The sequence below is a fragment of the Nakamurella lactea DSM 19367 genome (genome assembly GCF_000426645.1).
Classification (GTDB): domain Bacteria; phylum Actinomycetota; class Actinomycetes; order Mycobacteriales; family Nakamurellaceae; genus Nakamurella; species Nakamurella lactea.
This window is the reverse complement of the sequence record NZ_AUFT01000016.1, coordinates 112,347-168,259: the sequence shown is the minus strand read 5'-3', so window position 1 is coordinate 168,259 and position 55,913 is coordinate 112,347. Positions and strand designations below refer to the sequence as shown.

Sequence of the window (55,913 nt, the reverse complement as noted above, 5' to 3'; positions counted from 1 at the left end):
GTTTAACGTTACCGAACGTTTGACAATTCTCAACTGATAGCGAGGTACCGATGGACATCGTCTTGATCCCCGGCCTGTGGCTGAACGGCCCATCCTGGGATCCGGTGACCCGCCGGCTGGAGCGGGCCGGTCACCGGGTGCAGGCATTGACGTTGCCAGGCATGGAGTCCAGGGACGCCGACCGCAGCGGCATCACCCTGGACGATCACGTCGCCGCCGTGGTCGCGGCGCTGGACGGGGCTGACGGCCCGGCCGTCGTCGTCGGCCACTCGGCCAGCGGCACCCTCGCCTACTGCGCGGCCGACGCCGGGCCGGACAAGGTGAAACGACTGCTGTACGTCGGCGGATTTCCGGCCCGGGACGGCGAGCTCTTCATGTCCGGCCTCCCGACCGACGGGGCTGACGCACCGTTCCCCGGTTGGGCGGAATTCGAGGGCCCGGACAGTGCCGACCTGGACGAGGCCACCAAGGACCGGCTGCTCGGCGAGTTCATCCCGTCACCCGCGGGGGTGCTGGCGGGAACGGTCCGGCTGACGAACGACCGGCGGATCGACATCCCGGCCACCGCGGTCTGTCCGGAGTACTCCCCCGAGGACTTGCGGGCCTGGCTCGACCACGGCGACGTCCCGGAACTGGCCAGGGCGACCGATCTGAGCATGGTCGACATCGATTCCGGCCACTGGCCGCAGATCACGGTTCCGGACAAGCTGGCCGAGCTGATTCTGGCCGAAGTCGCGCGTTAGCGGTCGGGGCTCACCAGCGCAGGCCTCCAACCTGGACAGTTCCGCGCGCAAAATCGCCGATCCACCAGCGCAGACGTCCAACCTGGACGGTTCCGCGCGCCGTTGCGCCGTCCCGCGGACCGATCCCATCAGGCAAGATGACGTCATGGCGTACAGCGTGGTACGGGATTTTGTCGTCGACGAACGAGATATGCGGTTGCACTCCACCGGGGTCGGAACTCCGGTGTTGATGCTGCACGAGCTGGCCGGGTCGGCGCGCTGCTTCGCGCCCGTCGTGCCGCACCTGGTGGCCGCCGGACGCGAGGCCGTCGCCCTCGACCTGCCCGGGCACGGGCGCAGCGAGGCGGTGCCGGGGTCGTCGCTGGACGGCTGCGCCCGGCGGGTGGCGGCCGCGCTCGACGAGGTGACCAGGGACCCGGTCGACATCGTCGCCGTCGACTACGGCGGCTACCTTGCGCTCAGCGTTGCGGCGTTGTTCGGCGATCGGGTCCGCAAGCTGATGCTGGTCGAACCGCTGGTGCCGCCGCGCGCCGGCCGGGCGCCGGCCACCGTTGTCGGCACCACGCAACGGGCCAGGGGCGCATTCACCGTGCTGCGGCAGGGCCGGCACGGTCTCGGGCAGATGCACTCCGTGCTCGAGCAACTGCGCACCGCGGACCCGGCCTGGTGGGACCGGCTTTCCGGCGTCACCGCCCCGACCCTGATCGTCGACGGCGGCAACGGCAGCGCCGGTAACGGGGTCGACCTGGACGGCCTGTCCGCGGCCGTACCTGATTCCAAACGCATCAGTGTCGGTGTGGGACACCGGGTCTGGGCCGCCGACCCGAAGATGTTCACCGAGCTGACGCTGGCCTTCCTGACCGGCTGACGGTCCGGCCCGCCGACCCGGCCGGACCGCACAACGACCTTCCGCTCGAGCTCAGTCCGCCGATTTCGCCGGGAACGAGATCGCCGGGAAGTCAGCCAGCCCACCGGCCAGCAGGTCGAAGCCGATGTCCAACGTGCGCAACGCTTCCGATGCCGATGCGTCCGCGTTGATCCCGGCGACCTGGCGCAGCAGGTTCGCCATCATCAATGTCTGGATCACCGCGAAGGTCTGCTCGGCAACCATTCTCGGGATCAATCGATCCGCCGTCAGCTCACCGAGATCCGGCTCGTCCGAGGACGATGCGCCGCCGGCGGCGTCCGACCGCAGCGCCTGTTCCACCCAGTCGCCGGTGTGGTGCGCGGGCGAGAATCCGGCTGCCTCCTCGAGGGCGGCCACCAGGTTCTCCCGCATCGCGCTCATCCGGCCCTCGAGCGCGGTGGTCAGCGCCGGGCTGCCCAGCAGCATCCTGGCGAACGGCGCGACCCCGTCGTGCAGCCCGGTCCACTCGGCACGACGCTGCAACTCCGATCGGACGAACTCGCGGATCGCCTCGATCGGGTTGGTTTCCGGCTCCCGGTCCCGGACCGCGTCGGCCAGATCCGGGTAAATGGTGGCGCCCGCGCCGAAGAACAGATCCTCCTTCGCCGGGAAGTAGTTGAACACCGTCATCTTCGAGACGTCCGCCGCCGCCGCCACATCCGCCACCGAAACCGCCTCGAACCCGCGCTCCAGAAACAGCCCGATCGCGGTGGTGGCGATCCGCCGGCGGGTCTGGTCCTTCTTGCGCTCCCGCAGGCCGGCCTGGCTTGACATGGCACTCAGCTTAGCCGCTGTCCGTAGTCGACCTAATTATCGACTTGTCATATTTCTAGGTTCGGTCTATTTTTGATCTCGACCAACCTAATCTTGAAGGAGCCCACCGTCATGACCTCAGCCGTTCCCACCGCGTCGCGTGTACCGCCCGGCATGAGTCGGTTCGCCCAGACCGCGGTGACGATTGCCGGGATGGCGGTCCTGCTGATCGCCATCCTGGACACGAACATCGTCACCAGCGCCGCGGTGCCGATCGCCGACGAACTGCACGCAGTCGGCGGCGCCGCCCAGGTGCCGTGGTTGGTGACGGCCTACCTGCTGGCCGGCACGGTGGTGCAGCCGTTGTACGGAAAGCTCAGCGACATCGTCGGGGTCCGGCCGGTCATGCTCGGATCGCTCGGCCTGTTCCTGCTCGGCTCGCTGGCCTGCGGACTGGCCACCTCGATGCCCGAACTGATCGTGCTGCGCGCCGTGCAGGGCCTGGGCGGCGGCGGGCTGCTGAGCGTGACCATGGTGGTGTTCGGGCACCTGCGCGCCGAGGACCCGGACAGCTCGGCCGGCACCAACGGCAACGCCATCGCCGGGCTGCTGGTCGGTTTCGGGCTGGTGATCGCCCCGCTGGTCGGCGGCCTGCTCCTGTCACACCTGGGCTGGCGCTGGATCTTCTTCGTCAACCTGCCGCTGGGATTGGTTGCCTGGCTGGCCATGGCCCGCTTCCTGCGGGTCAGCTTTGTGCCGACGAGGGAACGGATCGATGTCCTCAGTGGGCTGCTGATCGGCGGCGCGGCCGCCCTGCTGCTGTTGGTCTGCGAATGGGGCGGCCAGCGGTATTCCTGGTGGTCCGCACCGATTCTGGGCCTGCTGGTGGCCGTGCTGTTGCTCGGCTTCGCCTTCGCCCGCCGACAGCGCCGCTCACCCGCGCCGTTCTTCCCGCCGCGACTGCTGCGTCATCCGGTGCTGCGGGTGGTGACCCTGTTGCAGGTCGCCACCGGTCTGGGACTGGCCGCCGGCACGGTGTACCTGGTGATCGAACTACAGGTGGTGCACGGGCTGTCGCCGATCGGTACCGGCGTGGCGATGATCCCGGAGGCACTGGGCCTCGGCCTCGGCGGTCTGATCGGCGCCCTGTTGATCAAACACCATCGTCCGTTGCGGCTGTCGATCATCGCCGGTACGGCGCTCACCGCGGTCACCATGGTCGGGCTGGCCATGCTGACCGTGCACAGTCCCTGGTGGCTGATCGGCTCGCTGCTGTTCCTGCTGGGCGCGAGCATCGGCATCTGCATCGGCAACGAGGTGATCATCGTCCAGTCGTCGGTGCACAGGGCCGATCTCGGCATGGCCACCACCGGAATCCGGTTCGTCGAGTCCGTCGGCACCTCCGTCGGGGCAGCTGTTTTCGGGGCGATCTTCGTGACGGTCGTCGGGGTCGCCGGGGCCGCCGCGTCGGTGATGCACGCCATCGACCTGGTGTTCGCGATCGGGGCAGCGGTGATGGCGATCGCCGCCGCCGTTGCGCTCAGGTTGCCGGCCGGGTCGGTGCAGCAAATGTCCGCAGCTCAGCCGCACATGTCCATCGCCAGCAACCCGGCGCCGCTGGCCTGAACGCTGACGTCGCCGATCGCCTGGTCGGGTCCGATCTGCAATCGGAAGTCGGAGTGCACGTTCTCCCGGCTACGGAAGGCCGCACCGTTCAAGGTGAAGGTCGCGGTCTTCCAGGTGTCGGTGTTCGTCCTGGTCACCGATCCGGTGCTGTGGTAGGCCTCGTCCGGCTGGGCCGAATCGTATTGCAGGAGCCAGCTTCCGGTGCCGTGGTCGAAGTAGCTCACCTCGACGGTCGCGGAGTAGCTGCCTCCCGGTATCAGCCGGTCGTCCAGATCGAAGTACATGTAGTTCGACCGCTCACCGACCGTCGCCCGGGCCGGGCGCCCGCCGATGGTCACCCCGGTGGTGACGCCGTCGTCGTTCTCGACCTGTTCGAGCCCGGCCGGCTGGTTCTGCCCGCCGAGGGTGATGCAGGCCTTGGCGGTGTCGTCCTTCCCCGGGTTCACCACGACCACCGTGGTGGTCGGCAACTGCTGCGTCTTTCCGCCGACCTTGGTGGCGAAGCTGAAATCGACGGCCCGGAAGTCCGACCTGGCACCGGGATCGACACTGATCCGCACGACCGATGCACGTTGACCCACGGATGGTGCGATGACCAGCCCGCTACTCGGCGACACAGTGACGCCGGCCGGCGCCGTCGCCTTCCACGTCACCCGCTTCTGCCCAAGGCCGGTGCCGGCCGCGCCGACCAGGATCTCCTTGACCGACCCGGTGGGGACGGTCAGCGTCCCGGTCGGATCGGTGAAGCCGATCGCCGCGACCTGGGCATCGGAGTATGACGGCGGTGCATCCTTCGGCCTGGTCCCCCAGGCCTTGCCGGCCTTCCCGGGTGTCGCGGCGAGGGTGACGTCCACGGTCCCGCCGGTCTGCAGGATGGACGGCGGCAAGGCGGTACTGGTGCTGTTGGCGCCGTTCACCGCGGTCCTGGAGATGTAGTGGTCGGCGGTCCCGGCCCGCGGGGTGTTGACCGTCAGCGTCTTGCCGTTGCCCAGCGAGATGACAGCGGTGCTGAACATCGGCGTGTTCAACGACAGGTCCGGCCGGCCGGGCGTCACCGGGTACATGCCGAGCGCGGCCCAGACATACCACGACGACTGCGCCCCGAGGTCGTCGTTGCCAGGAGCACCGTCCGGGGTCGGGCTGTACAGCTGGGTCTGCAGCCGGCGCACGGCATCCTGCGTCTTGGCCGGCTGTCCGAGATAGTTGTAGACCCAGGGCACACCGAAGTCGACCTCGTTGCCGGCCCACATGTACGGCACGTTCGGCCCGTCGTTGATCTGGCGGAAGAAGGTGTCGAGTCGTTTGGCCGCAGCCGCTTTGCCGCCCATCACGGCGATCAGGCCGGCCATGTTCTGCGGCACCAACCAGTTGTACTGCGCGGCATTGCCCTCGTCATACCCGTCCTGCCCGAACGCGCCGGCCGGCGGGGTGACGAAGGCCGGCCCCGCCGGGTAGGCACCGTCGTCATCCCGCGGCTGCAGGTAGCCGGTGGCCGGGTTGAAGATGTTCTGCCAGTTCTGCGACCGGGCAGTGAACTCGGCGGCCAGGTCGTGCCGGCCGACCTTCGCCGCCAATTGGGCGATGCCGAAGTCGTCGATTGCCCACTCCAGGGTCTCCGAGGCACCCTGCCGGCCGTGATCACCCTTGGAGTCGGCATTGTTCGGCGCGTAGCCGAGCCGCACGTAGTCCTCGACGCCGGGGCGCTCCCGCCAGCCCCAGCCGATCGTCTCGGACCTGGTGGCGCCCTTGACCATGATGGGCAGCGCCGACTCGATGTCCAGCCCTTGCGCGCCGAACGCCGACAGGTTGGCGAACACCGCGACCGAGTTGTCGCCGTTCATCTGCGAGGTGGTGCCGTTGGCCAGTGGCCAGCGCGGCCACCAGTCGCCCTGCTGTTGCGCATCCCGCAGCAGCGAGTTACCCATGTCGCCGGCTTCCTTCGGTAACAGCATGGCCTGCAACGGGATCAGCGAGCGGTAGGTGTCCCAGTCGGAGAAGGTGGCGTACTGGGTGTGCCCGGCCGGGATGTCGTGGATCTCGTTGTCGAACCCGATATAGCGGCCGTCGACGTCGTTGAAGGTGTTGGGGTGCAACAGCCCGTGGTACAGCGCGGTGTAGAAACTGGTGAGCTGGGAGTCGGTGCCGCCGCCGACTCCGATCTTCGTCAGCAGCGCTCTCCACTCGGCCCTGGTTTGCGCGGCCGTCGCGTCCAGGTCGAACCCGGAGATCTCGGCGGCCATGTTCTTCTTGGCGCCGGCGACGCTGACGTAGGACATCGCGACCTTCGCCGTCACCGCGGTGTCGTCCGTGGTGTCGAAGGTGAGGTAGGCGCCGGAGTTGCGGCCGGTCGCGGTGTCGCTGCCGGCCGTCACCGCCCCGCCCTGCCAGGTGCCGTGCGCGCTGAACGGCCGGTCGAAGACGATGTCGAAGTAGACCGTGTATTGGTTGCCGTTGCCGCAGAAGCCGCCGGTGGTACTGGATCCGGACACCTCCCGGTCGCCGGTCACGGTGACGTCGGCGGCCCGGCTGCCGGACAGGCTCGACCCGGACTTGACCAGCACCTGGGCGGTGCTGCCGGCCGGGTAGCCGAACGTCGCCAGGCCGGTCCTGGTGCTCGCGGTGATCCTTGCGTCCACGTCGGAGTCGTTGAGGTGCACGGCATACGAGCCGAGTTCGGCGTGCTCGTCGTCGTGACCGAAGTGCTCGGAGCGGTTCGCCGGATCGGTCACCTGGCCGGTGATAGGCAGGATCGGCACGTCACCGAAGGCCGTGCAACCGACCGAGGCGTGGTTCAGGCTGAAGCCGCGCAGCTGGTCGCTGTGGTACTGGTAGCCGGCGTACGAGCCGACGGTGTCCGGGCTGAACTGCATCATGCCCAGCGGTGTCGACACTCCGGGAAAGTTGTTGATCTCGCCGACGGTGCCTCCGCCCCGGCCGGTGCCGATCATCGGGTCGACGTACCGGGTGGGGTCGGCGACCACCGCGCCGGCCGCCGTTGCCCCGGCTACGGCCGCCCCGGGCGGCGGACCCGACTCGGGCGATGCACTGGCCCCGGCCGTTGCCGGCGCGGTGACCAGCAACAACGCGGCAGCAGCGGTGGTCAGCATGGTGCGTCGACCGGCCATCAGGTCCTCCCAGAGCGTGACAACGATGTCAGATAGGTCGTCGTCAGCAAACACGCCCCGGTCCCGTTGGTCAAGACCCCGGTACTCCGCGTACTGCACCAAGAGTGGGCACCGGCCACACCCCTGGTGCATGTCGCGGGTGTCGGCGGCTACTTGTCGGCGGTCAGCCGGCCGCCCTGGCCCCAGCTGTCCGGCGTGGTCTCCTGGATCCAGATCTGCACGCTGTCGGCGGGCACGCCGAGGGTGTCGACGAACGCGTTGGTGACGTTCTTGACCAGCTCCCGCTTGAGCTCGACGGTGCGCGGTCCCTGTTGGATGGTGATGGTGGGCATGGGTGCCTCCTGGTCTGACGAACTACTGTCTGACGGTCGTCGCCGGTCGGCGACCCACCCAGTGCACCGCGCCGCCCGACCGGGAGCCAGCCCGATTCACCGATGACGGCGATCAGGATTCCGAATCGGTCCGGAGCTCCCTGGCCGCCTGCGCGCAGGCCCGCAGCAGCGGCGCCATGCTCCGTGAGGTGGCGTCCGCCCGCACGGCCAGCCAGGTCGTCAACAGCAGCTCCGGACTCACCCGGCGGAAGGCCACCTGCGGGACCCGCATGGTGGCGGCGTGCGCGGCGAAGATCACCGTCCAGTGCTGGGCGCCGCTGCCGATCTGGGCCAGGGTGTTCTGCAGGGAGTGCTCGCCGGAGCTCATCAGCGGTTCGAAACCCGCTGTGGCGCAGGCAGTCAGCACTAGATCGACGAGCGGCGGGTTGACCGAGCGCGGCACCAGCTGCAGGGCATATCCGGCCAGCGCGGACAGCTCGACCCGGGGTGGCCGGGCGGCGGCCGAGCCCGCCGGCAGGGCCACCAGGAGCTGGTCGTCCCACACCTGAAGCAGCTCGAGGCCCGCGGCATTGCCGACGTCGCCGCGGACGAAGGCCGCGTCCAACCGTCCGGTGCGGACCCGATCCAGTCTCGACCGGGTGGAGGTGCTGACCAGCTCGGTCTCCAGCGGCGGGTCGCCGTCCCGCAGTGCGAGCAGTACCCGGTCCAGCCGCTCCCCCATTCCGGAGCTGGTGCCGATCCGCAAGGTGCCGTGCCCGCCGGGCGGGCCGACGGCGGATCTCGCGTGTTCGGCCGCGGCCAGGGTGGCGCGGGCCTGCGGCAGGAATCGTTCGCCGGCGCTCGTCAGCCGCACCCCACGGCCGGCCCGGTCGAACAGCGGGGTGCCGAGTTCGCGTTCCAGGTGGGCGATCTGCTGACTGACGGTCGGCTGGCTGACCCGCAATCGCTCGGCGGCCCGGCCGAAATGCAGCTCCTCGGCGGCCGCCACCACGAACTCCAGCTGCCGCAACTCCACCCGACGATCCTGCCAGATCCACCATCTGTTCCGCCGGAGAGCACCCGATGTGGGTTCTCAGCGCCCACTCGATGCATTCGACGGTACGGGCCTGGCTACGCTGGGGGGATGGGTCGGGCCTGGATTGCGCCGGATTGGGACGGCGCCGTCAACCTGCACCACCTCGGGGGTGACGTCTACCGAATGGCCCGCCGTGAGTGGCTGACCGACGCGGGCTGGCGGCAGGCGCACCTGGACGGCGTGCGCACCGTGATCGACCTGCGCTCGGACCGCGAGCGGCGCCGACGCGACACCGACCCGCAGGTCGACCCCGCCGTGCTGCAGCAGATCCGGCTGGTACCGGCGGCCACCGAGGATCCCGATCATCCCGAATACCAACGGATCCTGGTCCCATACCTGGACCACCCGCAGGGCTATGCCGACTACCTGCGGCTGTTCCCGGACCGGGTGGCCGCGGCGTTCCGGGCCGTTGCCGCGGCCGAGGGTGCGGTGGTGATCCACTGTTCCGCCGGCCGGGACCGCACCGGACTGATCGCCGCCATGCTGCAGGAGTTGGCCGGCGTGCCCCGCGGGCAGATCCTGGATGGCTACGAAGCGGCGGCCCGCGGCATCAACGATCACCTGCGTGGCCGGTCGCACCAGCACGAGAGATGGCACCCGGAGGCCGAACTCGCGCCGAAGATCGTCGACCGGCGGGCGGCGCTGGATCGGTTCCTGAGCGGACTCGCGGTGGCGGACTGGTTGCGCGACAACGGGTTGACCGACGCCGAGGTCGCCACCCTGGCCGCTCGCCTGCACACCTGACCCCCCCCGCAGGGCGTAGCGGGGTTGTCCCGCCGGCGGGACAACCCCGCTACGCCACCGGCGGGACAACCCTGCTACGCCTTGGGTTCGTCAGCCCTCGAGCTGCTCGGCGGCCTCGAGCCAGGCCAGCTCGGTGTCGGCGTGTTCGTCGGCGGCGGCTCTCAGCTGGCCGTTGAGCTCGGTGGCCTTGGCGTAGTCGGCGCCCACCTCGGCCAGCTGGGCATGCAGCTGATCCTGTTTGCGCTGCAGGGATTCCAGCTTCTTCTCCAGCCGCTGCAACTCCTTGCGCAGCGCCCGCAGCTCGCCGGCGTCACGAGTTGGAGCGGCCGCATCGACCGGCGCCGGGGCGGCAACCGACGTCCCGCCCGCCGGTGTGCTCACCGCCGCCGTCACCGGCTGCAGAGCTCGGCGCCGCAGATACTCCTCGACCCCGCCGGGCAGGTGGGTCAGCCTGCCGTCACCGAAAAGCGCGTAGACGTCGTCGGTGACCCGCTCGATCAGGTATCGGTCGTGCGAGACCACGATCATGGTGCCCGGCCAGCCGTCGAGCAGGTCCTCCAAGGAGGTCAGCGTGTCGGTGTCCAGGTCGTTGGTCGGCTCGTCCAGGATCAGCACGTTCGGCGAGGCCATCAGGATCCGCATCAGTTGCAGCCGGCGCCGCTGCCCGCCGGACAGCTCGCCGACCCTGGTCCACTGCTGGGCGTGGGTGAAGCCGAACCGCTCGGCCAGCTGCGAGGCCGTCATGTCCCGGCCGCCGAGGTTCACCGTGCCGGCGATCTCCGATACTGCTTCCAGCAGACGGAGTTCGGCCGGCAGCTCGGCCGCGTCCTGGGACAGGTAACCGATCTCCACGGTCTTGCCGCGCTTCACAGTGCCGCCGCGGACCAGCCCCCGGGTGCGGGCCGCGGGGTCGTCCGGATCGTCGGTGAGTACCCGCAGCAGGGTCGACTTGCCGGAGCCATTGACGCCGACCACACCGATCCGGTCGCCGGGGCCGATTCGCCAGGTCACGTCGTCCAGCAGCACCCGATCGCCGGCCGGGGCAGGGACCGCCACCGTCAATTTCTCGACGTCGAACACGTCCTTGCCGAGCCGACGCCTGGCGAAGCTGTGCAGCTCGGTGCTGTTCCGCGGCTCCGGCACGTCGGCGATCAGCGCCTCGGCCGCCTCGATCCGATAGCGCGGCTTGGAGGTGCGGGCCGGCGGACCTCGCCGCAACCAGGCGAGTTCCTTGCGGGCCAGATTCTGTCGGCGTTCCTCGGCAGCCTGGGCCAGCCGCAGCCGCTCGGCCCTGGCGAACACCCAGTCCGAGTAGCCGCCCTCGCGGATCTCCACCCGCTCGTCGACCACCTCCCAGGTGGTGGTGGCAACCGCGTCGAGGAACCAGCGATCGTGGGTCACCGCGATCAGCGCGCCGCGACGGGCCAGCAGATGCTCTGCCAGCCAACTGATTCCCTCGATGTCCAGGTGGTTGGTCGGCTCGTCCAGGATCAGCAGATCGGCGTCGGTCACCAGCGCAGCGGCCAGCATCACCCGGCGCTGCTCGCCGCCGGACAGCCCGCCCAGCACGGTGTCCAGGCCGATATTGCCCAGCCCCAGACCGGTCAGCACGCCACGGACCGCCGAGTCCGACGCCCAGTGGTGGTCGGCGCCGCTGCTGAAGGTGTGCAGCGCGACGTCCCGGACGGTGGCCGTCGGGTCGAGATCCGCTGCCTGGTCGACCATCTCGATCCGGGTACCGCGGGTCACCGCGATCCGGCCGGAGTCCGGTTCCAGCCGGCCGCCGAGCACGGCCATCAGCGTCGACTTGCCGGATCCGTTGAGCCCGAGGACGCCGATCCGGTCGCCGTCCTGCACGCCCAGCGACACCGACCCGAACAACCGGGTGACGCCCCGGGTGACGCCGACATTCTCCAAGTTGACGATCGGGGGCATCAGCCGATGCCGTTCATGATCCGGGCGCCGGGAACCGGGCCGGTGGCCACCCGGACCGCGCGACAGGTGCCGGTGCCGGCCAGCTGTGCCGCGACTTCGCCGGCATGCCGGGCGTCCGTGCACAGCAGCGCGACGGTCGGGCCGGATCCGGAGACCACCGCACCCAGCGCTCCGGCATCGGTACCGGCCCTGACGGTGCGCCGCAGCCCCGGATTCAACGAAATGGCGGCCGCCTGCAGATCGTTGCCCAATGCGGCGGCGACGTCATTCACGTCACCTGATCGCAGCGCGCCGATCATCTCGTCGACGGAGCCGGCGCGCAGCGGCCGGCCGGCCGCACGCAGCCGGTCCAGTTCGCCGAACACCTCCGGGGTGGACAGCCCCTCGTCGGCCAGGGCCAGCACCCAGTGCAGGGTCATCCTGGTGAGCACCGGCGACAGCAGCTCGCCACGACCGGCGCCGACGGCGGTGCCGCCGAGCAGCGCGAACGGCACGTCGGAGCCGATCTGCTGCCCGATCTCGGCCAGATCCCGCGGGGTGAGCTGGGCATCCCAGAGCTGGTTGCACGCCACCAGCGCGGCCGCCGCGTCCGCGCTGCCGCCGGCCATCCCGCCGGCCACCGGAATCTGCTTGTCGATCTCGATGGCCACCGGTCCGTCCTGCACGCCGTACACCCCGTGCTCGCGCAGGGTGGCCTGCAACTGCCGGGCGGCCTTGCCGGCCAGGTTGTTCAGTCCGGCCGGCACCGTCCCGTAGCCATTGGTGCGCACCGACCAGCGGGCGGCCGGCCGCACCGTCAGCTCGTCGTAGAGGTCGACCGCGTGAAAGACGGTGCTCAGTTCGTGGAAGCCGTCCTCGCGCAGGTCACCGACGGCCAGCGCCAGGTTGATCTTGGCCGGCACCCGGACCCGCACCGGTGCCCGGTCGTCGCGCGGCCGCTGCGGTCCACCGGATCCCCGCCTGGACCGGCGCCGGCCGGGCCCGCCGGCGGACGGGTCCGAGGTGGTACTGGCCAGCCGCGGCCGGAACGTGCCGTCCGTCATCGGGCCCCCTGCCGCTCGTCCCTCGCACAGGCGCCCCGACCTGTGTCAACATTCGCCCGCATCGGCTCGCTCATCCGGCGGCCTGGGCGATGGCGATGAAGGCGTCCACATCCAATACTTCACCACGGGCACCGGGATCGACTCGCGCCCGCTCCAGGATTTCCTGGGCCGCAGCGGACGAACCGGCCCAACCGGACAGCGCCGCCCGCAAGGTCTTGCGGCGTTGGGCAAAGGCGGCGTCGATCACCGCGAAGACGGCGGCCCGGTCCTGCGGTCGGGGCGTCGGCCGTCGGTCCAGCGCCACCAGGGCGGAGTCGACACCGGGTACCGGCCAGAACACGTTCCGGCCGACCGATCCGGCCCGCCGGGTGGGGCCGTACCAGGCCGCCTTGGCGCTCGGCGAGCCGTAGGTCTTCGACCCCGGCGGCGCGGCCAGCCGGTCGGCGACCTCGGCCTGCACCATCACCAGCACCCGGCGGATCGAGGGCAGTTCGGCCAGCAGGTGCAGCAGTACCGGCACCGAGATGTTGTACGGCAGGTTCGCGACCAGCGCGGTCGGCGCATCGGGGATGACGGAAGCGTTGGCCTGCATCGCATCTGCGGTGACGACCGTCAGCCCGCCGGCGCTGCCACGGTGCGCGGCAACGGTTCTGGGCAACAACTGGGCCAACCGCGGATCGATCTCGACGGCCGTCACCCGCGGAACCACCTCGAGTAACCCGAGGGTCAGCGAGCCGAGGCCGGGGCCGATCTCCAGAACGTGTTCGTGGGCGTCCAGGGCGGCGGCAGAAACGATGCGCCGCACTGTGTTTCCATCATGCACGAAGTTCTGGCCGAGCGTCTTGGTCGGGCGCAGGTCGAGTTCGGCGGCCAGCCGGCGGATCTCCGCGGCACCGAGCAGTGCGCCGGCCTCAGGGTTGTTCAGTGTCGATCAGCCCTGGTACTTGCCGAAGCCCCAGCCGAGCAGCCGGGCACAGTGCCACGGGGCCAGGCCCTCCTTGGCGTACAGCCGCTCGGCCACGATGATCTGCTGGGCCTCGGTCGCCAGATCGGCACGAGGAGCGAACTCGCCGCCGCCGTACTCGAGCCAGGTCGGGGTCTTGAACTGCAGGCCCCCGTAGGTGCCGTTCCCGGTGTTGACGGACCAGCGGCTGGTCGACTCGCAGAAGGCCATCCGGTCCCAGGGGACGCTCCAGGATTCCGGGGCCCCGGTCTCCTTGGTGCCCACCTTGACGACCTTGGCCTGCGGGGTGCGCAGCACGGTGTTGGCGACCACCTTCTCCGAGGCCTTGCCGTTGACGACGGTGCGCTTGATCGTCAGCCGGCGGACTCCGTCGCGGCCGGCGGCGGTGACCTTCGACTCGCCCTTGCCGAGAGTGGCATCGGGCACCGTGACGTCGGCCGGACGGGCGATCTTCTGTTCGATCGCGCGGTTCTTCACCGCGATCCTGGTGACCACGATCTTGGTCCCGTCGGCCACCGCGCTGGTCCTCGCCGGACTGACCTTGTCGGTGGCGGACAGCGAAATCCCTTGCGCTGCCAGTACATCGGCTACGTCGGCGCCGGGGACGCGAGCCTTCTTCGGTGCGCCGGTACCGTCCACCACGGTGACGTTGTGCAGCCGGTGACCGGCCAGCGTCAGCCCTTCCGGGCCGATCGGCCGACTGCGGTCGGCGGCCACTTGGTACTGACCGTTGTCCAGTCCGAGCTGGTGCAGCGCCGCGTCGACCGAGGTGGCCGTCGTCCACAACTGCCGCTGGGTGCCGTCGACGTCCGCGGTGATCAGCCGGCCCCGCCGCAGGGTGATCGACCCGCCGTCGGCGACCGCTGTGGCGGCCGCCGGCGCGAGCAGGTCGTGGTCGCGGACCGGGATGCCGGCGGTGGCGAGCGCATCACCGACGGTCGCGGCGTCGGTGGTGATGGTCCGCGGCGTGCCGTCCACCACAACGGTGACGGCCTTCATGTCGTCGCCGAAGGTCGGCGCTCCGGTCCCGAGAATCACCAGACCCGCGGTCAGGGTGGCCAAGGCCGGACGTCGCAGCCGGGCCAACCAGGACTCGCCGACCGGCAGCAGAGCGTCCGCAGTGGATCTCGGCTCGACCGGCAGCAGCCCGGCGAATGCCGGCGCCGGCGGCTCGGCAACCGGGGAGAGCTGCCGCCCGGCCACCGGCGTGAGTGCCGACGCGGCGACCTCGACCAGCGCCTCCTGGGTGCGCGGCGGCGGAACCACCCATACACCTCGGTCGGCGGCGATCGGCGGCCGCGACGGCGGAGCCACCCAGTCACCCCGGTTGGCGGCGACCATCAGCTGCGGCGTCGGCACCCGGGCGCCGCTGGTCCGCTGTGCCGGAATGACGGCACGACGCCGGACGGCCCGGCGCGCCGCGAGTTCCTCGGGCGACACCCACGGTCCGCGGTCGGCCGCGGCAGGACCGCGCCGAGCGTTATCGGGTTGCAGCACAGGTTCGGACACAGGAGTGATCGGCGACGTGGAGGCCATAGGCGGGCGTCAGCCTCGGTATCCGCAGGACCAGGCGCCGATGCCCTGGCCGGCCAGGGTCCGTTCGGCGACCGCGATCTGCTGAGACTTGCTGGCCAGGTCGGCCCGCGGCGCGTAGGCCAGGCCGCCGTAGGCCGCCCAGGTCGACTGGCTGAACTGCAACCCGCCGTAGAAGCCGTTGCCGGTGTTGATGCTCCAGTTGTTGGTCGACTCACAGTTGGCGATCGCGTCCCAGTTGACGCTCCACCCGGAACTGGATGAGGACGCCGCCGGCGCAGCCGCGGCCGCCTGCGCGGGCTCGGCCTGCTGGGTCGGCTGCGGTTCCGGTGCGGGCTTGGGCTTGGTGCCCACCCGGATCACGGTCGCCTTCGGCTCGGTGGTCACCTTCCGGGACGTCTCCTTGGCCGGGGCCGCCTTGCCGTTCGTCAGCACGGTGCGATAGCTGATCGCCAGTGTGCCGGGATGGCCCTGGGCATCGACCTCGGAGGTGCCGACGAGCAGGTCGGCATCGTCGACCTGGGTGTCCGCCGGCTGTGCGATCGGCTTCTGGACCACGTTGGTGGTCACCGTCACGCGGGTGACGGTGACCTTGAGCTTGTCGGTGAGCACCGTGGTCGCGGCCGGAGTCAGCCGGTCCATCTTGCCGACGGCGATCCGGTGAACCTTGAGCAGTTGGCCGACGGTGCGGGCGCCGCTGGTGATCGCGGTGGCCGGCTTGCCGCCGACGGCGACCGCGACCGTCGGCAGTCTCTTGACGACGATCTTGGTGCCGGCGGTCAGGGTGGTGCCGGCGGCCGGGGACAGTCGATCGTTCTTGCCGATGGTGATGCCGCGGGCGGTCAGCAGCTCACCGACGGTCTTCGCGGCGGTGGAGACGGTGGCCGGCTTCGCCGTGCGGTTGGCGATGGTGACGGTGTGCAGCGTGTCGGCCTGCAGCGTGAACCCGGCCAGCGGGATGCTCCGCGACCGGTCGGCCGACAGCCGGAAGTTGTCGACCCCGAGGCCCAGCTCGGCCATCGCCTGGTCGACGGTCTTGGCGGTGGTCCACAACTTGCGGGTGCGACCATCGACGGTGACGCTCAGCAACCGGCCGCGTTGCACGGCGATGGTCGAGCCGTCGCTGACGGCGGCGGCGCCGGCCGGGGCGAGGGTGTCGTGCTGGCCGACGCTGACGCCGGCCGCGGCCAGCGCGCCTTCGACGGACGAGGCGTAGGTGGTGACCTGCTGACGCTGCCCGTCAACGGAGATGGTGACGTCCTTGGCCAGCGCACTCATGGTGCCGCCGGCGGCGGCCACCAGGGCGATGACGACGGCCGAGCCGATCAGCAGCGGCTTGCGCAGGCGGCGCTTCGGGCCGGCTGTCCCACCGGCGGCGGTATCGGCGGCCGCGGTAACGGCGACGGCGTGGCCGATGGCTTCGGGGCCGGTGGCCCCGGTGCTCGGAGAAGAATCGGTGTCCACGAAGGAAGTGGAGGAAGTTTCGGTCGAATTCGGGGTGTCGGTGCTGCTGTCGACCGTTCCCGGGGCGCGCTCGTCGTCGAAGAAGATAGCCACAAATGTCCCTGCTCAGCTGAACCCGGGCAGGGGCGAGCACGCCGGCCGTGAACGCACCCCGAATGGCGCACACAACATCTAGGACGCACCCGGAACTTCCCCATCCCGGCTGGTATCACGGAAGGGTAACGGGGTGGACACGGCCAGGGCAAGCCGGTGACCTGGGGTGTTGTCCACATCTCCCTCGCGAATCCACCCGTTCGGCGGTAGCGAGCGTCAGCTCAGGCGGTAAATCCGTTCCGCGTTCGAGCGCAATCGGGTGCACAGCTCCGCCAGATCGGCGCCGCGGAGAGCGGCCAGCGCACGCACCGTGTAGGGCAGGGCATAGGGCTCGTTGACCGTCCCCCGTTGCGGGTGCGGGGTGAGGAACGGTGCGTCCGTCTCCACCAGCAGCAATTCGGCGGGGGCCAGCTTCGCCGCTGCGTGCAGATCCGTCGCGTTGCGGAAACTGACCGGACCGGCGAACGACATCGCAAAGCCGGCATCGGCGCAGCGGCGGGCGAGCTGCGCGTCGCCGGAGAAGCAGTGGAAGATCACCTCCGGCGGCGCGCCCTCGGCCCGCAGCACGTCGAAGACCGCGTCGTGGGCGTCCCGGTCGTGGATCATCAACGGCTTGCCGACGTCCTTGGCCAGCTGGATGTGCCAGGCGAACGCCTCGGCCTGCGCCGGGTGCGGGGCCGCGTCCCAGTAGTGGTCGAGGCCGGTCTCACCGATCGCGACCACTTTGGGCTGACGGGCCAGCTCGCCGAGCTCGGCCCGGGCGGCGTCGTCCAGGGTGTCGGCCCTGGTCGGGTGCAAGGCAACGGCGGCGTACAGGTCCGGATGCCAGGTCGCCGCGGTTGCCGCCCAGCGGGCGGCGGCCAGGTCGTCGGCGATGGTGACGACCTTCGCGACACCGACGGCGGCCGCCCGCTGCATCGCACCCGCCACCAGCTCCGGGGTATCCGCGCCGCAGGCATCCAGGTGGGTATGCGCGTCGATCACGCTGCCGGGCAACGGTTCCGGCGGTTTCGCTGGTCTCCGGTCGCGCAACGATTCGGGCAGTGGCGAACTGGATTGTTCGTCTCCGCGGTCCCTGCGGGCCGGCTGGTGTCGCTCCGCTCCACCGGCCGTTGCCTCCGCTCCCTGTCGACTCACACTCAGTCCTTCTTGATCGGCGCCCAGTCGGGCCCGGTCTCGCCGAGTTCCGGATCGAGCTTGCCGAACAACGGGGTCGGCTTCGCCAGCGGAATGCCGGACTCGATCGGCCTACGTCGCCAGGTCGCCTGCTGGCCGGCCCAGTCCCCGGTGAGCACGGGATAGTCGGTGACCTCCGGCACCCCGACCCCCTCGACGGCGTCATCGAAGTCGGTGACGTTCTGAATCTCCGGCTCCGCGGCCCAGACACCCTGTCCACCAAGGGCTTCGAAGACCTTCTGGGACGAGTGCGGCAGGAACGGGGTGAGCAGCGTCTTGGCATCGTCGACCACCTGCAGCGCGGTGTTCAGCACCGTCCCGAGCCGATCGCGATCCGCCGGGTCTTTGGCCAGCTTCCACGGTTCGGTGTCGGAGATGTACTTGTTGGCCAGCGATACCACCCGCATCGCCTCCCCGGCAGCCTGCTTGAACCGGCTGCGCTGCAACAGGTCCCCGACCGTGCTGAAGGCGGTATCGGCGGCCCCCAGCAGCTGGGCCTCGACGTCGGTCAGGGCACCGGCCGGCGGGATCGCACCGAAGTTCTTGTGCGCCATCGACACCGAGCGGTTCACCAGGTTGCCCCACTCGTTGGCCAGCTCGAAGTTGGTCCGGCGGACGAACTCCTCCCAGGTGAAGTCGGTGTCCTGGGTCTCCGGGCCGGCGACGGACACGAAGTAGCGCAACGCGTCCGGGCCGTACTCGCGGAGGAAGTCGCCGACATAAATGACCGTGCCCCTGGACGAGGAGAACTTGGAACCGCTCATCGTCAGGAACTCGCTAGAGACCACCTCGGTGGGCAGATCCAGGTGCCCGAAGGCTCCCGGCTCGCCGCCCTTGGCACCCTCGCCGTTGTAGCCGAGCAATTCGGCGGGCCAGATCTGGCTGTGGAAGGTGATGTTGTCCTTGCCCATGAAGTACCGGTGCTGGGCCTGCGGGTTTGCCCACCAGTGCTGGTAGTGATCGGGACCTTCGCCGAAGCGGCGGGCCCATTCCACCGAGGCGGACAGGTAGCCGATCACCGCGTCGAACCACACGTACAGCTTCTTGTCCGGCCGATCCCGCCAGCCGTCCAGTGGCACCGGGATGCCCCAGTCGATGTCGCGGGTCATCGCCCGCGGGCGCAGATCGTCCAGCAGGTTCAGCGAGAACTTCAACACGTTCGGCCGCCAGTCCTTGCGGGTGTGCAGCCACTCGCCCAGCGCGACGGCCAGGGCCGGCAGATCGAGCATGAACTGCTCGGACTCGACGAACTTCGGGGTCTCGCCGTTGATCTTGGACCTCGGGTTGATCAGGTCGATCGGATCGAGCTGGTTGCCGCAGTTGTCGCACTGGTCGCCGCGCGCGCCGTCGTACCCGCAGATCGGGCAGGTGCCCTCGATGTACCGGTCGGGCAGCGTGCGACCGGTGGACGGGCTGATCGCGCTCTGGCTGGTCTGCGGCACGAAGTAGCCGTTGCGGTGCACCGCCCGGAACATCTCCTGGGTGACGGCATAGTGGTTGCGCGTCTCGGTCCTGGTGAACAGGTCGTAGCTGACGCCCAGTCCCTGCAGGTCGTCGACGATCACCTTGTTGTAGCGGTCGGCGAGCACCCGTGGGCTGACGCCCTCCTGTTCGGCCAGCACCAGGATCGGGGTGCCGTGTTCGTCGGTGCCGGACACCATCAGCACCTCGTTGCCGGCCATCCGCTGGTAGCGGGAGTAGATGTCGGCGGGGATGCCGAAGCCGGAGACGTGGCCGATGTGCCGCGGGCCGTTGGCGTACGGCCAGGCGACAGCTGTCAGGACGGGGATACTCATGAGGTCAGGTTAATGGCCCGGTCGAAACCGAAATGACCCACTGCCGGCCGAAGTAGGTAGGCTGAAGCATCGGGCGATTCGCCGGCGCGACTGCGGAAGCCACGCCATTTCCCGGTTCACGATGACTTCGGTCCACCAGTTGGTCCGGGGACGGACGCAGGGCCATGACGCTCGCCACCGACCGAACCAGACAGAGCACCAGCGAACATCGCCCGGACTCGCCCCGCAAAGCCACCGACTACGCCACGGTCATGCATGCCGTCCAGCAACGCGGCCTGCTCAAACGCCGCCGCGGTTACTACCTGGCGAAGATCGTGATCCTGTTGGCCCTGCTGGCCGGCCTATGGGTCGGCTTCTCCTTTATCGGCGAGAGCTGGGCCCAGCTCGGCATCGCCGGGGGGCTGGCCTTCGTGCTGACCCAGCTGATCTTCCTCAGTCACGACGCCGCCCACCGGCAGATCTTCACCTCGGGCCGGTGGAACGACTGGACCGCACTGGTACTCGGCACCGGCATGGGGGGCGTCAGCCTGGCCTGGTGGAACAACAAGCACTCCAAGCACCACGCCGCGCCGAACCAGATCGGCAAGGACCCGGACATCGACCCGTCGCTGGTGCACTTCTACCTGGCCGAGAAGCCGATCCGGTCCCGCTGGGCACTGGCCATGCACGCCCGGCAGGGCTGGTGGTTCTTCCCGCTGCTGCTGGTCGAGATGCTCAACCTGCAGGTGCAGAGCGTGGTGGCACTGATCACCGATCCCACCATGAAGCGGCGTCGACTCGAGTTGACGCTGATCACGCTGCGGCTGGCCGCGCTGCCCGCGCTGCTGTTCGTGTTCCTGCCGCCCGGCATCGCCGCCACCTTCCTGGGCGTGGTCCTCGGGGCGATGGGCGTCTACCTGGGTGCGTCGTTCGCCGTCAGCCACATCGGAATGCCGGTCGTCCCGCCGACCGAGAAGATCGACTTCTTCCACCGACAGGTGATCAGCTCGCGCAACGTACTCGGCGGGCGGGTGGCCAGCTTCGCGATGGGCGGGCTGAACTATCAGATCGAGCATCACCTGTTTCCGAGCATGCCGCGGCCGAACCTGCGGCTGGCCCGGCCGGTGATCCGGGACTTCTGTCTGGAGCAAGGGGTCGTTTACCACGAGGTTCCGGTCTACCGCGCCTGGCTGATCGTGGTGCGGTACCTGAACCAGGTCGGCATCGCCGGCCGGAACGCCTACGGCTGCCCCACCGCCAACTCCCTGCGCTGATCCTCAACCGGCGCGACGGTCCCTGGCCAGCAGGGCGTTGAGCACCTCAGCACCCTGCTCCGCACCGTCAACCGTTACCGCGTATCTCGATCCCCCGACCCGGTCGACGACGATGCCCGGCCCGGACCTGACAATCGCTGCGGTGCCCCGGGCCGAGAACCGCAAACCCCAACCGCCCCAATGCATTGGCTGGATCTGCTCCGCCCGGGAACCGGCGATGTTGCTCAGCGCGATCGTGCTGCACGGCCGGCCGAACGGTCCCCACAATGTGTGCAACCCGGACTCGTCCACCCGCACGCCGAGCTCGGAGACCATGATCAGCAGCAGCGAAGCCACGAACACCACCACTGCGACCGGCACCGACAGCACCACCAACACTGCACTGGCCACCAGGGCGAGCACCGCGATCCAGCGCACCGGCAGCGAACTGGCCCGTCCCACCCAGACCACCCGCTCGGTGTCGCCGAACTGCAGGGTGCTGTCGGTCCCGATCGGCACGGCCGGCAACCGGTCGGCCGGCAGCAACGACCAGCCGGCCGCCCCGGCCAGCAGCGGCACAACCAGGACGATCACCACCGCGTACCACGGGAACGACACCTGCTGAGCCGTGCGGGCGCCGGCCGACACCGCCATGGTGGTGCAGAAAATGCCTGTGGCCAGCCAACTTCCGAAGAGCAGCGCGGCTACCGAGATCCGGGCGGGGCCGGGATGACGACGAAGCAGCACGGCAACGATCGCGGCGATGGCCAGCACCAGACTCAGCGCCAACAGCACCAGGAAGAAACCGATCGAGCCGGCGGTTCGATCGACCTGCCCGTGCAGGTTCCAGTGCGTCGGGATCTGCTCGGGCGTGCGGCCGGAGAAGAGCAGCCGGAACGCGATCAGCAGCACCGGCGCGGCCGCGGCCAGTCCGACCGCCGCCCAGCGGCCGTGTCCGGAGGGTTCTGCGGTCATGTCGATACCTTTCTTATTCTGTCGATCAGGGCGTCCCGGGCGATCCCCAGCCGGTCCGCCGAACGCAGCAGATCCCGGATCTGGTCGTCCAGCCGCAGCGCGCTGGTGTCCACGTCCGATCGGATCTGGGCGCCGCGTCCTCGACGCAGTTCGATCAGCCCCTCGTCGCGCAACACGGAGTAGGCGCGCAGCACGGTGTGCATGTTGACGTCCAGACCGGCGGCCAGTTCCCTTGCCGCCGGCAGCTTCTCGCCCGGAACGACGTCGCCGACGACCAGCGCGCCACGAACCTGGCCGGCGATCTGTTCGGCCAGCCCCACCTCGGAGGCCGGATCCACACGAATCAACATAGTTCGCATGATACTAGAACAATGCAGGGTTGTGCACGCCGGCTCGTGAGGACGAACCCACCGACTCGGCGACTCCCGCACCGAAACCGGCCACCGCGTGAGGACGAACCCACCGACTCGGCGACTCCCGCACCGAAACCGGCCACCCAGCGAGGACGAACCCACCAACTCGGCGGCCCCCGCACCGAATGCGGCCGTCGGGCACCACGTCGGGCCTGCCATGATCGAGCCGACGAACGGAGACCGACCATGGCTGACGCTCCCCCGGGTCCCGCCCCGCAACGCTTCGACGGCAGGGTCGTGCTGATCACCGGCGGCGGGTCCGGCATCGGCGCGGTGACGGCCGCCAGGTTCGCGGCCGCGGGCGCCACCGTGGTGGTCGCCGACCTCGACGGCGACCGGGCGAGGGCGACGGCAGCCGACCTGCCGGGAGCGCTGGGCATCGAACTCGACGTCAGCGACGAGTCGGCCGTCGCCGCCGCGATCGCGGGACAACCCCGCTACGGCTCAGGGGACGGGGGCGTCGACATCCTGGTGAACAATGCGGCGGTCTGCGACGCCGCCTCCTTCGACGAGATCTCCCGGCGGGCCTGGGATCGTGACATCGCCGTCAGCCTGACCGGCAGCTACCTGATGTCCCAGGCCGTCCTGCCGTCGATGACGGCCCGCGGTGCCGGGGTGATCGTCAACGTCGCTTCGGTGAACGCGGTCGGCTTCTACGGCAACGAGGCGTACTCGGCGGCCAAGGCGGGGTTGCTCAGCCTGACCCGATCACTGGCCGTCGGCTACGGGAAGCACGGAATCCGGTGTAACGCAGTGGTTCCCGGCACCATTGCCACCCCGATCTGGCAGCAGCGGGTGGACCGCGACCCGGCTATCCTCGAGCGGCTGAAGCGCTGGTATCCGCTGGGCCGGGTGGGCACCCCGCAGGATGTGGCCGCAGCCATCGCCTTCCTCGCCGGTGACGACGCAAGCTGGATCACCGGCGTCGCCCTGCCGGTGGACGGCGGCCTGCTGGCCGGCAACGGCCCGATGACAGACGACATCTTCGGCCGCTGATCGACCAACAGCCCGAACAACCGCGGCCTGTAACCGAAGCCGCCTCAGTCCGGATCGGTGAACGGGATGCTCAGCGAGTCCGGGTCCAACCGCAGCAGCTGTTCCTTGTGCAGCGCACTGAGTCTGCCCAGTGACCCGGCGCCCTTCGGCGTCAGCTGCACACGCACCACCCGGGCATCACCGGGATCGGCCGCCCGGCAGACCAAATCGGCACGCTGCGCGCGGTCGATCAGCTCGACCACGCTGTGATGCCGTAGCTGCAACTGCTCGGCGAGTTCCCCGACGGTCGCCCAGTCCCGGCCCGGGTACCCCTTGACCGCCAGCAGGAGCTGATACTGCTGCGGCGTCAGACCGTGTGCGCGGACCAGTTCCTCGCTGAATCGCAGGTACTTGCGTAGCGCGGCTCGGAAGCCCGCCAGCTCCTCGTATTCCGCCTTGGTCAGCGGCCGTGGCGACTCGCCAGATGGCGACTCGCCAGATTTCGGATCGCCGGATGGCGGATAGCCGCGCGTTGAACTGTCAGCGTGCTTGGGCACCGGGCGCCGCCCTTCTACTCGTCGTTAACGCTCTCGATCCCCCCACCCTGTACGACTCGTATATATCGGGCTACGATATTCCTCACGAGGCGCGTCGGATACTCGGAGCACGGAACTCGGAGCCGGCGAACCTCCTGGGAGGTGCGTCATGCTCAGTGACCGCGAACGCGAGACTTTACGCGAAATCCAGCGTCAACTCGCCACGGACGATCCGGACCTGGCCCAAAAGCTCGACCGGGTCGAACCGCCGTCGCCGCCTGGCCCCGGCCGGGGTGCCTGGCTGGGTGCGACGATCGGCTGCCTGTTCTTCATGTTTGTGCTGCTGGCCTCGCAGTCGCCCTTCGGCACCCTGTTGTTCCTGGTCGCCGCCGCGGTCTGCGGAGTGATGTACCTGCGCGCCGACCGTCACTTGCGCGCAAACCAGCAGGCGGGTCGCCGGCCATGACCGTGCTGGTGACGATTCTGGTCGTGCTGCTGGTGTTGGCGGTCGTCGCGGCGGCCGGCTCGGCGAGGGTGGTCAATCAATACGAGCGCGGGGTCGTCTTCCGGTTCGGCAAGGTGCTGGCCGAACCGCGCGGGCCGGGCCTGGCGATGATCGTCCCGATCATCGATCGACTGCGGAAGGTGAGCATGCAGATCGTCACCCTGCCGGTTCCGGCGCAGGACGGCATCACCCGCGACAACGTGACCGTCCGGGTCGACGCCGTCGTCTACTTCCGGGTGATCAACCCGGTCACGGTGATCGTCGACGTCGAGGACTACCGATCGGCGGTCGGTCAGGTCGCGCAGACCTCACTGCGGTCGATCATCGGCAAAAGCGACCTGGACGATCTGCTGTCCAACCGAGAAAAACTCAACCAGGGCCTGGAGCTGATGATCGACAGTCCGGCCATCGGTTGGGGTCTGCACGTCGACCGGGTCGAGATCAAGGACGTGGTGCTGCCCGAGTCGATGAAGCGGTCGATGTCCCGACAGGCCGAGGCCGAGCGGGAACGAAGGGCCAGGGTGATCACCGCCGACGGCGAACTGCAGGCGTCCGAAAAGCTGGCGCAGGCAGCGACAGTGATGGCGCAGACGCCGGCGGCCCTGCAACTGCGGCTACTGCAGACCGTGGTCGAGGTGGCCGCCGAGAAGAACTCCACCCTGGTGCTGCCGTTCCCGGTCGAGCTGCTGCGGTTCCTCGAACATTCGACGCCGGCAACCACGGCGACCGGCCACACTGCCGGGACCGTCCACCCCGCACCGGTGTTCGAGAACCTGCGGCCGCTGGTGGAACAGTTGGCGGACACCGCGATTCCGAGCCAGCGATGACGGCGGTCGCCCCACGAACCCTGGTGCAGCGCCCCCTGCTTGCGCGGCCGGCGAAGGGGTCGAGGTTTCTCGGCTATCTGAAGACGACGGACCCGAAGGTCCTCGGCATGATGTACATCGTCACGACGCTGTCGTTCTTCATGATCGGCGGCCTGCTGGCCATGTTGATGCGGGCGGAACTGGCCAGGCCGGGCCTGGATTTCCTGTCACTGGAGCAGTACAACCAGCTGTTCACCATGCACGGCACGATCATGCTGCTGTTCTACGCGACGCCGATCGTGTTCGGTTTCGCGAACCTGGTGATGCCGCTGCAGATCGGCGCCCCCGACGTCGCCTTCCCCCGGCTGAACGCCCTGTCCTACTGGTTCTATCTTTTCGGTGCCACCATCGCGATGCTGGGGTTCGTCACCCCCGGCGGTGCCGCCGCGTTCGGCTGGACCGCCTATGTACCGCTGTCGAACATCGAGAACTCGCCGCAGGTCGGCGGCGACCTGTGGATCATGGGCCTGGCGCTGTCCGGGCTCGGCACCATCCTCGGCGCGGTCAACATGATCACCACGGCGATCTGCCTGCGCTGCCCGGGGATGACGATGTGGCGGCTGCCGATCTTCACCTGGAACATCCTGGTCACCTCGATCCTGGTGCTGATCGCGTTTCCGATCCTCACCGCGGCACTGCTAGGGCTGGCCGCCGACAGACACTTCGGCTCGCACGTATTCGACCCGGCCAACGGCGGAGCCATCCTCTATCAGCATTTGTTCTGGTTCTTCGGTCATCCCGAGGTCTACATCGTCGCGATCCCGTTCTTCGGCATCATCACGGAAGTCATTCCTGTCTTCTCCCGCAAACCGGTATTCGGCTACCGCAGCATGGTGTTCGCGACCATCTCCATTGCCGGCCTCTCGTCGGCCGTCTGGGCACACCACATGTTCGCCACCGGCAGTGTTCTGCTGCCGTTCTTCAGCTTCATGAGCTATCTGATCGCCATCCCGACGGGGCTGAAATTCATCAACTGGATCGGCACCATGTGGCGCGGCCGGGTCTCGTTCCAGACACCCATGCTGTGGTCCTGTGGGTTTCTGGTCACCTTCCTGTTCGGTGGGCTGACGGGAGTGATCCTGGCCTCGCCGGCGCTCGATTTCCACGTCACCGACTCGTATTTCGTGGTCGCGCATTTCCACTACGTGTTGTTCGGCACCATCGTGTTCGCCACCTTCGCCGGTGTCTATTTCTGGTTCCCGAAGTTCACCGGCCGGTTCCTGGACGAGCGCCTGGGGAAGTTCCATTTCTGGACCACCTTCGTCGGCTTCCACATGACGTTCCTGGTGCAGCACTGGCTGGGCAACATGGGCATGCCGCGCCGCTACCCTGACTACCTACCCACCGACGGCTTCACCTGGCTGAACGGCTTCTCATCGATCGGCGCCTTCGTCCTCGGTGCATCCATGTTGCCGTTCGTCTGGAACGTCATCAAGTCCTGGCGGCACGGCGAGGTGACCACCGCCGACGACCCGTGGGGCTACGGCAACTCGCTGGAGTGGGCGACAAGTTCCCCACCGCCGCGGCACAACTTCACCTCGCTGCCCCGAATCCGCTCCGAGCGCCCGGCATTCGAACTGCACCACCCACACATGGTCGAACGAATGCGCAGCGAGGCTCACGCCGGCGGCCCACGGTGGGAACCGCTGGACCCGCTGGATGCCGACGCCGAGTTGGCCATCCTCGACAACGACTGAGCCGCCCGGTACCCGGCCGCGGACCGACCGGGCCGACCGGAGGCCCGGTATCTGCTCGACCGGCACGGCAGGATAATGACCGTTCCGGCCGCGAGGGAGAGACCAGCAGATGGAGACCGTTGACGAGCATGTTCGCCGCCGACTCGGCGAGTGGGCCGCCGATCCGGATCGGGCCGGGGTGCCGCGACCGATTGAGACCCCTACTGCCGCAACGGTTCGACCGGACACCGAGCTGTTGTGGAGCTACTTCCGGGCTCAGGTGCTGAGCCGGCACACCGACCTGGCCGCGCGCTGGCTGCAGAGCCGGGGCGAGGGCTTTTACACCATCTCCTCGGCCGGGCACGAGAGCGACGCGGCGGTGGCGTTGGCGCTGCGGCCGACGGATCCGGCGCTTCTGCACTACCGGTCGGGCGGTTTCTACGCGGCCAGGGCCGGGCAGGTCCCGGGGTCGGATCCCGTCCAGGATGTGCTGCGCGGGGTCGCGTCATCGGTCGACGACCCGATCTCCGGCGGCCGGCACAAGGTCTTCGGCCACCACGACCTGGCGGTGATTCCGCAGACCTCGACGATCGGTTCGCACCTACCCAGAGCGGTCGGTCTCGCCTTCGCGCTGGGGAAGTCGGCGCCGAGCCGGGCCGCGCACTGGCCGGCCGACGCGGTCGTGGTGACCAGCTTCGGCGACGCCTCGTTGAACCACTCCACCACTTCCGGCGCGATCAACGCCGCCGCCTACTGCACGCACCGCGGTATCGAGCTGCCTCTGCTATTGGTGTGTGAGGACAACGGCATCGGGATCAGCACCCGGACGCCGAACGGCTGGGTCGAGGCCGTGCTGCGCAGCATCCCCGGTATCGACTACCTGACGGCGGCCGGCGACGACGCCGTCGAGACGCTGCGGGTGTCCCGGCAGGCGGCCGACGCGGTGCGCGGCCGCCGGCGTCCGGTCGTCCTGCATCTGCGGACGGTGCGATACCTGGGGCACGCCGGGTCGGACGCAGAGATCGGCTACCGCTCCCCCGCCGACATCCTGCGCGACTACGCCCGGGATCCGCTGCTGGCGGCGGCCGCCGCGCTGATCGAGGCCGGGGCGGCGGACGCGCAGGGGCTCCTCGAGCGCTACGACAAGCTCGGCCACGAGGTGCACGAGGTCGCGCGCGACCTGTGCGGCACTCCCCGGCTGGCCACCGCGGCCGAGGTGATGCGGCCGCTGCTGCACCGAGAGCCGCCCGCGGAACGGGCGGCCGCGGCCGCCGTCAGCACCGACCGGGCGACGGCGGTCGGGCCGAAGCTGCCGGAGAACAGGGGGCCGTTGACACTGGCCGAGACGATCAATGCGACCCTCGCCGACGTGCTGGCCGCGCACCCGGGGGCCACCGTCTTCGGCGAGGACGTCGGGCCCAAGGGCGGGGTGTACGGGGTGACCCGCGGGCTCCGCAAGCGCTTCGGTGCCGCCCGGGTGTTCGACACCCTGCTGGACGAACAGACCATCCTCGGCACCGCGCTGGGCGCCGCGCTGGCCGGCGAGCTGCCGATCCCGGAGATCCAGTACCTGGCGTATCTGCACAACGCCGAGGACCAGTTGCGCGGCGAGGCCGCGTCGCTGGCCTTCTTCTCCGACGGGCGGTACACCAACGGCATGGTGGTCCGGGTGGCCGGCCTGGCCTATCAGCGGGGATTCGGCGGGCACTTCCACAACGACAACTCGGTCGCGGTGCTGCGGGACATCCCGGGCCTGTACGTCGCGGTGCCGAGCCACCCGGCCGAGGCGGCGGGCCTGCTGCGCTCCTGCATCGGCCTGGCCGCCGGCTCGGGCAAGGTCTGTGTCTTCCTGGAACCGATCGCGCTGTACCACACCCGCGACCTGTTCGACGGGGACGGCGGCTGGCTGGCGGACTATCGCCCGCCCGGCGCGGACGATCCGGCCGACGTCGTCGGCCGCGCCCGGAGCCACGGGCAGGGCAGCGACCTGCTCATCGTCAGCTACGGCAACGGCGTGCGGATGAGCCTGCGGGCCGCCGAAAAGCTCCGCGCCGACGGCAGTTCCGTCACTGTGCTGGATCTGCGGTGGCTCAGCCCGCTACCCACCACCGACCTGGTCGACGCGGCCCGTCGACACCGCCGGGTGCTGGTGGTCGACGAGGGACGCCGCAGCGGCGGCGTCGCCGAGGGCGTGCTGGCCACCCTGGTCGATCACCACCTCAACGTCGGAATGGTCAGGGTCACCGCCCAGGACTCCTTCATCCCGCTCGGGCCGGGCGCGAACGCCGTCCTGGTCTCCGAGGACGACATCGTCAGCGCCGCTCACACCCTGACCTGATCGCAATCATTCGGTCCATAGAGGGTTGAACCGCAAATCTTTCCGCGTTAGCGTGAACTTGCCGCAACAAACGGGAGATGACGCATGTCGAACACCGCTACGGACACCACGACCAGGCCGACGACGACGATCGGCACGCTGCTCGGGCCGCTGCGTTCGGTGGGCGGCGCCCGCCGGACCACCGGCCTGGACGACGTCACGCTGGAGCGGTTCGCCGCGACGGACCCACGGCTGCTGGAGGCCACCGAAGCCGCCGTCGCCGCCTTTCAGGAGATCGCCGTCGAGTTCGGCGAGCTCATCGATCTGGACGAGGACGCCCAGTGCGCGGCGGTCCAGGCCGGATACGTCAATTTCTACCCGCAGCACAGCGTCAACCCGTACGTGGCGCTGGTCGGCCGCGGCCCCTGGCTGATCACCCTCAAGGGCGCCGTGCTGTTCGACGCCGGCGGGTACGGGATGCTCGGCTTCGGCCACCCGACCGGAGACATCCTGGAGGCGATGGCCCGCCCGCAGGTGATGGCCAACGTGATGACGCCGAGCATCTCCCAACTGCGCTTCGAACGGGCCATCACCGCCGAGATCGGCCACACCCGCTCCGACGGCTGCCCGTTCACCCGGTTCATGTGCCTGAACTCCGGCTCCGAGGCGACCGGGCTGGCCGCCCGGATCGTCGACACCAATGCCAAGACGCACACCGATCCCGACGGCGAGCACCCCGGCGCCACCATCAAGCGGCTGGTGGTCAGCGGCAGCTTCCACGGCCGCACGGACCGGCCGGCGCTCTATTCCGACTCCTCCCGCAAGGACTACGACGCCGCGCTCGCCAGCTTCCGCGGCGACGACTCGGTAATCGTCATCGAGCCCTACGACGAGGTCGCACTCAAGCAGGCGTTCGCCGACGCCGAGGCGAACAACCACTTCATCGAGGCGGTGTTCCTGGAACCGGTGATGGGCGAGGGCGATCCCGGCCGGGCGCTCCCGCCCTCGTTCTACGCGCTGGCCCGCGAACTCACCGCGGCCGCCGGTTCGCTGCTGTTGATCGACTCCATCCAGGCGGGACTCCGCTGCCACGGCGTGCTGTCCGTCGTCGACTATCCCGGCTTCGGCGAGCTCGAGCCGCCGGACCTGGAGACCTACTCGAAGGCGCTCAACGCCGGCCAGTACCCGTTTTCGGTGCTGGCCCTCACCGATCGGGCGGCGGCGATCTACCGGCGCGGTACCTACGGCAACACGATGACGACGAACCCGCGCGCCCTCGAGGTCGCGAGCCGGGTCCTCGGCAAGGTCACCGATGAGGTGCGAACGACGATCCGCGAGCGGGGCACGGAGGCGCTCGCCCGGCTGACGGACCTGCAGGCCGAGCTGCCGGGCGCCGTCACCAAGGTGCAGGGAACAGGGCTGCTGTTCTCCTGCGAGCTGAGTCCGGCATACCGGGTGGTCGGCGACGACTCCACCGAGGTCTGGTTGCGCGAGCACGGGCTCGGCGTGATCCACGGCGGGGAGAACTCGCTGCGCTTCACCCCCCCGTTCGATGTGACATCCGATCAGCTGGAACTACTGGTGTCGCTGGTAGAACGGGCACTGCGGGACGGCCCGCGGGCGGGTTGAGCCACCACGAACAGGAGAACAACGCATGACAGAGGTCATCACCGCGGCTGACGTATCCGCCGTCGACATTTCCGGCAAGGCGCGTGACATCCTGTCCCGGCTGGGCGCCGGCGATCCGTTCGTCGCCGACGGCGAGCTGGTTTGTACCTCGCCGATCGACGGCAGCGAGCTCGGCCGGCTGCGGGCAGACACCGCGGCCGACGTCGAGGCGGTCGTCGGCCGGGCGCAGGCGGCGTTCCTGCAGTGGCGGACGGTGCCGGCGCCGGTGCGCGGTCAACTGGTGCGGGAGCTGGGCGAGCTGCTCCGCGAGCACAAGGACGACCTCGGCGCCCTGGTGTCGATCGAGGCCGGCAAGATCGTCTCCGAGGGCCTCGGCGAGGTGCAGGAAATGATCGACATCTGCGATCTGGCCGTCGGGTTGTCCCGTCAACTGCACGGGCTGACGATCGCCACCGAGCGCCCCGGCCACCGGATGATGGAGCAGTGGCTCCCGCTGGGCGTGGTCGGCGTGATCTCCGCCTTCAACTTCCCGGTGGCGGTGTGGTCGTGGAACACCGCGCTGGCCCTGGTCTGCGGCGACGCGGTGGTCTGGAAGCCCTCGGAGAAGACCCTCTTGACCGCGATCGCCTGCCAGGCGCTGCTGCGGCAGGCGGCCGAGCGGGTCGGCGCGCCGGTCGACGTCTCCCAGGTGCTGCTGGGCGCCGCCGAGGTGGGCGGGGCGTTGGTCGACGATCCGCGGGTGCCGCTGATCTCGGCCACCGGGTCCACCCGGATGGGTAAGCAGGTGGCGCCCAGGGTGGCCGCCCGGCTCGGCCGGACCCTGCTCGAACTCGGCGGGAACAACGCCGCCATCGTCGCGCCGAGCGCCGACCTCGATCTCGCCGTGCGCGGCATCGTCTTCTCGGCGGTAGGCACCGCCGGTCAGCGGTGTACGTCGCTGCGCCGGGTGATCGTGCACGAATCGATCCACGACGACCTGCTGGCCCGGTTGCAGGCCGCCTACGCCACCCTCCCGATCGGCTCACCGTTGGAACCCGGAACCCTGGTCGGGCCGCTGATCGACGCCGCTGCCACCACAGCCTTCACCGCGGCCGTCGCCCGGGCCACGGCCGACGGCGGCACCCTGGTGGCCGGTGGCGATGTCGCCGACGGCGTGGCCGGCGGCCAGTACGTGCGGCCGGCGATCATCGACATGCCCCAGCAGACCGACATCGTCAAGGCCGAGACTTTCGCCCCGCTGCTGTACGTGCTCGCCTACCGCGACCTGGACGAGGCGCTGGAGCTGCACAACGAAGTGGCGCAGGGGCTTTCGTCATCGATCTTCACCCTCAACGTGCGGGAGGCCGAGACCTTCATGTCCGCGGTCGGCTCCGACTGCGGGATCGCGAACGTCAACATCGGCCCGTCCGGCGCCGAGATCGGCGGCGCCTTCGGCGGCGAGAAGGAGACCGGCGGCGGCCGGGAGTCCGGCTCCGACGCCTGGCGCGCCTACATGCGCCGGACCACCAACACGGTCAACTACTCCAGCGAACTGCCACTGGCCCAGGGCGTCGAGTTCGGCTGACCTCCCCCGGGTTCAGGCGGCGGGTGCCCAGCGGGTGCTGCGGATGATCGTCTCGGCCAACTCCGCCGAATGTCGACGCCACCAGGCCGGGCCCAGCGGCGTGTCCGGCTCCGGCTCGAGATCCGGTCCGGTCGGCCACACCGGGGCCGGAGCCGAGACGATCGCGGCGAAGATGTGGTCGGCGACCGTCTCCGTCAGCCGCACCGACCGGCCCCATTCGGCGACATCGGCCGAAAGGGCGTCGGCGGCAGAGTCCCGGCTGCTGCGGGACGATGGCACGTCCTGTTCGTTCATCGGGGTGTCCTTCCAGCTTGCCGGTCGTGGATGTCTTCGACGGAATGACGCCGCGGATCGGGCTCACCGTCGGCGGCCATGGCCGCCGCAACGGTGGCCCTGGCCCGGGACAGCCGGTAGCGGACGGTTCCGGCCGGAATGCCGACAGCGGCACCGATCTGGGCGCTGGTCAGCTCGCCGGCGGCGGCCATGGTGAGCACCAGACGCTGATCGTCCGGTAGCTCAGCCACCACCCGACCGACCGCTGCCAGCCGGTCGGCGGCCAGCGCCGGTTCGCTGGCCGCCGGCGCCGTCCGGGCCGGCTCGGCGCGCAATACCGTCTCGGCCCGCTGACGCACGGCGGCCCGCCGGCCGCTGTCGATCACCAGGTTCCTTGCCACCGTGAACAGCCAGCCCCGCTGCCCGTCCGGATCGCGACCGGCCAGGTCCGGCAGGTGCTGCCAGGCCCGTAGGAACAGGTCCTGAGTCAGGTCGGCGGCCAGACCCGGATCGGCGACCCGACCCAGGAAGTAGGCGTGCACCGCGGTCCGATGCGCGTCGTAGAGGCCGCGGAACTCAGTCTGTGGATCCACCCTTGCCCCGAATCGACCCGAACGCCTGCGTCGCCAGGTATTGCAGTGTCGGGACCAGGGCATCCGGTGCGGTGATGTTGCCGAATACCACGATGTCGGACACCTTGTCCCGCAACAGCTCTGCCGATACGTCGTCGGCAATGTCCAGGTTGCCGGTGACGATCAGGCTGGCCGGGGCCTCCAGCAGGCGCAGGTACTCGGCGGCCAGTGGGGCGCCGCCGACGAAGGTCCGCGGATTGTCCGAGACGTACCAGCCGACCTGGCCCTGGGCCACCAGTCGCGGATCGAGCGCCTCCTGCGCCGCGGCCGGAAACGCCGCCTGCCCGACGACCACGACCTGCCGGTAGCCGATCCCGCCGACCTCGCCGGTCACCACCGTCTGGCCGGCCAGCACCAGCACGTCGTCCGGTTCGCCGATCGGGTTCGTCAGGCCGGCACCACTGATCGACAACTGTCCGCCGTGGGTGCGGATCTCCTGTGTCTCGGCCCATCGGTAGGCGACCACCGATCCGGTGCCCTCCAGCACTCTGCCGATGGCGGCCTCGCTACCGCGCGGCACCAGAACCGTTCCGGTGACGTGGATCAGCGCCGGCAGGTCGCCGGTGACCGGGCCGGTGACCGCCAGCACGCCGGTGACGATGAGCGCATCGTCCGCGCTGCCGAGGCCGTCGCCACCGACCGTCAGGGTGCCGGTGTGCACCCGCGGCCTCGTCCCGTCCGGGACGAACACGGTGGTGGCCACCTTGCGGGTCGGGATCGCCGTGTAGGCCGCGGCCAGTGATCGGGGCACGACCACGACTGCCACCTGCTCGATGCCGGCGATGCCGGCCAACTGCTCCGGCGCCGTCAGCCCGCTCAGGTCCAGGACCGGCCGATGGCCGATCACCCCGCCGCTGACGGGACCGGTGGTCGGGTCGGCCATCAGAAGACCCTCCGCTCGTTGTCGGCCGGCGCCGGGATCCGGCGGAGCACCCGCCGCCGGCCGTGCCGACGGCGACTGTTCGTCACCCGATCCCGTGTCTCGTGTTCCAACATCCGCAGCATCGCTTCCGTGTTCATGTCGTACATCTGGACTCATCTCCCGTTCGATCGGGCTCCATTCGATGCCCGTCACCCTGTACAACGAACGAGTCCTGCAGGTGTTGGCGGACCGGCGGAATTTCTTGCCGCGGTGCGGGCGCCGTCAGCCCCGGTTCGGTCCGGCCGCTCCCCGTTTCTTGATCGCCCGCCAGCCGCCGGCCCGGTTGTTGGCGATGATCTGCCGGAACATCGCCACCAGTGGTTCGGCGCTGATCTGCTCCCCCTCGGAATAGGCCACCGTGCGGGCCGTCTTGTTGTCGTGCCCGGCCGTGATGATCCCGGCCGGATCGGGCACAATGCCTCCGTCGTAGAGGAAGATGTTGACGTGGTCCCTGGCCGCCAGGAACGCGCAGATGTTGCCGTCCAACACGAAGTACGGCTGGACCGTCCGTTTGATGGTCTCGGCGACCTCCGGATCGGCGGAGTGCACCAACTCGCGGACCCGGCGACAGATGTCCTGTTGCCAGCCGGGCAGGGCCTCGATGTACGCGTCGACCCGCGGATCCGGTGCGTTCACGGCCTTCTCCTGTCCCACGACGGATGATCAACGAACCGAGTCCCCGGCTGTTCTACGGGTGGACCCGGCCCGGCGAACGGAATCATCGGCCGGCGAATCATGCCGGATCCCTTGCCATCCCGAGCGGTTGTGGAATGCTGTTTCAGAAGCGTCACACCATCCCCGCACACACGGAAGAGCTGACCCTCCCGATGAAGATCATGACGATCTACGCCCACCCTGCCGACACCATCACCAACTGCGGCGGCGCGCTGGCCCGACACGCCGACGCGGGCGACGACATCGTCGCCGTCATCCTGACCCACGGCGGGCGCATCCACCCCAACAAGTACGCCGAGGAGATGCGCAAGGACAACCCGGACCCGGCTATCGCCGCGGCCGGTCTGCAGGACATCGTGGACAACAAGAAGGACGAGTTGCGGCGGGCCGCCGAGATCATCGGCATCGGCACCGTGGTGACGCTCGATCACGACGACATCCTGAACGTGCTGCAGGAACCGATGGTCGCCGAACTCGCCGAGGTGATCGCCGAGCATGCGCCGGACATCGTGATCTGCGACTACCCGAAGAACCCGGTCTCGGCCGACTCGTCACACACCATTGCCACCATGACGGCCCTGGCGGCGATCCAGCAGGCCGGGCAGTTCCTGGCCCACCTGGACGGGCAGAAGGAGATCAACGTCCGGCAGGTGTTCTTCACCGGGCTGTCGGTGCACAACACCGACGCGCTGTCGGCCTACGGCATGCGCAACGACATGTCCGTCGACATCACGCCGGTGGTCGGCCGCAAGATCGCCGCCATGGACGGCTTCGTCAGTCAGGGCTACGACGGCGTCTTCGCCCGCAAGTTGGTCGAGGCCAACAACGGCGAGGCCGGTCGCGCGGCGGGTGTCAACTTCGCCGAGCCCTACACCCGGTATCGGGGCGAGACCCACGAACTGTTCCCGCTGACCGAGCAGGCCAAGGTGACCGATCCGCTCACCAGGCACGTCAGCTACTCGCAGATCAACCTCCGCGCCGACTACCCGGTGAGCTGAGGCGCTACCCCGGTTCGCGGGTCCTGTTGCGGTGACGACCGTCCGACCACCACACCAGGACCCGCGAAACCCGAGCGGGTAGTCGCGTTCGGACCCGCGGGTCAGCGCTTGTTCGGGGCGCCGAAGCGCAGCCCGTCGAAAACCAGGTCGACCAGCCGGCCGGCATTCGCCGGCGACCAGACCGGCCCGTCGCTGGCCATGCAGATCCCGCCGATGCTGCGGGTGAGGTCCTCGGCGGTGATGTCGTCGCGGATCTCACCGGCGGCGGCCGCGGAGGTCAGCAGCAGGTTCGCGGCGTCGCGGATCCGCACCCTGGTCTCGGCGAACAGATCCGTCCGGTCCGCCATCATGGTGCGCAGCATGCCGACCAGACCGCGCTTGGTCGCGGCATACAGCACGAACCGGCGCATCCATTCCTGCAGCGCCTCGGCCGGCGGCAGCTCGTCCACCAGAGCGGTGGCGCTCTCGCACAGTTGTGCCACTTCACGCTGGTAGACGCCGAACACCAGCTCTTCGCGGGTCGGGAAGTGTCGGTACAGGGTGCCGATGCCGACGCCGGCCTGCCGGGCGATGTCCTCCAGCGGCGATTCCACACCGTTCTCGGCGAAGGCGCTTGCGGCGGCGGTCAACACTGCCTCGCGGTTCCGGCGGGCGTCGGCCCGCATCGGCCGGCAGCCCTCCGCGCCCACCGGCGTCACGACCGGCTGCTGTCCCTCGACCGACTGCTGGTCGGCCTGCGACTGCTCCGCGGTCGTCGTCGACCGAACCACTTCGCTACCTCCTGAACCTCGAGCCCGCGTTTCGCCGCGAGCATAAATCAAACCTGTTGCGAACCGGAGGGTGCCTCCGTATAGTTACCGGAGGGCCCATCCGTTTAACCGATACTACTCCGCGAGGAACATCGTGACGACTCAATCCTCTGCGACGCAATCCGCCGCACCACCTACTACCCCAACCAGCCGGCGCCCGGGGATCATCCTCGGCGTCGTGCTGATCAGCCAGCTGATGGTCGTGCTGGACGCCACCATCGTCAACATCGCCCTGCCGGACATCAAGAACGCGCTGGGCTTCTCGTCGACCGGACTGTCCTGGGTGATCAACGCCTACACGCTGGCCTTCGGCGGGCTGCTGTTGCTCGGTGCCAGGGCCGGCGACATCCTCGGCCGGCGACGGGTGTTCCTGGCCGGCATCAGCCTGTTCACGCTGGCCTCGATGTCCGGTGGCGTCGCCGCCAGCTCGACCGAACTGCTCATCGCCCGCGGCCTGCAGGGCATCGGCGCGGCGCTCGCCGCACCGTCAGCACTTGCCCTGCTGATGACGCTGTTCCCGGAGGCCAGGGAACGCACCAAGGCACTGGGCTGGTACACCGCGGTCTCGATCGGCGGCAGCGCGGTCGGCCTGATCGTCGGCGGCATGCTCACCCAGTGGGTCTCCTGGCGCTGGGTGCTGTTCATCAATGTCCCGATCGGCATCGCCCTGCTGCTGGTCTCGCTGCGGGTGATTCCTGATACCGCACGGCATCCCGGCCGGTTCGACCTGACCGGCGCCCTCACCTCCACCCTGGGCATGGGCACCCTGGTCTACTCGCTGGTCCGGGCGGCCAGCGACGGCTGGGGAGATCCGTTGACGCTCACCGGATTCGCCGTCGCCGTGGTGCTGCTCGGGGCGTTCGTGGCCACCGAGCTGCGGGCGAGTTCGCCGATCACCCCGCTGCGGCTGTTCGCCGACCGGAACCGGGCGACCTCGTACCTGGCCCGATTGCTGTTGGTGGCCGGTATGTTCGGCGTGTTCTTCTTCCTGACCCAGTTCCTGCAGGACATCCTCGGCTACTCGCCGGTGGTCACCGGGCTGGCCTTCCTGCCGCTGACGGTGGCGCTGTTCGTCGCGTCGCAAGCCAGCGCCAGGGTATTGACCCGTCGAATCGGTGAGAAGCCGGTGCTGGTCGCGGGTCTGCTGACATCCACCGTCGGGCTGTTCTGGTTGACCAGTCTGTCCGCGGACAGCAGCTACCTGCAGCTACTCGGCCCGCTGCTGCTGTTCGGCATGGGTAACGGACTGGCCTTCGTCCCGCTGACGTCACTGTCGCTGGCCGGAGTGGCCCCGAAGGACGCCGGTGCCGGATCCGGTCTGGTGAACGTCACCCAGCAGGTCGGCGGCGCGATGGGGCTTGCGGTGCTGATCACCGTGTTCGCCCAGACCGCCGGGCCGAACGTCAACGCGGCCTCCGCCGCGCTTGCCGCCGGGCGTCAGCCGAGCGCGGCCGCGATCGAAAGTGCGCACCAGGCCTACATTCTGGGCGCCGATCGGGCCTTCGGCTGGGCGGCAGCCTTCCTGGCGGCAGCCGCGATCCTGGTGGCGGTACTGGTCCGCCGGCCGGTGGCCGACGAGCCGGCGGCCGAACGGTCGGCACCGGCCGGCCGCGCCGACGAGGACGAGTGGTCCGAGGACCAGCGGTCCGGGGACGACGACTTCGCCGTCGGCGAGCTGCTGGTGGCGTCGGAGGACGGAGCCGTGCCCGGATCAGCGATCGCCTGACCCGATAACACCGATAGCGGACGATCGACGAGCCGACCCGAGCCGGGTCGGCTCGTCGGTCTCTGTCCAGGACCAGCCCGGCCGGGCTGACTCCGGGGTCAGTCCGGCCGGAATCACGCTGTCCAGGATCACTCTTTTCGGGATCGCTTCGTCCTCGCTGGGGCGGGGGCCGGTCGCGGGGTCAGGCCTCGATCTCGGAGCGGTCGCCCGACCACAGCGTGTGGAACGCACCCTCGGCGTCGGTCCGGCGGTAGGTGTGCGCACCGAAGAAGTCGCGCTGACCCTGGATCAGCGCCGCCGGCAGCCGGGCGGAACGCAACCCGTCGTAGTAGGCGAGCGCGGCCGAGAAGCCCGGCACCGGGACACCGGCGAAGGTCGCCTGCGCGATGGCGAACCGCCACGACTCCTGCGCCTTGCCGATCGCCTCGGTGAAGTACGGGGCCAGCAGCAGTGATTGGTGCGACGTACCGCCGTCAGCGGCGTCAGCCCCGTCCTGGTCGGCGCCGGCCACCGGTTCCGGACCGGAATCGGCGGCATAAGCCTCGGTGATCCGGTTCAGGAAGGCCGCCCGGATGATGCAGCCGCCCCGCCAGATCCGGGCCACCGCACCGAGATCGATCTGCCAGCCGTACTGCTGCGCGCCGGCGGCGATCAGGTCGAGGCCCTGGGCGTAGGCGACGATCTTGGAGGCGTACAGCGCCTGCCGGACGTCCTCGACGAAGTCGTCGACGTCGTCGGTCTCGATCACCCCGTCCGGGCCGGGCAGGTTACCGACCGCTGCCGCCCGTTGCGCCGCCTGGGACGACAGCCCGCGGGCGAAAACCGCCTCGGCGATGCCGGACACCGGGATGGCCAGGTCCAGCGCGTTCTGCACGGTCCAGGTGCCGGTGCCCTTCATCCCGGCGGCATCGACGATCACGTCGACCAGCGGTCCACCGGTCCTGGCATCGGTCTGCGAGAGCACCTCGGCGGTGATCTCGATCAGGTACGAGTCCAGCTCGCCGTCGTTCCAGTCCCGGAAGATCTCGGCGATCCGGGCCGGTTCCAGCTTGAGGCCGCGGCGCAGCAGGTCGTAGGCCTCGGCGATCAGCTGCATGTCGGCGTACTCGATGCCGTTGTGCACCATCTTCACGAAGTGCCCGGCCCCGTCGGTGCCGATGTGGGTGCAGCACGGGTCGCCGTCGACGTGCGCGGAGATCTTCTCCAGGATCGGGCCGAGCGTCGCGTAGGACTCGACGGAGCCGCCTGGCATGATCGACGGACCGTTCAACGCGCCCTCCTCACCACCGGAGATGCCGCAGCCGACGAAATGGATTCCCTTGTCCCGCAGCGCTTTCTCCCGACGGATCGTGTCGGTGAACAGCGCGTTGCCGCCGTCGATCAGAATGTCGCCCTCGGCCAGCAGCGGGGTCAGTTCGTCGATCACCGCGTCGGTCGGCCCGCCCGCCTTGACCATGATGATGATGGTCCGCGGACTCTGCAGTGAGTCGACGAAGTCCCGCGCCGATTCGCTGGGCACGAAGCTGCCGTCGGTGCCGTGCTCGGCGATCAGGTGCTCGGTCTTGGCGTAGCTGCGGTTGTGCACGGCGGTGACGAACCCGTTGCGGGCGAGGTTGCGGGCCAGGTTCGCCCCCATCACCGCCAACCCGGTGACGCCGATCTGTGCCTGTGGTGTCGATGCCTGCGTCATGCCGGGTTCCCTTCTCGTCCGGGGCACGAACCCGTCCCCGGGTCTGCGGGTGCTGTCCCGACCAGTATCGCGGGTCGGCGATGTGCACCGGCGTTCGGGCGGTCGCCGCCGGCCGCGACCACCCGGACCCGACACCGGCTCAGCGGCCGCCCTTGGCGGCCAGGATCTTCCCGGTCCCGGCGTCGATCCGCAGCGCGACGGTGACCCCGACGGCCGCCCGATCGCGCGGCACGCCCTCGACGTCGTAGATCTGCCGGCCGTCGGCGGTGCCGGTGCTCTTCCACCACTGCAGGTCGGACAGGTCGTGGCCGAGCAGTTTCGGGTCGCTGCGGTTCGCCGCCGCGAACAGCACCTGCTCGATCGCCATCGCTTCGTAGCCGGTCGACCAGCGCCGGTCCGTCGCCGGCCAGGGCTGCGGGATCGGCCGGGCCTCGATCGGCGGGTCGCCGACCGGACAGCCGACCGCCTTGCGGATCTGCAGGGCCGGCAGCACCGGATCGCCGGTCCGCAGCAGCACGGAGGTGGTGCCGTCCCGACCTTCGGCGCCGTTGGTCACCAACACCTCGACCATGGTCACCGCCTCGCCGCCGGACAGCACCAGGCAGCGACCGTCGGCGAACACCGTCGCCGGCGGCCGGTCGAACGGCCAGTCCAGCGCGCCGTCCAGGTCGTCGCCGGCGACCTGCGGATCGATCCTGATGGTGAACCTCCGGGGCGGCAGCAGCGCCGGCTGTTCGACGACCGTCAGCCCCTGCAGGGTGTCGAGTCGCTCGACGACGGCGGTGACGGCCGCCCGCGCCCGGCCCGCCGGCGAGTCGTCGGGTCCGCTCATCGACCCGGAGGGCACGTCACCGGAGTGGATCTCGGTCGATTGGCCATCGACGGTGAACGTGACGTCCGTATAGCCGACGTCGGTCACCGGGGTGCCGGGATCGGCCGCGCCCCGCAGCTTCGCGACCTGATTCAGCAGCTCCTGCAACGAGTCCGGCGCGATCCGCAGTTGTTCGTCGCGAATTCCGTCGTCGGCCGGGCGGACGACCCGGCCGTCCCCGTACACGGTGGTGGTCGAGGAACTCTGCACGCCGGCGATGGTCGCCCTGGTGTGTACCACCGACAGCACCACGGCATCCGGCGAGCTGTCGAACCGGACGTCCACACCGCCGTTCGCGGTGGTGCTGCCGGCCGTCGAGCCCGGCGTCCCCGCGGATCCCGGGACGGCTGACGCGGCGCACGCCGTCAGCAGGGCAGCGGTCAGGACGGCGGTCAGGACGAGAACAGCGGGTTTACCTCTCATGCCTGGGCTGACGCGCCCGGAGCCGGGCCGGTTGCATGGTCAGCTCATCAACGCGTTCATCTCCGGGTACGGAATCGGGTCGGCGAGCTCGGTGTAGGTGCCGGCCCCGAGCAGTTCGGCGGCCGCCCGCCGGGTGTGGCCGTGGATCGCCGCGGCGATCGACGAGCCGGCGGAGGCCCGGCGGACACCGACGCCCGCCAGCTCCGGAATGCTCGGCGAGCCCGGTCCGACCAGGATGTTCAGCGGGGCGTCGACGGCCTCGACCAACCGGCCGATCAGCTCGAGGTCGGCGACGCCGGGGACGAAGATGCCGGAGGCACCGGCGGCCAGGTAACCGCCGGCCCGCTCCACCGTCTCGTCGAAATCGCCGGCCCCGACCAGATAGGTGTCGGTCCGGGCGTTGATGAACAGCGGCACGCCGGCGGCGTCGGCGGCGGCCCTGACCACCGCGATCAACGCCGCCTGCTCGGCCGTCGACCGGAACACACCGCCGGTCTGGTCCTCGAGATTGACCCCGACAGCACCGGCCGCCAGCACCTCACGGACGGTCTCGGCGACCTCGGCATCGGTGCGGCCGAACCCGGCCTCGATATCGGCACTCACCGGGACATCGACGCCGGCGACCATCCGGGACAGGCTCGCCACCATCAACTCCCGGGAGAGCGCGTTGCCGTCCGGGGCGCCGAGTGCCCAGGACACGGCGGCGCTGGAGGTGGCGATCGCCTGCGCCCCGGCATCGACGGCGATCCGGGCGGAGGCGGCGTCCCAGGCATTCGGCAGCACCAGGAGGTTTCCCTTCGCGTGCAGCTCCTGGAAGCGGCGGGCAGTATCGGCGAGGGCGGGCGGGATACGGGATTCGGTCATGGGTCCGACTCTAGATTCGGGCACCGACACAGTCCCGGCCGTTTTCGGACCCGGCCGCCGGACGCCATCGGGCCGGTCGCCGACGGCGCCACTAGGCTGAGCGGACCCGGAGCCGAACGGACGGGAGGCATCGCGATGACGGGCCCGAACCAACAGCAGCACATCCTGGCGCCACCGGCGAAGGCGGCGATCTTCCTGGTGGCGGTCGTACGTCCGGGCTCCGAGGGCGCCACCCGCGAGCTGCTGGCCGACCTGCCCGGTCTGGTCCGCTCGGTGGGCTTCCGGATCCCCGATGGCAATCTGAGCTGTGTCGTCGGCATCGGCGCCGGGCTCTGGGACCGGCTGTACGGTCGGCCGCGACCGGCCGGTCTGCATCCGTTCCGGGCGCTGACCGGCACCCGACACAGTGCGGTCGCGACGCCGGGAGACCTACTGTTCCACCTGCGCGCAGAACGCCTGGATCTCTGCTTCGAACTGGCCGGCCAGATCGGCCGTCGGCTGGCCGGCATCGGCGAGATCGTCGACGAGGTACACGGTTTCAGCTATTTCGACGAACGCGACCTGCTCGGCTTCGTCGACGGGACGGAGAACCCGCAGGGCGCCGACGCAGCTGCGGCGGTGACCATCGGCGACGAGGACCCGGACTTCGCCGGCGGCAGCTACGTCATCGTGCAGAAGTACCTGCACGACCTCAACACCTGGAACGCGCTGTCGATCGAGGAGCAGCAGCGGGTGATCGGCCGGACGAAGCTCGAGGACATCGAACTGCCCGACGAGCTGAAGCCGGCCAACTCGCACGTCGCGCTGAACACCATCACCGACCCGGACGGCACCGAGCGGCAGATCGTCCGGGACAACATGGTCTTCGGCGCCGTCGGCGCCGCCGAGTTCGGCACCTACTTCATCGGCTACGCGGCCACCCCCGATGTCATCGAGCTGATGCTGCAACGGATGTTCATCGGCGAACCGCCCGGCAACTACGACCGGATCCTCGACTTCTCGACGGCGGTGACGGGCTCGTTGTTCTTCGTGCCCACCGCCGACTTCCTGGACGACCAGCCGGGCGTCGAGGACACCCCGGCAGACGGATCACTGGGTATCGGCAGCCTGAACAGGAGCGGACCACCATGAACAACCTGCATCGCGAACTCGCCCCGATCTCGGACCCGGCCTGGGCCCAGATCGAGGAGGAGGCCCGCCGTACCTTCGTCCGCAACCTGGCCGGCCGCCGGGTGGTGGACGTCGTCGGACCGGCCGGCACCGAGTTGTCGGCTGTCGGCACCGGGCACCTGCGCCGGCTCGACACGCCACCCGGCGAGGTGATCGTCCGGCAGCGCGACGTCCAGCCGCTGATCGAGCTGCGGATGCCGTTCACCGTCGCCCGCGACGCGGTTGACGATGTCGAACGGGGCGCCCAGGATTCCGACTGGCAACCGGTCAAGGATGCCGCGACCCGGATCGCCTTCGCCGAGGACCACGCGATCTTCCACGGCCTGGCGGCGGCCGGCATCGGCGGCATCGCACCCGGCAGCTCGAACGCGCCGCTGCCACTCCCGTCGGACGTCCGGGAGCTGCCCGACGCCATCGCCAGGGCGGTGAGCGCGTTGCGGCTGGCCGGGGTCGACGGGCCCTACAACCTGCTGCTGTCGGCGAACCTGTACACCGCGGTCGCCGAGACCACCGATCACGGCTACCCGATCCGCGACCACCTGACCCGGATGCTGCACGACGGCGACGTGATCTGGGCACCGGCCATCGACGGGGCGTTGCTGCTGTCCACCCGCGGCGGGGACTACCAGCTGCAGCTCGGCCAGGACCTGTCGATCGGCTACCTGTCGCACGACCCCGAGCGGATCGAGCTGTACCTACAGGAATCGATGACCTTCCTGGCCTTCACCGCCGAGTCCAGCGTGCCGCTGACCGCCGGACCCGCCGGCTGACCGACGATCGGTGCGGACGGGGCGAGATGGCGCGATCCGGGCAGCCAGAAACCGTCACCCTGACGCGTCAGCCCGGGGCGAGCGACTGGCCGGGACAACCCCGCTACGCCTGAGGGGCGTCAGCCGGCCAGCGCCGCCTTGACCGCGGCGGAGATCCTCGATCCGTCCGCCCGTCCGGCGGCCTTGGCCTGGACGGCCTTGATCACCTGGCCCATCTGCTTCATCGAGGGAGCGTCACCCCCGTCGGCCACCTCGGCCACCGCGGCGCGCACCAGCTCAGCCAGTTCTTCATCGGCGAGCTGCTGCGGCAGATACCCGGAGATCACCTCGGCCTCGGCCAGCTCCTTGTCCGCGAGTTCCTGCCGGCCGGCGCCGGCGTACACCTGCGCCGACTCGTTGCGCTTCTTCACCTCGCGGGCCAGCACCCGGATCACGTCCGGATCGGTCAGCTCCCTGGCCTGCGCGCCGGCCACCTCTTCGTTGGTGAGCGCGGCCAGCGTCATCCGCAGGGTGCCGGTGACCAGGGTGTCTCGGGCCTTCATCGCGGCGGTCAGGTCGGCACGGATCTTGTCCTTCAGGGCTGACATCTACGGCTCCTTCGGTGCTGATTCAGGATTCGGGCTCTTCAGATCTGTCGCACCGTTCCGACCGAGAGCCACACTCCCGGCCGACGGAGCCTGGCTGCCGGCAGTCGGGATCCCGGACTCGATGGCGCCGGCGATCCGGCGCTCGATCTCGGCCATCGCGGCGTCCGGCAGCACGATCAAGCCGTCCAGCTCACTGCGCGCCTTGCGGTAGGCGGCCTGCCGTTCGGCGGGGGTGGCGGCCGAGTCGGCGGCGATCGACACCAGCTTGCGGGCCCGTTCCAACGACTCACGTTCGGAGTCGCTGAACCCGGTGCGGCGGCGGCGTTTCGCCTCCCGTTCGGCGATGTCGAAGGCGACCTCGTAGTCGCGCACCGCATCCCGGTACTCGGTGAAGACGGCCGGGTCGTGCAATTCCTCCCTTGACGTCGGGCGCAACGAATCGGCGACCCGCTTGGCCCGGTGGAAGTCGACCGTGAGCGGTTCGCGCATGTCGATCATCATCGGGAAATCGATCAGCGTGGCGATGTCGATCTCGTAGTCGAACCAGCGCCGGTTCACCTCGTCGTGGGCGGCCAGCGCCCGGTCGATCTGGCTGTCCCTGGTCTGCTTCTGCTCGACCGCGGCCGCCTTTCCCGCACTCTTCAGCCGGAGCATCTCGATCTTGTCCTGGCGGCGCTTCTCGTTGTACTTGGCGACGCCACCGATCCAGCCACCGACCACGCCGCTGAGAGGGAAGACCAGCCACCAGTAGCTGCCGGCCCATTGCCAGAAGTTCACCCCTCCACCGTAGCGACCGGCGCCGCCGGCCTCGCAGGACAACTCGTGGTTCGCAGGGCGAAGTCGGCTTGCGAACCACTGGTGGCCTTGCGCACCTTGGCGTCAGTCCCGGGACCGAGCGGCCGTGGCGGCCGAATAGACGGTCCGGCGGGGCAACGAGTACCGCGCGGCCACCGTGTCCACCGCGTCCCGGCGGGACGAGCCGGTGGCGACCAGTTCGGCGACCTCGGCGGCCAGCGCCACCGCGTCGGGGGTGACGGCCGCCGCGGTGTTGCCGGCGATCACCAGGGTCACCTCGCCGCGGACGTCGCCGGCGCCGGCGGCCAGTTCGGCCAGGGTGCCGCGGCGAACCTGCTCATAGGTCTTGGTCAGTTCCCGGCACAATGCGGCCGGCCGGTCGGCGCCGAATGCCTCGACCATCGCGGTCAGGCACTCCTCGATGCGGTGCACCGACTCGAAGAACACCATGGTCCGCCGCTCGTCGGCCAGCGCGGCCAGCGCCCGGCGGCGCTCCCCCGGCTTGCGCGGCGGGAAGCCCTCGAAGGTGAACCGGTCGCTGGGCAACCCGGACAGCGCCAGCGCCGTCAGCACCGCGCTCGGGCCGGGCACGGCGGTGACCGTCAGCCCCGCCTCGGCGGCGGCGGCCACCAGCCGGTAGCCGGGGTCGGACACGCTGGGCATCCCGGCGTCGGTCACCAGCACCACCGTCGCACCGTCGGCGATCCGCTCCAGCAGCCGCGGGATCCTGGCCTGCTCCACCGACTCGTAGTACGAGACGATCGACGCGGACAGCGGAACGCCGAGGTCGGCGGCCAGCCGGTGCAGCCGCCTGGTGTCCTCGGCGGCGATCACGTCGGCGGTGCGCAGCGCCTCGATCAGCCCGGCCGAGGCGTCCGAGACCCGCCCCAACGGGGTGCCGGCGAGCACCAATCGGCCCGACTGCGCACTGGTACTCATCCGGTCACCCTACGATCGTCGTCATGCATGGTTCTGGTCCCGGGGACGAACACAGCGCCGATCCGGTCGGCAACCCCTGGGATGACGGCACCCCCACCGAGCGGGTGGTGTCCCTGACAAAGCGACACGAAGGCGCCGAACCCGGCGCGGCGGACCCGAGCCCGGTCGCTGTGACCGCGCTGGCCGTACTGGACCGGCCGCTCGGCGACGGCGACGGCAACGAGGACCTCGACGGTCCGCTGCTGCTGCACCGGCCGTCCGCCCGGTACGACGACGTCGACGAACGGCCCGACCGCTCCGACGTGGTCGCGGTCGGTGAGGTGCCGCCGCTGGAGCGGCCGGTCGGCCGGCGCCGGTTCCGTCAGCCCGCCCCGCCCACCGACCGGCTGCGCGGCTGGATCGTCACGGCGGTGATCACCGCCATCGGCGCGGTGGTCCGGTTCTGGAACCTCGGCGCCATCACCGACGGTGGGACGCCGATCTTCGACGAGAAGTACTACGCACTGAACGCCTATGAGATGACCCGACTCGGCGGCATCGAGGAGAACCCCGCCTACGGGCTGGTGGTGCACCCGCCGCTGGGCAAACAGCTGATCGCGATCGGCGAGATGCTGTTCGGCTACAACGGTTTCGGCTGGCGGTTCGCCTCCGCGGTGGCCGGCACCATCTGCATCCTGCTGATCATCAGGGTAGCCCGCCGGCTGACCGGCTCGACCCTGCTCGGCGGCATCGCCGGCATCCTGTTGATCTGCGACGGCGTCAGCCACGTGAACGCCAGGGTCGCGCTGCTGGACGTGTTCCAGGAACTGTTCGTGTTGGCCGCTTTTGCCTGCTTGCTGGTGGACCGGGCGCAGGTCCGGGACCGGTTGGCCAGGGCGGTCGCCGAAGGCGCGCCCGGCCTTGACAGCCCGTACGGCATCAAGCTCGGCGCCCGTTGGTGGCGGTTCGGCACCGGGCTGACGCTCGGCCTGGCCACCTCGATCAAGTGGTCAGGGATCTACTGGATCGCCTTCTTCGGGGTGATGTCGATCATCTGGGACATCCTGGCCCGCCGCGAGGCCGGGGTCCGCCGTCCCGTCCTCGGCACCGTCCGCCGGGACCTGCTGCCCTCCCTGTGGTCGTACGTGGTGATCGGCATCGGCACCTACATCGCGTCCTGGTGGGCCTGGTTCCGCAGCGTCTCCGGGTGGGCCCGCAGCAACTACGTCGCCGACACCCAGGACTGGGACTCGCAGACCCTGCACTCGATCGCCAACCTCTGGCACAACACGCTGTGGCAGTGGACCTGGAAGATGCTCGACTTCCACTCCAACCTGCTCACCCCGACCAACCCGGCCGACCGGCACCCGTGGGAGTCCAAACCCTGGACCTGGCCGATGGGTACCCGGCCGGTGCTCTACTACGCGCCGGCCGACGCACCGGCGCCCGGCTGCGGCGACGGGGTGCAGAACTGCGTCCGGCGGATCTTCTTGATCGGCACCCCGATGATGTGGTGGATCGCGCTGTTCGTGCTCGGCTGGGCGCTGTGGCGGGCCATCGGCCGCCTCGACTGGCGGTACATGGCCGTGCTGGTCGGCTACGGCGCCGGCTACCTGCCCTGGTTCGTCAACCTCGACCGGCAGATGTACTTTTTCTACGCCACCCCGTTCGCCCCGTTCCTGATCCTCGGCATCGTGCTGATGCTCGGAGACATCTTGGGCAGCAGACGATTCGGCGTGGAGAGACGCATGCTCTCGCTCGGCGTGGTCGCGTTGTACGTCGGCCTGGTGGTGGCCAACTTCATCTGGCTCTGGCCCATCCTCAACGGCGTCCCGATCACCCCCGAGCACCTGCGGATGGAAACCTGGATCCCGTCCTGGGGCTGATCTGACGGGGAGCGGCACCTGCGGGCGGTAGCACCTCAACGGCGCTGGAGGTCAAGTGATCCGGTGGTGAACAACCTCCCACTGCCGGGCGGTTTGGCCGCGGGTAGGGTCGGGCACAAGACAGGTAGGAACAACCTCTTCCACGTCTCGTCGAGCCCAAGGAGGCCCTCAAACGATGGCTGTTTACACCCTTCCCGATCTGCCCTACGACTACGGTGCACTCGAGCCGCACATCTCCGGCAAGATCATGGAGCTGCACCACGACAAGCACCACGCCGCCTACGTGACCGGTGCGAACGGCGCGCTGGACCAGATGGCCGAGGCGCGGGAGAAGGATTCGTTCGGCACCGTCAACCTGCTGGAGAAGAACCTGGCGTTCCACCTCGGCGGGCACATCAACCACTCGATCTTCTGGCCGAACATGTCCCCGGACGGTGGCGACAAGCCGGATGGCGAGCTGGGCGCGGCGATCGACGAGTTCTTCGGATCGTTCGACGGCTTCCGCAACCAGTTCAACGCCAACGCGAATGCGATCCAGGGCTCCGGTTGGTCGATGCTGGTCTGGGACACCCTTGGCGAGCGCCTCAACATCATGCAGCTGTTCGACCAGCAGGGAAACCTGCCGGCCGCCCAGGTGCCGATCCTGCTGCTGGACATGTGGGAGCACGCCTTCTACCTGGATTACCAGAACGTGAAGGGCGACTACGTCAAGGCCTGGTGGAACATCGTCAACTGGGCTGACGTCACCGCCCGGTTCACCGCCGCGCGGACCAAGACGGCGGGGCTCATCCTGCCGGGCTGACCGCTCGGGTTGTCCGCTCCCGGCGCCGCCATCGTTTCCCCGATGGCGGCGCCGGTTGCCGTTCCGGCAACGGAGTCAGGCGCCCGAGACCAGCGGCACGAAGGTGTAGCGGCCGAGGTCGGCGTCGCGGTGGCCGGGCCTGACCCGCAACAGATGCCCGTCCACCGGAATCACCATCACGCCGTGCTCAGCGAGCTGCTCAAGCAGTTCGCCGGGCACCTGCCGCGCCTCCGCCGAGACCAGGATGCGCTGGTAGGGCCCGTCCTGCGGGCGACCCAGCACGCCCGGTTCGGCCGCCTGCAGACGGGCCCAACCCAGCCCGGCCGCCGCGACGTTGCCGGCGCCCCAGGCGGCCAGCTCCGGAATCCGTTCCACCCCGATCACCGTGCCGGTCTCCCCGACCAGCCTGGCCAACAGCACCGTGGTCCAGCCGGAGCCGGCACCGACGTCCAGCACCCGTTGGCCAGGGTGCACCCGCAGAGCGGTCAGCATGTCGAACACGGTCCGGGGCTGGGAGTTCGTCTGTCCCGCGCCGATCGGCAGCGGCCCGTCGACGCCGGCCAGGCCGACCTGCTCGGCCCGAAGGAAGTTCTCCCGCGGAGTGGCGGCCATCGCCGCCCGCACCGCGGCGATGGTCGCCGCCACATCGGTCCGGCTCATGACGGCGGCGCGTCAGCCCCGTCCTTGCCGTGCAGCTTCGCCGCGAGCGCGGCCTCGAGCCGCGCGACCTTGCCGTCCAATTCCCCGGTGTGCCCTGGTCGGATGTCGGCCTTGAGGACGAGCCCGACCCGGCCGGAGTGCTCGCCAACCGCCGCGCAGGCGCGTTTGACGACGTCCATGCACTCGTCCCAGCCCCCCTCGATGGTGGTGAACATGGCGTCGGTGCGGTTCGGCAGGCCCGACTCCCGCACCACCCGGACGGCATCGGCGACGGCGTCGGACACCGAGCCATCTGCATCGGCGGCACCGGACGGGGACACGGAGAAGGCGATCAACATGACCCAACGTTACGTCGCCGGCATCGTCGATTCCGCGGCCGGCAGGGCCTCCGCTGCCCGTTTGATGTCCGGTTCGATGTAGATCACCGTTGCGGCCGGCACGGCCGACCGGATCCGCACCTCGACGGCGTCGATGGCGGCGGCGATCTCCGGCGCCCCGGCGTCCTTCGGCACCGCCACCTTCATCGCGACCAGGATCTCGTCCGGCCCCAGGTACAGCGACTTCATGTGGATGATCGAGTCGATCTCGTCGGTCGACTCGGCGGCCGCCCTGATCTTGGCCAGGTCGGCCGGGCTGGCCCCCTCACCGATCAGCAGCGACTTCATCTCCACCCCGAGCACCAAGGCCACGATGATCAGCAGCACCCCGATCGCCACCGTGCCGGCGCCGTCCCAGACACCGTTGCCGGTGATCACCGCGATCACCACGCCGATCAGCGCCAGCACCAGGCCGGCCAGCGCGGCGATGTCCTCCAGCACGATCACCGGCAGCTCCGGCGACTTGTGCCGGCGGACGAAGGCCAGGATCGAGATGTCCTTGCGGTAGGCCCTTGACTCCCGCAACGCCGTCCGCAGCGAGAAGCTCTCCAGGCAGATCGCGATCAGCAGCACCGCGATCGGCAGCCACGCGGTGGTGATCGGCTCCGGGTGCTGCAGCTTGTGCACGCCCTCGTAGATGGAGAACACCCCGCCGACGCTGAACAGGATGATCGCCACCAGGAAGGCGTAGACGTACCGCTCGCGGCCGAAGCCGAACGGGTGCTCGGCGGTGGCGGCCCGCTTGGCCCGCTTCCCGCCGATCAGCAGCAGGATCTGGTTGCCCGAGTCGGCCAGCGAGTGCACGGACTCGGCCAGCATCGACGACGAGCCGGAGATCAGGTACGCGATGAACTTGGTGATCGCGATCCCGGCATTGGCCAGCAGTGCGGCGATGATCGCCTTGGTCCCACCCTCGGTGCTCATCGGTACGCCTTCCGCTCGTTCCTGGCCAAGGCGCCCCGATCGGTGCCGCCGTTCGCTCGCTGCCGATCGCTCATCCGTAGATGATGACGGACGATCGCGGTGTTCACGAACTCCGGACCGTCCATCACCATCGGGTGTCACCCGATCGCCCTATAGAGTCGACCGCAGTGACCAATGCCGTGTTCGCCCAGGAGACAGCGATGAGCAACCATCCCGCCATTCCCGCGTCGGTCGTCGACCGGCCCGCCTCCTATGCGCAGATGTTCGCCGACCGGGTCGCCGCGACCCCGGACCGGGATGCCTTCCGCTACCCGAAGGACGGCAGCTGGCACACGCTGACCTGGCGGCAGACCGCCGACCGGGTGAACGCCCTGGCCGCCGGTCTGATCGCGCTCGGCGTGCAGCCGGAACAGCGGGTGGCGATCGCCGCCGGCACCAGCATCGAGTGGATCGTCGCGGACCAGGCGATCATGAGCGCCGGCGCCGCAACCACCACCGTCTACCCGTCCACCCACGCCGAAGACGTCGACTACATCCTGTCCGACTCACAGTCGGTGGTGGTCTTCGCCGAGGACGCCTCCCAGGTCGCCAAGGTCCAGCAGGCCGTGTTGCCCGACCTGACCGCTATCGTCACCTTCGACGAGGCGGTGGCGGCGGTCGCCGCGGACGGCACGTCACCGACCGGTTCGGTGGTCCCGGTGATCTCGCTGGACGAGCTGGCCGCCAGGGGCAAAGCACTGCTGGAAAGCACACCGGACGCGGTGACGGCGCGCACCGAGGCCGCCGGGCCCGAACAGTTGGCCACGCTGATCTACACCTCCGGCACCACCGGCCGACCGAAGGGTGTCCGGCTGGTCAACGACAACTGGACCTACGAGGCCACTGCGATCGACGCGCTCGGCATCCTGAACGCCGACGACGTCCAGTACCTGTGGCTGCCGCTCTCGCACGTCCTGGGCAAGGTACTGCTGGTCGCCCAGATCCGGATCGGTTTCGTCACCGCGGTGGACGGCAATCTCGACCGCATCGTGGAGAACCTCGCCGAGATCAAACCGACCTGGATGGGCGGCGCGCCGCGGATTTTCGAGAAGGTCCGCAACAAGGTGACGTTGACCGCGACCGGTGCCGGCGGCCCGAAGGCGAAGATCTTCGATTGGGCGTTCAAGGTCGGCGGCCGGATGACGGCGGTCAAGCAGGCAAAGGGCAAGCCCGGCAGGCTGTTGAGCGCGCAGTATGCGTTGGCCAACCGGCTGGTGTTCAAGACCCTGCAGGAGTTGCTGGGTGGCAACATCAAATTCTTCGTGTCCGGCTCCGCGCCGCTGTCCCGCGGTGTCGCAGAGTGGTTCGACGCCGCCGGGATGACGATTCTCGAGGGCTACGGGCTCACCGAGTCCAGCGCGTTCAGCTTCGTCAACCTGCCCCAAGACACCAGGATCGGCACCGTCGGGCCGCCGGCCCCCGGCACCGAGGTGATCATCGCCGCGGACGGCGAGATCAAGCTCCGCGGCGGCGGCATCATGCGTGGTTACCACAACAATCAGCAGGCCACCGATGAGGTGCTCTCCGCCGACGGCTGGCTGTCCACCGGCGACATCGGTGAGCTGGTCGACGGCTATCTGAAGGTGACCGACCGGAAGAAGGACCTGATCAAGACCTCGGGCGGCAAATACGTTGCGCCGCAGAAGCTCGAGGGCATCTTCAAGGCGATCAACCCGTACCTGAGCCAGATCATCGTGCACGGTGACGGCCGCAAGTTCATCTCGGCATTGATCACCGTCGACGACGAGGCGATCGCCGACTGGGCGAGCAAGAACGGCCTGGGAGATCTCTCCGCCGAGCAGCTGGCCGGCTCGGCGCAGGTGCGGACGCTGATCTCCGGCTACGTCGACGAGCTGAACAGCAAGCTGGAACGTTGGGAGACGATCAAGAAGTTCGCCATCCTGCCCAAGGACCTGTCGGTGGACAGCGGCGAACTGACCCCGTCGATGAAGGTGCGCCGGCGCGCGGTCGAGAAGCAGTACGCGGTGATCCTGAACGCCTTCTACGACGACTGATCGGCCCCGGCGCCGTTGCCGGTCAGCACCCCGCCGGCGGTCGGTGGTCGGTGGTCAGTACTTCGCCCAGGACAGGTTCCAGTCGCCGTAGCCGTCCCAGCTCTGCAGGGTGGATCCCTTGCTGTTCTTGACGATCACCACGTCACCGGGCAGTGAGCTCGTCATGAACCACTTCGCTGCGGCATCGGTCATGTTGATGCAGCCGTGCGAGACGTTCGAGTTGCCCTGGGCGTAGACCGACCACGGCGCGCCGTGCACGAACTCACCGGTATTGGAGATCCGGGTCGCCCACTTGACCCTGGTCCGATAGGCGCCGGCGCCCGTCAGTCCCCAGGTGGAGGAGTCCATCAGGTGGGTCGGCAGCCGCTCGGTGACCACGTGCACGCCGTTGTAGGTCGGGTACTTGTCGTTGCCCAGCGACACCGGAATCTGCTTGACCACCTTGCCGTTGACCCGGACCGCCATCTCGTGCGTCGCCGCGTCCACCGTGCTGATCATCGAGCGGGACACCACGAATCGGCTCGACGCGTCCTGGCCGCCGTAGAGACCGCCGGAGATCTGCTTGCCGTAGATCTTGACCGTCACCTGAACGCTGCTGTTCGGCGCGAAGTAGTTCTTCGGCCGCCAACGGACCTCGGTGTCGCTGAACCACCGGAACTTGCCGATCTGGTGGAACTGGGTCTTGACGGTGATCATCTTCTCGACGGCGGCCTTGGCCGCGGCCCCGCGGATCGGTTCACTGAAGGTGATCTGCACCGGCTGACCGACGCCGACCCGCTTGTTGTTCGACGGGAAGATGCTCGCCGTCAGCCTGGCCTTGGCCGGCAGCGTGGTGAAAACCGCCTCGTCCCGCTGCAGCTGCCCGTCGGACTTCTTCGAGTCGACGACCACCCGGTACTTGCGGTCGAATCCCAGTTCGGGGTCGACGCTCCAGTTGTTCCGATGGATCTTGTACCCGTGATAGACGGTCTTGCCCTCGGGATTGATCACCTTGACGTTCTCCAGCAGCCCGCCGCGGGAGGAGACGGTGATCTTCTGCAGCGGCGACACCTTCGTCGCGCCCTGTCCGGGGCTGACGGCGATCTTGACCTTGGGTGCGACGGGCTTGGCCGGCGCGGTGGTCTTGGTGGCTGACGGCCTGGACTGCGACGCTGCGGCCGGATCCGTCGAAGCCGATGCGGCCGGACCCGACCCGGTCGTCGCCGGGTCGCCGGCGCCGTCGTCCGCGGCCGGCGGCGCCACCACGGTGATACCGCCGGCGGCTCCCGTCGGCGGGGTGGGCAACTCCACCTCGGCGGCGGGGCCGGCGCCGTCAGCGGCGGTGTCGTCAGCGGCCGTGTCGTCAGCGGCCGTGCCGGCGGTGACCGTGTGGGTGACGACGGCCGCCGCGCCGTCGTCACCGGCGCCGGCGGCGGTGCATCCGGCCAGCAGCAGGACGACCGTCAGCCCGGCGACCAGCCGGCCGGCAGTGCTCGGACGAGCCGAGCCAGGCAAGGGTGGGCGGAGCCCGCTTCGCTCACTCATACGTCCCAGTGTGCACAGCGTTCCCGCGGCACCCGGTCCAGCGCGCCGGACCGGCGCCATTCTTGACAGCTTCGTGACCTCGCCGCTCCTGACCTGACCCGGCCGCGGGCAGCCCCGCCCGCTTCGGAACCGACGGTCCCACCGAAGGTCCAACGGTCCAACCGACGGTCCGACCGGCCCGGGTCAGGCGGCGGTCCCGAGCAGCTCGGAGATCGCCGAGATGGTGCTCGGCGGCACCCGGCAGCACCCACCGATCAACGCGGCCCCGGCGGCCGGCCAGCCAGCGACCAGCGCCAGGTCGATCGTCGCCGCTCCGGTCCAGGCACGTGCCTGCGCATCCCATAGCTCGCCGCTGTTGGGATAGACGACGGCCGGTCGGCCGCTGGCCCGCACCGCGGCGGCTGCCAGCTCGGCGATGTCGTCGGCGGGACAGCAGTTGACGCCGACCGCGATCACCTCGTCGATCCCGGACGCCAGCGCGAACGCCTCGGCCGCGGGCTCGCCCGTCCTGGTCCGGCCGTCCGCGCAGGTCAGTGACAGCCAGGCAGGGATACCGGAGCCGTCGAGTTCGGCCAGCACGGCCTCGGCCTCCGCGGAGGACGGGATGGTCTCCACGGCCAGCAGATCGGCGCGGCCGTCGGCCACCGCCTGCATCAAGACCTGCAGCCGCGGACGGTGCCACTGCCGCAGCTGCCGCACCGTCAGCCCGTAGTCGCCGGTGTACTCGGAGCCGTCCGCCTGGGCGGCGCCGTAGGGGCCGACGGACGCGGCGACCCACCGGTCGCGGCCGTCGTCGATCCCCGATCGGGCGGCATCGGCGGCGTCACAACTGCGCCGCAGCAACAGTTCCGCCTCGGCCGCATCGATGCCGGCGGCGGCGAACCCGTCGAAGGACGCCTGGTAGGAGGCGGTGATCGCGACCTCGGCTCCGGCCGCGTAGAACTCGGCATGCGCCCGCTGCAGCGCGCCCGGGTCGTCGCGCAGCAGTCTGGCCGACCACAGGGCCGAACTCAGGTCGTGGCCGTGCTTCTCGACCAGGGTGGCCAATCCTCCGTCCAGCACGACGGCCCGGCGTCGCAGCGTCTCACCCAGTGGAATCGTTGTGCTGTCGCCCATCCGTCGCCTTCTCGTGCTCAGTTGCCGGCATCGCCCACCCGGCCGGAGAGCCCGCTCCGGGCGGTCATCGGCTGGTACCTCCCATCCTGGACGAATCCGCAGCACACCGCGACCGCTGTCAGCCATCTGCCGAGTTCGTCCTACCCGCGGGCCGTACCGCCGCCAGGCAGTGCGCGGTTCACACGGTCCACAGCGCCCGAGTGGGTGACATCCGCGCCGCCCCGCAGCCAGGGGTGCCGACGGCCGGCTCAGCCGCCGAGGAGCGCGGCACCGAGCAGATCGTCGCCGCCGATCGGACTGGCGGCCACCCGCCAACTGCCGAGCGGATGATCACCCTGCGCCCAACCGCGGCCGCCCGGCTGCCACAGCGGCTGCCAGACGACGGCACCGGAGCCTGCGTAGTAGGTGTTGTCGCTGCCGAACGCGGATCCGGCCCGGTAGCCGACGGCG

At 69.5% G+C, this 55,913-nt stretch carries 53 protein-coding genes (1 of these 53 only partly in view); 20 read left to right on the top strand and 33 right to left on the bottom strand.

The features are described 5' to 3' along the window. Positions 1–50 precede the first annotated feature (50 nt). Both K340_RS0116125 and K340_RS0116120 read left to right on the top strand, forming a co-directional pair. Complete coding sequence (locus K340_RS0116125) at positions 51–743, top strand: alpha/beta fold hydrolase (RefSeq protein WP_029137472.1); 693 nt, start codon at positions 51–53, stop codon at positions 741–743. Between the two features lie 145 nt (positions 744–888). Continuing rightward, a complete protein-coding gene (locus tag K340_RS0116120; RefSeq protein ID WP_029137471.1) occupies positions 889–1,611 on the top strand; it encodes an alpha/beta fold hydrolase in 723 nt (240 codons plus the stop codon). Between the two features lie 51 nt (positions 1,612–1,662). Here K340_RS0116120 and K340_RS34425 read toward each other — a convergent pair whose 3' ends face one another. Next, positions 1,663–2,424: a TetR/AcrR family transcriptional regulator gene (locus tag K340_RS34425; protein ID WP_051266531.1), complete on the bottom strand. Its 762-nt coding sequence runs from the start codon at positions 2,422–2,424 to the stop codon at positions 1,663–1,665. Between the two features lie 111 nt (positions 2,425–2,535). Between K340_RS34425 and K340_RS0116110 the strand changes: the two genes are divergently transcribed. Next, positions 2,536–4,029: an MFS transporter gene (locus tag K340_RS0116110; RefSeq protein WP_154674297.1), complete on the top strand. Its 1,494-nt coding sequence runs from the start codon at positions 2,536–2,538 to the stop codon at positions 4,027–4,029. Here the strand turns inward: K340_RS0116110 and K340_RS0116105 are convergent. The 3 genes from K340_RS0116105 to K340_RS0116095 form a co-directional block, all read right to left on the bottom strand. Then, entirely contained in the window at positions 3,984–7,154 is a 3,171-nt protein-coding gene (locus K340_RS0116105; RefSeq protein ID WP_211229476.1) for a GH92 family glycosyl hydrolase, read from the bottom strand. The two genes, K340_RS0116110 and K340_RS0116105, sit on opposite strands and share 46 nt — an antisense overlap. A 149-nt stretch (positions 7,155–7,303) precedes the next feature. Then, on the bottom strand, positions 7,304–7,486 hold the full coding sequence (gene dmpI, locus K340_RS0116100) for a 4-oxalocrotonate tautomerase DmpI (protein WP_029137468.1): 183 nt from the start codon (positions 7,484–7,486) through the stop codon (positions 7,304–7,306). Positions 7,487–7,598: 112 nt separating this feature from the next. Further along, a complete protein-coding gene (locus K340_RS0116095) occupies positions 7,599–8,501 on the bottom strand; it encodes a LysR family transcriptional regulator (protein ID WP_029137467.1) in 903 nt (300 codons plus the stop codon). A gap of 108 nt (positions 8,502–8,609) precedes the next feature. On the opposite strand from K340_RS0116095, the gene K340_RS0116090 reads away from it, so the two are divergent. Beyond that, complete coding sequence (locus K340_RS0116090) at positions 8,610–9,305, top strand: tyrosine-protein phosphatase (protein ID WP_029137466.1); 696 nt, start codon at positions 8,610–8,612, stop codon at positions 9,303–9,305. A gap of 90 nt (positions 9,306–9,395) precedes the next feature. Here the strand turns inward: K340_RS0116090 and K340_RS0116085 are convergent, their stop codons facing one another. The 5 genes from K340_RS0116085 to K340_RS37310 form a co-directional block, all read right to left on the bottom strand. After that, positions 9,396–11,240: an ABC-F family ATP-binding cassette domain-containing protein gene (locus K340_RS0116085; RefSeq protein WP_029137465.1), complete on the bottom strand. Its 1,845-nt coding sequence runs from the start codon at positions 11,238–11,240 to the stop codon at positions 9,396–9,398. Continuing rightward, the gene (locus tag K340_RS0116080) at positions 11,240–12,283 is read right to left on the bottom strand and encodes a 4-(cytidine 5'-diphospho)-2-C-methyl-D-erythritol kinase (protein ID WP_084614528.1); all 1,044 of its coding nucleotides are present in this window, start codon (positions 12,281–12,283) and stop codon (positions 11,240–11,242) included. The genes K340_RS0116085 and K340_RS0116080 overlap by 1 nt, the downstream gene beginning before the upstream one ends. A gap of 70 nt (positions 12,284–12,353) precedes the next feature. Then, positions 12,354–13,184, bottom strand: coding sequence for a 16S rRNA (adenine(1518)-N(6)/adenine(1519)-N(6))-dimethyltransferase RsmA (gene rsmA, locus K340_RS0116075; RefSeq protein WP_037365067.1), 831 nt, complete (start codon positions 13,182–13,184; stop codon positions 12,354–12,356). Positions 13,185–13,214: 30 nt separating this feature from the next. Continuing rightward, positions 13,215–14,687, bottom strand: coding sequence for a resuscitation-promoting factor (locus tag K340_RS37315; RefSeq protein ID WP_154674296.1), 1,473 nt, complete (start codon positions 14,685–14,687; stop codon positions 13,215–13,217). 105 nt (positions 14,688–14,792) lie between these two features. Then, on the bottom strand, positions 14,793–16,244 hold the full coding sequence (locus tag K340_RS37310; RefSeq protein WP_154674295.1) for a ubiquitin-like domain-containing protein: 1,452 nt from the start codon (positions 16,242–16,244) through the stop codon (positions 14,793–14,795). Here K340_RS37310 and K340_RS35990 point away from each other — a divergent pair. Continuing rightward, a complete protein-coding gene (locus tag K340_RS35990) occupies positions 16,237–16,419 on the top strand; it encodes a hypothetical protein (RefSeq protein WP_154674294.1) in 183 nt (60 codons plus the stop codon). The two genes, K340_RS37310 and K340_RS35990, sit on opposite strands and share 8 nt — an antisense overlap. A gap of 134 nt (positions 16,420–16,553) precedes the next feature. On the opposite strand, the gene K340_RS0116060 is transcribed toward K340_RS35990, so the two are convergent. Beyond that, positions 16,554–17,369 (bottom strand): TatD family hydrolase, encoded by an 816-nt coding sequence (locus K340_RS0116060; RefSeq protein WP_029137461.1) that lies wholly within the window; start codon positions 17,367–17,369, stop codon positions 16,554–16,556. Positions 17,370–17,476: 107 nt separating this feature from the next. Beyond that, positions 17,477–19,309: a methionine--tRNA ligase gene (gene metG, locus K340_RS0116055; RefSeq protein ID WP_029137460.1), complete on the bottom strand. Its 1,833-nt coding sequence runs from the start codon at positions 19,307–19,309 to the stop codon at positions 17,477–17,479. A 164-nt stretch (positions 19,310–19,473) separates the two neighbouring features. On the opposite strand from metG, the gene K340_RS0116050 reads away from it, so the two are divergent. Continuing rightward, entirely contained in the window at positions 19,474–20,562 is a 1,089-nt protein-coding gene (locus tag K340_RS0116050) for a fatty acid desaturase family protein (protein ID WP_029137459.1), read from the top strand. Between the two features lie 3 nt (positions 20,563–20,565). Here the strand turns inward: K340_RS0116050 and K340_RS0116045 are convergent, their stop codons facing one another. Beyond that, the gene (locus K340_RS0116045) at positions 20,566–21,516 is read right to left on the bottom strand and encodes a DUF1648 domain-containing protein (protein WP_029137458.1); all 951 of its coding nucleotides are present in this window, start codon (positions 21,514–21,516) and stop codon (positions 20,566–20,568) included. After that, positions 21,513–21,866 (bottom strand): GntR family transcriptional regulator, encoded by a 354-nt coding sequence (locus K340_RS0116040; protein WP_029137457.1) that lies wholly within the window; start codon positions 21,864–21,866, stop codon positions 21,513–21,515. Before K340_RS0116040 ends, K340_RS0116045 begins: the two co-directional genes overlap by 4 nt. A gap of 249 nt (positions 21,867–22,115) precedes the next feature. Between K340_RS0116040 and K340_RS0116035 the strand changes: the two genes are divergently transcribed. Next, positions 22,116–22,925, top strand: coding sequence for an SDR family oxidoreductase (locus K340_RS0116035; protein ID WP_029137456.1), 810 nt, complete (start codon positions 22,116–22,118; stop codon positions 22,923–22,925). Positions 22,926–22,969: 44 nt separating this feature from the next. Here the strand turns inward: K340_RS0116035 and K340_RS0116030 are convergent, their stop codons facing one another. Next, on the bottom strand, positions 22,970–23,368 hold the full coding sequence (locus tag K340_RS0116030; RefSeq protein ID WP_029137455.1) for a MarR family winged helix-turn-helix transcriptional regulator: 399 nt from the start codon (positions 23,366–23,368) through the stop codon (positions 22,970–22,972). 241 nt (positions 23,369–23,609) lie between these two features. Here K340_RS0116030 and K340_RS30660 point away from each other — a divergent pair, with 241 nt between their 5' ends. The 6 genes from K340_RS30660 to amaB all read left to right on the top strand — a co-directional run bounded on the left by K340_RS30660 (position 23,610) and on the right by amaB (position 31,997). Then, a complete protein-coding gene (locus K340_RS30660) occupies positions 23,610–23,906 on the top strand; it encodes a DUF3040 domain-containing protein (RefSeq protein WP_037365065.1) in 297 nt (98 codons plus the stop codon). Further along, positions 23,903–24,772, top strand: coding sequence for a slipin family protein (locus K340_RS30655; protein WP_084614525.1), 870 nt, complete (start codon positions 23,903–23,905; stop codon positions 24,770–24,772). The genes K340_RS30660 and K340_RS30655 overlap by 4 nt, the downstream gene beginning before the upstream one ends. Then, complete coding sequence (gene ctaD / locus K340_RS0116015; RefSeq protein ID WP_029137454.1) at positions 24,769–26,508, top strand: aa3-type cytochrome oxidase subunit I; 1,740 nt, start codon at positions 24,769–24,771, stop codon at positions 26,506–26,508. The genes K340_RS30655 and ctaD overlap by 4 nt, the downstream gene beginning before the upstream one ends. A 109-nt stretch (positions 26,509–26,617) precedes the next feature. After that, entirely contained in the window at positions 26,618–28,825 is a 2,208-nt protein-coding gene (locus tag K340_RS0116010; RefSeq protein ID WP_029137453.1) for a transketolase C-terminal domain-containing protein, read from the top strand. A gap of 84 nt (positions 28,826–28,909) precedes the next feature. Continuing rightward, positions 28,910–30,433, top strand: coding sequence for an aminotransferase class III-fold pyridoxal phosphate-dependent enzyme (locus tag K340_RS0116005; protein WP_051266526.1), 1,524 nt, complete (start codon positions 28,910–28,912; stop codon positions 30,431–30,433). Between the two features lie 25 nt (positions 30,434–30,458). Then, positions 30,459–31,997 carry an L-piperidine-6-carboxylate dehydrogenase gene (gene amaB / locus K340_RS0116000; RefSeq protein WP_051266524.1) on the top strand — a complete coding sequence of 513 codons (1,539 nt, stop codon included), beginning with the start codon at positions 30,459–30,461 and terminating at the stop codon, positions 31,995–31,997. A 12-nt stretch (positions 31,998–32,009) separates the two neighbouring features. On the opposite strand, the gene K340_RS0115995 is transcribed toward amaB, so the two are convergent. The 5 genes from K340_RS0115995 to K340_RS0115975 all read right to left on the bottom strand — a co-directional run bounded on the left by K340_RS0115995 (position 32,010) and on the right by K340_RS0115975 (position 34,460). After that, positions 32,010–32,291: a hypothetical protein gene (locus K340_RS0115995; protein WP_029137450.1), complete on the bottom strand. Its 282-nt coding sequence runs from the start codon at positions 32,289–32,291 to the stop codon at positions 32,010–32,012. Beyond that, positions 32,288–32,863, bottom strand: a complete 576-nt coding sequence (locus K340_RS30650; RefSeq protein ID WP_051266522.1) for an RNA polymerase sigma factor — start codon at positions 32,861–32,863, stop codon at positions 32,288–32,290. Before K340_RS30650 ends, K340_RS0115995 begins: the two co-directional genes overlap by 4 nt. Then, positions 32,847–33,785, bottom strand: coding sequence for a hypothetical protein (locus K340_RS0115985; protein ID WP_029137449.1), 939 nt, complete (start codon positions 33,783–33,785; stop codon positions 32,847–32,849). The genes K340_RS30650 and K340_RS0115985 overlap by 17 nt, the downstream gene beginning before the upstream one ends. Next, positions 33,785–33,931 carry a hypothetical protein gene (locus K340_RS35985; protein WP_154674293.1) on the bottom strand — a complete coding sequence of 49 codons (147 nt, stop codon included), beginning with the start codon at positions 33,929–33,931 and terminating at the stop codon, positions 33,785–33,787. The genes K340_RS0115985 and K340_RS35985 overlap by 1 nt, the downstream gene beginning before the upstream one ends. Positions 33,932–34,046: 115 nt before the next feature. Then, positions 34,047–34,460 (bottom strand): DUF1801 domain-containing protein, encoded by a 414-nt coding sequence (locus tag K340_RS0115975; protein ID WP_029137448.1) that lies wholly within the window; start codon positions 34,458–34,460, stop codon positions 34,047–34,049. Positions 34,461–34,594: 134 nt separating this feature from the next. Between K340_RS0115975 and K340_RS0115970 the strand changes: the two genes are divergently transcribed. Then, complete coding sequence (locus K340_RS0115970) at positions 34,595–35,497, top strand: PIG-L deacetylase family protein (protein WP_161632121.1); 903 nt, start codon at positions 34,595–34,597, stop codon at positions 35,495–35,497. Between the two features lie 101 nt (positions 35,498–35,598). Here K340_RS0115970 and K340_RS0115965 read toward each other — a convergent pair whose 3' ends face one another. Continuing rightward, positions 35,599–36,267, bottom strand: coding sequence for a TetR/AcrR family transcriptional regulator (locus K340_RS0115965; protein ID WP_211229475.1), 669 nt, complete (start codon positions 36,265–36,267; stop codon positions 35,599–35,601). A gap of 217 nt (positions 36,268–36,484) precedes the next feature. Between K340_RS0115965 and K340_RS30645 the strand changes: the two genes are divergently transcribed. Beyond that, positions 36,485–38,032, top strand: coding sequence for an MFS transporter (locus tag K340_RS30645; protein ID WP_245599581.1), 1,548 nt, complete (start codon positions 36,485–36,487; stop codon positions 38,030–38,032). Positions 38,033–38,213: 181 nt separating this feature from the next. Here K340_RS30645 and gndA read toward each other — a convergent pair whose 3' ends face one another. From gndA to K340_RS0115945, 3 genes are all read right to left on the bottom strand, one after another. Further along, positions 38,214–39,722: an NADP-dependent phosphogluconate dehydrogenase gene (gene gndA, locus K340_RS0115955; RefSeq protein WP_029137445.1), complete on the bottom strand. Its 1,509-nt coding sequence runs from the start codon at positions 39,720–39,722 to the stop codon at positions 38,214–38,216. 139 nt (positions 39,723–39,861) lie between these two features. Further along, entirely contained in the window at positions 39,862–41,016 is a 1,155-nt protein-coding gene (locus K340_RS30640; protein WP_037365063.1) for a hypothetical protein, read from the bottom strand. Positions 41,017–41,055: 39 nt separating this feature from the next. After that, on the bottom strand, positions 41,056–41,880 hold the full coding sequence (locus K340_RS0115945) for an isocitrate lyase/PEP mutase family protein (protein ID WP_029137444.1): 825 nt from the start codon (positions 41,878–41,880) through the stop codon (positions 41,056–41,058). A 135-nt stretch (positions 41,881–42,015) separates the two neighbouring features. Here K340_RS0115945 and K340_RS0115940 point away from each other — a divergent pair, with 135 nt between their 5' ends. Together K340_RS0115940 and K340_RS0115935 are read left to right on the top strand one after the other, a co-directional pair. Next, positions 42,016–43,011 carry a Dyp-type peroxidase gene (locus tag K340_RS0115940; protein WP_029137443.1) on the top strand — a complete coding sequence of 332 codons (996 nt, stop codon included), beginning with the start codon at positions 42,016–42,018 and terminating at the stop codon, positions 43,009–43,011. After that, complete coding sequence (locus K340_RS0115935; RefSeq protein WP_029137442.1) at positions 43,008–43,820, top strand: family 1 encapsulin nanocompartment shell protein; 813 nt, start codon at positions 43,008–43,010, stop codon at positions 43,818–43,820. Before K340_RS0115940 ends, K340_RS0115935 begins: the two co-directional genes overlap by 4 nt. Positions 43,821–43,939: 119 nt before the next feature. Here the strand turns inward: K340_RS0115935 and K340_RS0115930 are convergent, their stop codons facing one another. From K340_RS0115930 to rsmI, 3 genes are all read right to left on the bottom strand, one after another. Then, positions 43,940–44,407: a GatB/YqeY domain-containing protein gene (locus K340_RS0115930; protein ID WP_029137441.1), complete on the bottom strand. Its 468-nt coding sequence runs from the start codon at positions 44,405–44,407 to the stop codon at positions 43,940–43,942. Next, entirely contained in the window at positions 44,408–45,184 is a 777-nt protein-coding gene (locus tag K340_RS30635) for a hypothetical protein (RefSeq protein WP_211229474.1), read from the bottom strand. A gap of 102 nt (positions 45,185–45,286) precedes the next feature. Then, positions 45,287–46,141: a 16S rRNA (cytidine(1402)-2'-O)-methyltransferase gene (gene rsmI / locus K340_RS0115920; RefSeq protein WP_029137440.1), complete on the bottom strand. Its 855-nt coding sequence runs from the start codon at positions 46,139–46,141 to the stop codon at positions 45,287–45,289. A gap of 23 nt (positions 46,142–46,164) precedes the next feature. Between rsmI and K340_RS0115915 the strand changes: the two genes are divergently transcribed. After that, the gene (locus tag K340_RS0115915) at positions 46,165–48,006 is read left to right on the top strand and encodes a dolichyl-phosphate-mannose--protein mannosyltransferase (RefSeq protein ID WP_084614522.1); all 1,842 of its coding nucleotides are present in this window, start codon (positions 46,165–46,167) and stop codon (positions 48,004–48,006) included. A gap of 175 nt (positions 48,007–48,181) precedes the next feature. Beyond that, positions 48,182–48,808: a superoxide dismutase gene (locus K340_RS0115910; RefSeq protein ID WP_029137438.1), complete on the top strand. Its 627-nt coding sequence runs from the start codon at positions 48,182–48,184 to the stop codon at positions 48,806–48,808. Positions 48,809–48,883: 75 nt separating this feature from the next. Here K340_RS0115910 and K340_RS0115905 read toward each other — a convergent pair whose 3' ends face one another. The 4 genes from K340_RS0115905 to K340_RS37305 are packed head-to-tail and all read right to left on the bottom strand — an operon-like array spanning position 48,884 to position 50,900. Beyond that, entirely contained in the window at positions 48,884–49,468 is a 585-nt protein-coding gene (locus K340_RS0115905) for a protein-L-isoaspartate O-methyltransferase family protein (protein ID WP_029137437.1), read from the bottom strand. Next, entirely contained in the window at positions 49,465–49,806 is a 342-nt protein-coding gene (locus K340_RS0115900) for a thiamine-binding protein (RefSeq protein WP_029137436.1), read from the bottom strand. The genes K340_RS0115905 and K340_RS0115900 overlap by 4 nt, the downstream gene beginning before the upstream one ends. A 9-nt stretch (positions 49,807–49,815) precedes the next feature. Continuing rightward, on the bottom strand, positions 49,816–50,769 hold the full coding sequence (locus K340_RS0115895; protein ID WP_029137435.1) for a cation diffusion facilitator family transporter: 954 nt from the start codon (positions 50,767–50,769) through the stop codon (positions 49,816–49,818). After that, positions 50,766–50,900 (bottom strand): hypothetical protein, encoded by a 135-nt coding sequence (locus K340_RS37305; RefSeq protein ID WP_281170730.1) that lies wholly within the window; start codon positions 50,898–50,900, stop codon positions 50,766–50,768. Before K340_RS37305 ends, K340_RS0115895 begins: the two co-directional genes overlap by 4 nt. A 69-nt stretch (positions 50,901–50,969) precedes the next feature. Between K340_RS37305 and K340_RS0115885 the strand changes: the two genes are divergently transcribed. Continuing rightward, complete coding sequence (locus K340_RS0115885) at positions 50,970–52,823, top strand: AMP-dependent synthetase/ligase (protein WP_037365125.1); 1,854 nt, start codon at positions 50,970–50,972, stop codon at positions 52,821–52,823. A gap of 54 nt (positions 52,824–52,877) precedes the next feature. Here the strand turns inward: K340_RS0115885 and K340_RS30630 are convergent, their stop codons facing one another. From K340_RS30630 to K340_RS36700, 3 genes are all read right to left on the bottom strand, one after another. Next, positions 52,878–54,347 (bottom strand): L,D-transpeptidase, encoded by a 1,470-nt coding sequence (locus K340_RS30630; RefSeq protein ID WP_161632120.1) that lies wholly within the window; start codon positions 54,345–54,347, stop codon positions 52,878–52,880. A 183-nt stretch (positions 54,348–54,530) separates the two neighbouring features. Beyond that, positions 54,531–55,463 (bottom strand): homocysteine S-methyltransferase, encoded by a 933-nt coding sequence (gene mmuM, locus K340_RS0115875; RefSeq protein WP_037365055.1) that lies wholly within the window; start codon positions 55,461–55,463, stop codon positions 54,531–54,533. Between the two features lie 248 nt (positions 55,464–55,711). After that, on the bottom strand, positions 55,712–55,913 hold the end of the coding sequence (locus K340_RS36700; RefSeq protein WP_051266519.1) for a DUF2961 domain-containing protein. The gene runs 4,751 nt beyond the window's last position; 202 of the gene's 4,953 nt are visible here — the last part of the coding sequence; the start codon falls outside the window, past its right edge; its stop codon occupies positions 55,712–55,714.

What these genes read in the sequence shown, in the direction of transcription:
- ctaD (WP_029137454.1), top strand. Translation starts at nt 24,769, where the DNA reads ATGACGGCGGTCGCCCCACGAACCCTGGTGCAGCGCCCCCTGCTTGCG.
- dmpI (WP_029137468.1), bottom strand. Translation starts at nt 7,486, where the DNA reads ATGCCCACCATCACCATCCAACAGGGACCGCGCACCGTCGAGCTCAAG.
- K340_RS0116040 (WP_029137457.1), bottom strand. Translation starts at nt 21,866, where the DNA reads ATGTTGATTCGTGTGGATCCGGCCTCCGAGGTGGGGCTGGCCGAACAG.
- K340_RS0115930 (WP_029137441.1), bottom strand. Translation starts at nt 44,407, where the DNA reads ATGTCAGCCCTGAAGGACAAGATCCGTGCCGACCTGACCGCCGCGATG.
- metG (WP_029137460.1), bottom strand. Translation starts at nt 19,309, where the DNA reads ATGAGTATCCCCGTCCTGACAGCTGTCGCCTGGCCGTACGCCAACGGC.
- K340_RS0115905 (WP_029137437.1), bottom strand. Translation starts at nt 49,468, where the DNA reads ATGAGCCGGACCGATGTGGCGGCGACCATCGCCGCGGTGCGGGCGGCG.
- K340_RS30660 (WP_037365065.1), top strand. Translation starts at nt 23,610, where the DNA reads ATGCTCAGTGACCGCGAACGCGAGACTTTACGCGAAATCCAGCGTCAA.
- K340_RS0116005 (WP_051266526.1), top strand. Translation starts at nt 28,910, where the DNA reads ATGTCGAACACCGCTACGGACACCACGACCAGGCCGACGACGACGATC.
- K340_RS0115945 (WP_029137444.1), bottom strand. Translation starts at nt 41,880, where the DNA reads ATGACCGAATCCCGTATCCCGCCCGCCCTCGCCGATACTGCCCGCCGC.
- K340_RS30630 (WP_161632120.1), bottom strand. Translation starts at nt 54,347, where the DNA reads ATGAGTGAGCGAAGCGGGCTCCGCCCACCCTTGCCTGGCTCGGCTCGT.
- K340_RS0115900 (WP_029137436.1), bottom strand. Translation starts at nt 49,806, where the DNA reads ATGTTGATCGCCTTCTCCGTGTCCCCGTCCGGTGCCGCCGATGCAGAT.
- K340_RS0115885 (WP_037365125.1), top strand. Translation starts at nt 50,970, where the DNA reads ATGAGCAACCATCCCGCCATTCCCGCGTCGGTCGTCGACCGGCCCGCC.
- K340_RS0115985 (WP_029137449.1), bottom strand. Translation starts at nt 33,785, where the DNA reads ATGGCCGACCCGACCACCGGTCCCGTCAGCGGCGGGGTGATCGGCCAT.
- K340_RS0116080 (WP_084614528.1), bottom strand. Translation starts at nt 12,283, where the DNA reads ATGACGGACGGCACGTTCCGGCCGCGGCTGGCCAGTACCACCTCGGAC.
- K340_RS0116045 (WP_029137458.1), bottom strand. Translation starts at nt 21,516, where the DNA reads ATGACCGCAGAACCCTCCGGACACGGCCGCTGGGCGGCGGTCGGACTG.
- K340_RS0116090 (WP_029137466.1), top strand. Translation starts at nt 8,610, where the DNA reads ATGGGTCGGGCCTGGATTGCGCCGGATTGGGACGGCGCCGTCAACCTG.
- K340_RS0115915 (WP_084614522.1), top strand. Translation starts at nt 46,165, where the DNA reads ATGCATGGTTCTGGTCCCGGGGACGAACACAGCGCCGATCCGGTCGGC.
- K340_RS0116120 (WP_029137471.1), top strand. Translation starts at nt 889, where the DNA reads ATGGCGTACAGCGTGGTACGGGATTTTGTCGTCGACGAACGAGATATG.
- K340_RS0115910 (WP_029137438.1), top strand. Translation starts at nt 48,182, where the DNA reads ATGGCTGTTTACACCCTTCCCGATCTGCCCTACGACTACGGTGCACTC.
- K340_RS0116105 (WP_211229476.1), bottom strand. Translation starts at nt 7,154, where the DNA reads ATGGCCGGTCGACGCACCATGCTGACCACCGCTGCTGCCGCGTTGTTG.
- K340_RS0116125 (WP_029137472.1), top strand. Translation starts at nt 51, where the DNA reads ATGGACATCGTCTTGATCCCCGGCCTGTGGCTGAACGGCCCATCCTGG.
- mmuM (WP_037365055.1), bottom strand. Translation starts at nt 55,463, where the DNA reads ATGGGCGACAGCACAACGATTCCACTGGGTGAGACGCTGCGACGCCGG.
- K340_RS0115970 (WP_161632121.1), top strand. Translation starts at nt 34,595, where the DNA reads ATGCTGTTTCAGAAGCGTCACACCATCCCCGCACACACGGAAGAGCTG.
- K340_RS0115935 (WP_029137442.1), top strand. Translation starts at nt 43,008, where the DNA reads ATGAACAACCTGCATCGCGAACTCGCCCCGATCTCGGACCCGGCCTGG.
- K340_RS0115895 (WP_029137435.1), bottom strand. Translation starts at nt 50,769, where the DNA reads ATGAGCACCGAGGGTGGGACCAAGGCGATCATCGCCGCACTGCTGGCC.
- K340_RS0116050 (WP_029137459.1), top strand. Translation starts at nt 19,474, where the DNA reads ATGACGCTCGCCACCGACCGAACCAGACAGAGCACCAGCGAACATCGC.
- K340_RS0116010 (WP_029137453.1), top strand. Translation starts at nt 26,618, where the DNA reads ATGGAGACCGTTGACGAGCATGTTCGCCGCCGACTCGGCGAGTGGGCC.
- K340_RS0115995 (WP_029137450.1), bottom strand. Translation starts at nt 32,291, where the DNA reads ATGAACGAACAGGACGTGCCATCGTCCCGCAGCAGCCGGGACTCTGCC.
- K340_RS30640 (WP_037365063.1), bottom strand. Translation starts at nt 41,016, where the DNA reads ATGAGAGGTAAACCCGCTGTTCTCGTCCTGACCGCCGTCCTGACCGCT.
- K340_RS37305 (WP_281170730.1), bottom strand. Translation starts at nt 50,900, where the DNA reads ATGGTGATGGACGGTCCGGAGTTCGTGAACACCGCGATCGTCCGTCAT.
- amaB (WP_051266524.1), top strand. Translation starts at nt 30,459, where the DNA reads ATGACAGAGGTCATCACCGCGGCTGACGTATCCGCCGTCGACATTTCC.
- K340_RS34425 (WP_051266531.1), bottom strand. Translation starts at nt 2,424, where the DNA reads ATGTCAAGCCAGGCCGGCCTGCGGGAGCGCAAGAAGGACCAGACCCGC.
- gndA (WP_029137445.1), bottom strand. Translation starts at nt 39,722, where the DNA reads ATGACGCAGGCATCGACACCACAGGCACAGATCGGCGTCACCGGGTTG.
- K340_RS35985 (WP_154674293.1), bottom strand. Translation starts at nt 33,931, where the DNA reads ATGTACGACATGAACACGGAAGCGATGCTGCGGATGTTGGAACACGAG.
- K340_RS0116035 (WP_029137456.1), top strand. Translation starts at nt 22,116, where the DNA reads ATGGCTGACGCTCCCCCGGGTCCCGCCCCGCAACGCTTCGACGGCAGG.
- K340_RS0116085 (WP_029137465.1), bottom strand. Translation starts at nt 11,240, where the DNA reads ATGCCCCCGATCGTCAACTTGGAGAATGTCGGCGTCACCCGGGGCGTC.
- K340_RS0116110 (WP_154674297.1), top strand. Translation starts at nt 2,536, where the DNA reads ATGACCTCAGCCGTTCCCACCGCGTCGCGTGTACCGCCCGGCATGAGT.
- K340_RS0115940 (WP_029137443.1), top strand. Translation starts at nt 42,016, where the DNA reads ATGACGGGCCCGAACCAACAGCAGCACATCCTGGCGCCACCGGCGAAG.
- rsmI (WP_029137440.1), bottom strand. Translation starts at nt 46,141, where the DNA reads ATGAGTACCAGTGCGCAGTCGGGCCGATTGGTGCTCGCCGGCACCCCG.
- K340_RS30655 (WP_084614525.1), top strand. Translation starts at nt 23,903, where the DNA reads ATGACCGTGCTGGTGACGATTCTGGTCGTGCTGCTGGTGTTGGCGGTC.